Below are 57,671 nucleotides of genomic sequence, written 5' to 3' on the forward strand. Positions count from 1 at the left end.
ACATTTAGGCAGAAATAAGGTGCTAGTGAGTTATTTAAGTGAGCAATCTCTGTCTCACTTAAAATCCCTTCACCAACACCAAATATTATACAACCTTTAATTTTCACAAATATGAAAACCCGTATCAAAAATAATATAAAAACACCACCTCTAACTAGAGGTGGCGTTAAACTTATTGTCCCATATCTTTGACTTTCATAATCCGTGTAATGCTTGCACGTTCATCTTCTTCAAGTTTCATTTTAATATAGTGAATCGTTTCTTTAAGCTGAGGAATTTTTAAGTATTCCAAAGCATTTACACGACGGCGTGTCTTCTCAATTTCATCAGCCATTAATTGACACGTTTTTTCGATTTCAGAAAGCTTTAATAATTTAGGTAAAATAATGTTAATACGATCAATTGAATCATCAAGTTCACTGTTTGAGTTTAGTAAACCGTATTGCATTTCTGATTCTTTGTCATCTTCATCAACAGTAAAGTTCATTTCTGGTACCATGACACTCATAATATTCTTTTCTTGAATATCAAGAGTGATTGATTTATCTGGTACCGCAAATAATTCTTCAATAAACGCTTCGTTTGTAAGTGATTTAGCGACAACAAAGGCTTCCATTGACTCTGTTAACTCTTTTTCTACTTCATCACGTAACGTATTATTTTTCCGAATCAATGTAATGAACTGTCGCATTAACTCATCTTGTTTATCCTTTAAAAGCTTGTGACCTCGAGTTGATATCGCTAACCGGTCTTTTAAGTTGGAAAGCTCCATCCGTGTTGGCTTGACATTTAATCTAGCCATAGGTCAATCACTCTCCTTCCGGCATAAACTCTTCGATCAGTTCACTACTAATACGTTTAAGCTCAGTACGAGGTAAGATTGAGAGTAATTCCCATCCTAATGTTAAGGTATCCTCAATTGAACGGTTCGTATAGAACCCTTGATTAATATATTCTGCTTCAAAGCGCTTCGTAAATTCTACGTAGAGTTTATCTGTATCAGATAACGCTGATTCACCAAGAACCACCGCCAATTCTTTCGCCTCAATACCTTTAGCATAAGCTGCGAATAACTGGTTCATTGTCGGTGCGTGGTCTTTACGTGTTTTACCTTCACCTGTACCTTTATCTTTTAGACGTGAAAGTGATGGTAACACGTTAATTGGTGGCTTAAGACCTTGCTTGTCTAAGTCACGGCTTAGAATAATCTGTCCTTCGGTAATATAACCGGTAAGGTCAGGAATTGGGTGCGTAATATCATCTTCCGGCATAGAAAGAATAGGAATCTGCGTTACTGATCCTTTCTTACCAACAAGACGTCCGGCACGCTCATACAGGGTTGATAGGTTAGTATAAAGATAACCTGGGTAACCACGACGACCTGGTACCTCACGACGTGCAGCTGAAATTTCACGGAGAGCTTCACAATAGTAAGTCATATCCGTCATAATAACAAGTACGTGCATGTCTTTTTCAAACGCCAAATATTCAGCGGTTGTTAGAGCCATTTTTGGTGTCGCAATCCGTTCGATGGCAGGGTCATTCGCTAAGTTAATAAACATAACTGAACGGTCAATCGCACCTGTTTTTCGGAAATCTTCCATGAAGAATTCAGCTTCATCAAAGGTGATACCCATAGCCGCAAATACAACGGCGAATTTCTCGTCGCTATTAAGAACCGATGCTTGACGCGCAATCTGTGCCGCTAATTCTTTGTGGGGTAAACCTGAACCTGAAAATACCGGTAGTTTTTGTCCACGTACGAGTGTATTTAAATGGTCAATCGCAGAAATACCTGTTTGAATAAATTCATCGGGATAGTCTCGCGCGATTGGGTTAATTGCTTGACCATTTACATCTAAGCTTGTTTCTGGAATAATGTCTGGACCGTCATCCATCGGTTCACCTAACCCGTTGAATACACGACCAACCATGTCTTCAGATACATCAATAGATAATGGCTTTCCACGGAAGCGTACTTTTGTATCTTTAATGTTGATCCCACTTGGCCCTTCAAAAATCTGAACCATCGCTTTATCACCATCAACTTCAAGTACTTGTCCGTGACGGATTTCGCCTGTTTGTAGTTGGACTTCGACTAATTCGTCAAATTTAACGCCTTCTACACCTTCTACGGCCATCAGAGGTCCAACGACTTCGCTAACTGTTTTATATTCCTTAAGCATTTTGCGTCATACCTCCTTCAGCAACAATGTTGTGAATTATTTCTTTTGCTTCGTCTTTAAGCGCACGAATTTGTTCAACATTATCTTCAGAGATAAATTTCGCGCGGGCAATCTTATCACGTAAGTCCGATGTACCTTCAAGGATTTCTTTGTAATAAGCGCCTAGACGCATAGCTTCACGTGCTTCTTCCTCAAATGAAAGAATCAAATCAAGCATATAGTATTGCTTTGTTCGTGATGTAAATGTATCAACATCATCAAACGCGTTCTGTTGGAGATAATCCTCACGTAATTGTTGAGCTATAACCATCGTTAGACGGTCTTTCTCAGACAGTGATTCAATACCAACAAGACGCACAATCTCTTGTAGTTCGGATTCTTCTTGTAAGATGTTCATTGAGTGCTGAACCATCTCTGCCCAATTTGTTTCTAACTCTTGGTCCATAAATTTACCAACATCATCTAAGTAAAGAGAATAAGATGTTAACCAGTTAACTGATGGGAAGTGTCGTTTTTGTGCAAGTGATGAATCAAGTGCCCAGAAAATCTTAACAACCCGAAGTGTGTTCTGGGTAACAGGCTCTGATGTATCCCCACCTGGAGGTGATACGGCACCAATTGCCGTGATACTACCTTCACGCTCTTCAGAACCAACCGTCACAATACGTCCAGCACGTTCATAATACTCAGCAATACGGCTACCAAGGTAAGCTGGGTAACCTTCATCACCAGGCATCTCTTCAAGACGACCTGACATCTCACGCAGAGCTTCCGCCCATCGCGAAGTTGAATCGGCCATGATTGCAACACTGTAACCCATATCACGGAAGTATTCTGCAATTGTAATACCGGTATAAATTGACGCTTCACGCGCCGCTACTGGCATGTTTGATGTATTAGCGATAAGGATCGTACGTTCCATCAGTGATTCCCCTGTATTCGGGTCAACCAGTTCAGGGAATTCGTTAAGTACGTCGGTCATCTCATTACCACGTTCACCACAACCAACATAAACAACTAAGTCGACATCACTAAATTTCGCAATCTGGTGTTGCACAACTGTTTTACCAGCACCAAATGGTCCTGGTACAGCTGCTGCCCCACCTTTTGTGATTGGGAAGAAGGTGTCAATAACACGCTGTCCTGTTAACATTGGCTTATCAGGGTTTAACTTCTTCTTGAACGGGCGTCCACGACGTACTGGCCAGCGTTGTAGCATGGTTACGTCTGTTTCACCGTTGTCTGTTTCAACTTTAGCAACAACATCTTCAAGAGAGAATTCACCCGATTCAAGTGCCGTTAATTTACCTTTTACCCCGTGTGGAATCATAACGCGGTGCTCAATAACTTTTGTTTCTTGAACCGTTCCAATGATATCACCCGGTTCTACCATGTCACCGACAGCCTTTGTTGCGTTAAACGCCCATTTATTTTGGCGGTCTAAGGCTTCAATATTAACCCCTCTAACTAAGAAGTTACTATCGGTTTGTGCTTTAAATGTATCGAGTGGACGCTGGATGCCGTCAAACATCTGCGACACAATCCCTGGTCCAAGTTCTACTGATAAGGCTTCTCCTGTTGTTTCAACAGGTTCGCCAGGTCCTACGCCTGAAGTTTCTTCATATACTTGGATTGAGGCAACATCATGACGCATTTCAATGATCTCACCAACCAATCTCATGTCCCCTACGTAACAAAGGTCTTGGATATTCGCATGTTCCATACCTTTTGCCATTACTAAAGGACCAGAAACTTTAACAATTGTTCCTTTCTTCAAATAAGTCCCCTCCCAAATTATAAGATGTTCTGTCCAACGGCTTTTTCCATGTTCTTTTGAATACGGGACTTACCAATATTCAGTGATCCCTTATGGTTCGGGATTAGGATAATTGCGGGTTGAACTTCTGCATCGTAACGTTTTATTGTATCCGGAATTTCCTTCGCCATTGCTTCTGTTAAGTAAATCACCCCATAGTTTTCTTCAGCAAGACGGTCAATCGTCTCACGGGCAACACGAGGTGTACTAGAAGCAAACACATCAAATCCTAAGATTTTAAAAGGTAAGACCGAATCTTTGTCTCCAACTACTGCAATTTTATGGGCCATAAATCGGTCGCATCCTTTCTCTAATAATACCTTCATCAATTTGATTGTCTTTACCAACAAGAATAAGTCGGAGATTAGCTACTTCTTTTTCAACGAAGAATAAGAAAGCAATCACCGGCATTGGGCCAAAGGCTTGGAATGTTGCTTCTTCCATTAATTCATCTACTGTTTCATCAATCACTTTATCTAATACCATTGGATCTAAATCATCTTTTTGATCATTAACAACCGCTGCTAGTCGAGCGGCATAAGGTTTACCAAGGTAGAGTTCATTAAGGACATGAACAGCACCTTGTTCACTTGCATCAATGATTGCTTTTTTGGATATCGAACCTGAACTAGATAAAACGGTATGAAGGAATGAACGAGATTTGTTTTGATGCAGACTTCTTACCACCGTAGATAAGTTATCCAAATCAATTAAAACATCGGCCATTTGGCTGATGGTTGGATTGTTTAAACGATCAGTAATTTTACGCATATGCTTATAGAAGTAAGTGTCCATAAAGACATCCGCTGCTTCTAGTCGGCCATATGTTTCATGATCTTCAATCGCAAGCCTCACACCTTCAACCATGACAGGGTTTAACTCATCAGATTGACGGGCATTCACCAGCTGGCGCAGGGCCGAAATGGGATGTTTGCCAATCGGAATGAGTAAGTGATCTAATTCAAGGCCAGTAAAGCGTTGCTTTAATAGCACTTTTAAATTGTGATAGCTATAACGAAGTGAGAAGATCTGAATCACCTCGGAATCTGGTGTCACTTCATAGAGCTCATCATAAATGTTTTTAACGCGTTGCATTAGAAATTCGTCAAAATTCTTATTTTCTAGAACATCGTGTTCATCAAATAAATAGTCAGTACTTTTTAGTACTTCCAGTGCCTCGCGTAAGTCCTCTGCCCGCAATAATTTTTCATAATCATCACGCAAGAGTAATTTTGTTTCATACACGCGAAGCAGTGTATTGACGCCTTTATATTGAGTGTCCTGCATTTATTCTCCCCCCTTATTCATTAGTTTTTAAATGCTAAGGTTGCAAGTTGTGGAGAAAATTCTTTCTTCATTTCCTGAACAAGCACATCAAAACAGAAGTTGTAATCAATCCCGCCTTCTTGCACGATAAAGCCAGCTTTACCTTGAATAGCCTCATCACTAGCAACGTTAATTGTCGGATAATCATTAAGGCTAGCTTTTACTTCTTCTGATTGAAAAACAGCTACTGAGCGTGAGCCAGGAACGATTTGCCACTGTTTATCTTGGTCAAGTTGTGACAGGACACCTGATAAGAAATTCGCAAATGTTTGATTGTCCCAATTCGCCATTTTTTCGGCAGCTTTATTGAAGACGTCATGTAACAAGGCTTGTTTCTTACCTAGGATAGCATTTCGTTTATTGTTCGCTAATGTCTGCGCTTCGCGTTCATAGTCATTTTTCATTTGGTTTTCGATTTGTTCTTGTCGATTCTTTTGACTTTCCACAAGCTTTTGACGTTGTTCTTCAACTCGGTCATTAGCAACTTCTTCGTATTGCTCGATTTTCTTTTGTCCCTCTTCTTTGGTTTTAGCCAAAATTTGTGCGGACAAAGCTTGTAAATCTTTCATAGTCCCCATCCTCTCACTAATATTTTATCTTATGCTAAAACAAGTAAGAAGGAAATAACGAACCCTAGAATTGCATAAGTTTCAACCATCGCTGAGTAGATGATACCTTTAGAGTTTTGTTCTTCTCTTTTTGCTAAGATTTGTACAGCTGCAGTAGATACACGACCTTGAGCAAAACCAGCAGTTAAACCAGTGAATGCGATAGGAAGTGCTGCCATAAGCATGTAGATACCGTCAGCTAAAGGCATTGCTTGGTCCATGTTTAAGTAAATCAAGAAACCAATTACGAAACCATAAAGACCTTGTGTACCAGGTAGTAACTGAAGAATAAGTGACTTACCAAATTTTTCAGGTTGTTCTTTAATAAGTGACGCTGCTGCCTCACCTGTCATACCTACACCACGTGCTGAACCCCAACCAGAGAAGATAACCGCAATCGCGATCCCTAATGCTGCAAAGATAAATCCTCCGTTATTTTCTACAAAAAATGTTAACCAGTTTTCCATAATAAAATTCCTCCATTACTTATGATTGTTTTTGATTTTTTAATTGAATATGTTTCTCAGCTGCTCTTAAAGGATTAAGGGCTTTACCGCCACCTTCATAGAACTTGCCGAAGAACTCAACAAAGATTAAACGCGCACCGTGCACATATGAACTAAGGAACGTGAGCCCTAAGTTAACTGAATGCAGTACGATGAATAAAATTGCCCCGATGGTAAAACGACCAACGCCTGGAATAAAGCCAATAATCATATTAAAAGCAAGGGCAATACTACCACTTGATACCCCTAAGGCCATCAAACGGGTGTAACTCACGATATCACCAATATAACCAGTAATACCATAAAGATTATAGACACCTAAACCGACACCAAGTGCTTTGTTTTCTGATCCAAGTGATGAGGCTAAAATAATACCTAATGCACTGGCGACAGAAATAATCGCCCCGATGGTACCGAGAATTTCACTGTCTAAAATCATATTACCGAGTAATAGGAGAATGATACCGGCAAAAATACCAATCCAACCAATGCCATCACTAAAGGCACCAAATTTATCTTTGTTTCTAAGTTTAAGGTAGGTGTTAATACCTAAACCAAAGAAAATTTGTACTAAACCAAAGATGACTGAAATAATTAAAATTGTAATAACATCATCGGTTGTCGATAACAAGACAATAGGCATGGCAGCCCCGAAGAAAGATCCATAAATTAATCCCCACAAAATCGTTGGGTAAGATAAGAGATGGAAGAAACGCATATTCTTCTTCATCGCTGGTTTAACTTCAGTGAATTTAAGAACAACAAATGTCGCAAGCCATAACAATAGACCGTATCCCACGTCAGCAGCCATCATACCAAAGAATAGCAGATAAAACGGTGCTAAAAATGGTGTCGGGTCAATTTCATTGTACTTAGGTAAATTGTACATCGCTGTAATACTTTCAAATGGTGAGACGTAATCGTTGTTTTTTAAAACAACAGGTACATCATCGTACTCCTCTTCCTTAACATCGTTGACATAAAGGACGTATTCCTCTTCATTTAACACGCGTTTCAGAGCGGTTTCCATGTGAGGCACTTCCTCTTCTTCTAGCCAACCTTCCATTATAAAGAGGTGCTTTTCATCAACTAAAAATAGTTTGCTACGTTCGCGTTGAAGTTTTGCTTCATAATACTCTTCTAAAAGCATTAATTGCCAAACTTCTGTCGACATTTTAGCTAACCGTTCTTTAATTGATTGTGATTCTTTCTGTAAAGCTTTTAACTCTTTATCAATGTCCTCTAATGCTAACCGAGGAGATTCTGTTAACTTTTCAGTAACAGGTTCAAAGTGCGCATCATTGAGTAGTGGTTTAATCGCTTCTTGGTCGCGACGGTCATAATAGACACTAACCCCTATCTCATCTTGCGTTTGATACACTTCATTGACATAGAGTAAATCTGATGCTTCCAGCATGGTCATGTATGTATTTTGATCATGCTGAGGAATGATACCAACACTACCTGTGACACGTTTCATTGAACGTAAATCATGTGCGCTTACATCGAGCTTTTTCCAATGCTTAAAGAAAGCTTCCTTGTCGTTTAATTCCTTTTTTCGTTCGGCAATTGTTTCCAATCGCTTGTCTAAATTAAGGACATCTTCCACAAGGGTTTTAGGTGAAAAAGTGAAAATCTCTTGTTCAAGTTCTTCCAAAGAGAATTCTTGTCTTTTTTCACGGAGCGTTTCTTTAAGTGGACGCTTTGGTAAATATGGCTGAACAAAGCTTAAAGCTGTCTGTACTTGATCAATTCTCGTCTCATACTTCTTAATAATGGTTTCTAAGTTATCGACTTCATATGGTGATACGTCGATATCACCTAAATCTGAAGAAGGTAAATCAACAACCTCGAAGCGTTGTAATGCTTGAATTGACTGCAGCAACTGATCTTTTTGTTCATGAAAAGATATGAGTGTTAGTTTTTTCATTTTAGCTATTGCCATATGTCCTCATAACCTCCTCAATGACCGCATCAACCAATTTGTCTTCTTTTTCTTTAAAATTCGATTCTAATTGGCTGACGGCTTGATCTTCTTCTTCTTTAATAGAAGCTTTTAACTTATCGAGCTTTTCTTCTTTCATTTTAGACTGTTCTTCTTTGAAAGTGTTGAGATCTTTTTCAACCTTTTCTTTCATTGATTGAATCGTCTCTTCTGTCTCTTGCTCCATATGTTTCAATTTGTCTTTGTATTCGCGTTCAAGCTCAATTGCTTCACGCTCAATTTGTTTGACTTGATCAATGGTATTTACACTCATTCTTTTATACACCTCCAATCATTCAGCAAGCTTTTAAAAAGTTTAAAAAGCTTCAAGCATTACTATTATATCTATTAAATCGACTTCGTTCAAATAATTTTGACTTAAATCGATGCGTGAACATATTCTAAAACTTAATATAATTAATAGGAAGAAGAAAAATAAAAATATTTTTCATAACGTGACTTAAGACCTAGAATCAAGTTGTATAAACATCATTTTTTTGGAAATTCATGATGGGTCACTCTTTGATTCTGTTAAAACAATTTTTGTATCTCCAATGATAATACGTCGGTCCTTGAGTAGTTTTCCTATTGCGCGCTTAAAGGCAGCTTTACTCATTTCAAATGTTTGACGAATAACTTCCGGATCTGTCTTACTTGTGTAAGGCATTTCACCGTCGTTTTGTTGCATATAAGTTAACAGTTTTTCTGCATCAACTTCTTGCGCCTCTTGTTTTCTTGGCAAGAGTGACATATTTAAGGTGCCATCTGGTTTGACTTTAATCACGCGTCCTTCTATCCATTCACCAATTCTTGGTTCTCGTTTTCTTTCTGTATGGTGAATAAAGGCACGGTAACCATCATCAGTAATCGCGACGGCTCCTTCTTTTCCGCTTCGGAATACCCGAGCACCCAAGTCTTGATTAAACAATGCATCCGTTGCCAAGTCCCAGTTACCTTCAAAGTCAGTTTCTGTCACCGGATCGGCTAGAAGGCGATTGTTTTTATCGTGTTTTAAAGTGACATATAAGACATCACCAACTGTTGGCCAAGCTGACATAAACTCTGGTAAGTCGTCATTTGACACTAGCACGTGCTTAGATGTGCCAATATCAACAAAGACACCAAGTCCAGGTTTGACTTCTGTTACTTCTGCCCAGTCAAACACATCGGTTGTAACATGAGGGATTGTTGTTGTGGCAATCAGTTGTTTTTGTTTATCATGATACAGATAAACATCGACGGCATCTCCCTCAGTAAGTTTTGTGTCACCCGCTTCATTGGTATGAAGCAAGATTTCTAACGCCTCGTGGTCTGTATCTGTTAAAACATAGCCCGTGTCGATGACACGTTTGACCGTGAGTGTAACAATTTGTCCTGGTAAATAATTTTCCATTCGATTGACTCCCATCTTAATTGTATTTATAATTTAGGCACACAATACAATAACAACTTCTGTTATAGTACAATGAAAGGTGATGTTTTTAATTGATTTATGTTGATGCTGATAGTTGTCCAGTCACAGATAAGGTCATCGACCTTGCATCAAAACAGGACTTACCTGTGACATTAGTAAAAAGTTATGCTCATTTCAGTTTAAAGCCCCTTAATGAGCGTGTCGACGTTGTATATGTTGATCAAGAGAAAGAAGCCAGTGATTACCGAATTATGCGTTTAATCAAACCTAATGACGTTTTAATCACCGCTGACTATGGTCTTGCATCCTTAGCTTTAGCAAAGACGCCTCACATTATCCATCCTAGAGGCACACTCTACAAGAAAGATACGATGGATCAATTACTTCAGTCCCGCTACCTTTCAAGTCAAGTAAGAAAAGCCGGCGGCCGTATGAAAGGACCAAAAGCCTTTACTGAAAGTGATCGGGCACAGTTTATTGATCGTTTCAATCATTTACTCAGCCGGCTTTGACTCATCTGTTTCTGGCGCTTTTTCGGCTAGGCCACTTAAAACCCAACGGTTTGCCGTTTTATCATTGATTTCATATACTTTCCCTAACCTTAATAACTCAGACTTATATTGAGATTGAACCAGCATTTTTACTTTCATTTCATAAACCTCCATTAAAAAAATGGTTAACATAGACCTATACCATTTTTCGGTTGTATTTAAACATGAAAAAAAGAGGTGAAAACCACCTCTCTTACGTATTATAGCACATTAAATAAGCAGTTGGAATAAATCCTGGTCTTTATTTATTTCAATGTAACTAAAGCCTTTGTCATGCATCCGATCAATAAGTGGTCCATAGTCCTCTTTATACTTCAGTTCCACACCGACCAGTACCGGTCCGCGGTCCCGATTATTCTTTTTCGTATATTCAAATCGAGTAATGTCGTCATCACTACCGAGAACATCGGTTAAGAATGACCTCAGAGCTCCGGCACGTTGCGGGAAACTCACGATAAAGTAATGCTTGTAGCCCTCATAAATTAACGAACGCTCTTTAATGTCTTGCATTCGGTCGATATCATTATTGCCACCACTGACAATCACGACGACATTTTTACCTCTTATGTCGTCTTTGTAGTCCTCAAGTGCACTGACAGGCATAGCTCCTGCTGGTTCAGTCACAATCGCGTTTTCATTGTATAAATCTAGCATCGTTGTACAAATCCGTCCCTCGGGGATGGTCGCAAAGCCATCGACTAAAGGTTTAGCAATCTTAAAAGTTATATCGCCAATTCGCTTCACGCTAGCGCCATCAACAAATTTATCGACATAATCAAGCTTGACAACTTTATTTGCTTTAAATGACGCTTGCATTGAAGCGGCACCCGCAGGTTCCACCCCGATTATCTTTGTCTCTGGACTAATGTTTTTAACATAAGTGGCAACACCTGAAATAAGGCCACCACCTCCAACAGACATAAACATATGTGAGACCGGCTCATTGATGGCTTCTAGAATTTCTAAACCAATTGTGCCTTGTCCGGCAATGGTCCGTTCATCATCAAACGGATGAATGAAGGTCATATCATTGTCTTCACAAAACTGCTTTGATTCATCACTGGCATCATCAAACGTATCCCCTGTTAGAATGACATCAACAGCATCCCCGCCAAAGAACTGAACGCGGTCGACCTTTTGGCGCGGTGTGGTTGTTGGCATGAAAATTGTCCCTTTGATGTTCATCGCTTTACACGAAAAAGCAACACCTTGTGCATGGTTACCGGCACTGGCACAAACCACTCCATTTTTTAAATCGTCTTCTGATAGACTTTGCATAAAATTATATGCGCCCCTGATTTTAAATGAGCGGACGACTTGTAAATCTTCACGCTTTAAATACACATTGCAGTCATATTTTTCAGAAAGAATCGGATCAAGAAGGAGTGGCGTTTTCGTTACAACGTCCTTAATACGCTGATGCGCAATAATAATATCCTTCACATCGATTGGTTTTTCTGTTGGCATAATACATGATCCCTCCTGCTTGATAAATAATAGTATCTTCTATCCTATCATAATTATCGAAAAACAGGAACAATTCTGAAAAAAATAAACTGTTAAAGCTATACTTTTCTGTAATAGTACAGCTGGTAGGTGATTTTTCTATTAAATGTGCAGGTATAAAAAGCAAGCAAAAAGAGCGGCATGGACGCGAACTCTTTTTGCTTGAATTATATTAGAAACTTATGCTAAAGCAGCTGTCAGTTGTGGCACAACTTGTTTCTTACGAGAAACCACACCTTTAAGGACAGCAGTGTCGTCCATTAATTCTACACCAAACGCCGTATTAACAGCATCTTGCACGTCTCCAAGTGCAATAACTGTCGAGTCATTTGTTAGGATATCGGTGATGATGAAGACGAATAAATCAAGATGACTTGCGTCAATCACTTGATTAATTGCTGTTTTAATCGCTGCTTTTTGGGCTAATAAATCACTTGGGTCAACCGTATTCACTTGAGCGATTTCGACGTGTTTATCCCCCATTGTAAATGGTTTCGCATCAAGTGTTAATAAGTCATTTACTGACTTATCGCTTAAGTCAGCCCCTGCTTTTAACATATCTAAACCGTACGTATTGACATCAACGCCAGCAATTGCTTCAAGTTCTTTCGCTGCTTTTATATCTTCTTCTGTACATGTTGGTGATTTAAACAATAATGAATCAGATACAATCGCTGATAACATCAAACCCGCAATGTTTTTCGGAATACTAACGTCATGTTCTTTAAATAACTTATTTAGGATAGTAGCTGTACACCCGACTGGTTCAGCACGGTAATATAGCGGGTCACTTGTTTCAAAGTTAGCGATGCGGTGATGGTCAATCACTTCTGTTACTCTTACCTCAGTAATGTCACTAACACTCTGTTGTTTTTCATTGTGGTCAACTAAAATAACCTGATCCACTTCTTGACTAACTGTCTCAACCAAACGCGGGGCGTCAATGTTGAAATAATCAAGCGCATAGGCAGTTTCTTTACTAATCTCACCTAATCTCACTGCTTCAGCATCAGCACCGATCTGTTGTTTTAAATACGCATAGCTGATCGCTGATGCAATCGTATCCGTATCTGGATTTTTGTGTCCGAAAATTAATGTTTTACTCATAGTGACAACTCCTTATCATTTGTTTCATACGATGATAATTCTAACGCAAAAACGGTCGAATTTCATCAATAATTTTATTTCTCATCCTTATTTCTTGTATTGGCCGCTGCCTTTCAATAAATATTTCGTTGATGTGAGTGCTTTTAAGCCCATTGGGCCACGAGCATGTAGCTTTTGGGTACTAATCCCGATTTCAGCTCCAAAACCAAATTCAAAGCCATCCGTAAAACGGGTAGACGCGTTATGATACACACACGCGGCATCAATATCATTTAAGAATGCTAACACGTGTGCATCTGTTTCGGAAATAATAGCCTCAGAGTGTTTGGTACCATAAGTATTGATATGTTCAATCGCTTCTTCTGTTGAATCAACGACTTTTATCGCAATCTCTAAATCTAAATACTCTGTTGCATAATCCTCAGATGTTGCTAGAAGGATTGATGGTTCTTGATTTTTTACGGTTTGGTCTCCATGAATAAGCACGCCGTGTGAGCTTAATTCATGAATTAAAGCCTCACCGTGTTTATCGAACCACGAGGCATCGACGAGAACGGTCTCAATCGCATTACAGACAGATGGCCGCTGAGTTTTCGCGTTTATGACAAGCTTTAAAGCCATGTTGACGTCAGCATCATGGTCAATAAACATATGGCAATTCCCTGCCCCTGTTTCAAGTACAGGCACAGATGACTTACTAACGACCGTGTCAATCAGATTTTTACTGCCACGTGGAATTAAAACATCTAAATACTCATTTAATCGGAACATTTTTTCTGCCGTGTCACGTGATGTATCTTCAATGAGTTGGACACTATTAACTGGTAACGTTGTTTGATTTAACGCTTCTTTAATCACATCAACAAGAACGATGTTTGAATAAATAGCTGATGAACTTCCGCGAAGGATCGCAGCATTTCCTGTTTTTAAACAGAGACTAGCAGCATCAATTGTTACGTTTGGACGAGCTTCATAAATCATTCCAATGACCCCTATTGGTACTGCCACTTTTTCAATGGCTAACCCATTCGGACGGGTAAATGATTCGAGTACTTCACCGATAGGGTCATCTAGCTTAGTTAATTCTCGCAACGCTTCTGCCATTTGTTTGATCCGGTCATCGGTAAGACGAATGCGGTCAATGACTGAGTCGCTAATTCCTTTTTCTTTTGCTTGGATGAGATCTTTTTCGTTTTCTGTTAAAATATCGGCTTGTCTTGTTTCAAGGACGTCAGCAATTTTAAGTAAGGCTTGGTTTTTTTCATCTGTTGTTGCTTGTTGTAATCGCAGTGTTGTTTGTTTTGCACGTTGTCCAAGTGTTTCAAGTGAAGTCATTATTTTCCCTCCTGAATTGTTAAAATAAGATTATTTCGGTGCACCACTTCTGGGTGTGTACATCCGGTCAGTAACATTGCTTCTTGACTGCTGAGTCCGCGGACTTGTTTGGTTTGTTCTGCCGAATAATTGACTTGGCCTTTGGCAATCCGGTCTTGATTAAAGTAAATGTTGACAATGTCCTGAGCGTCAAAATCTTCTTCGACACCAATAATTCCCGCCGCTAAGAGACTTTTCCCATCGGACAGCAGGGCTTTTTTAGCCCCTTCATCAATGATGATACGACCGGTTGGTTCTGAGTGATAGGCAATCCACTGTTTATGTTTTCTTACGTGGACTGTTTCCTTTGTCCCGATGTAAGTCCCGTCACCATTTCCAGTTAAAATACTAACTAATTTATCTTTCCCGCTTCCTGTTCCGACGAAGCAATTCACACCGACATTGGTCGCCAGTTGTGCTGCAATCAGTTTTGATTTCATCCCACCGGTACCTACTTTAGAAGATGAGTCTTGGCTTGTTTGTTCAATCAGCTCGTTAGAAATATAGCCGAGATGATTAAAGCGCGCGGCATCGAGATGTGTGCCTGGGTTCTTGTCATAAATACCATTCACATCTGTCAACAGAATCAACTGATCTGCATTGACTAACCCACTTACCTGGGCGCTTAGCATGTCGTTGTCACCAAACGTCATCTCATCAATCGCAACGGAATCATTTTCGTTAATAATCGGGACAACTTTTCGTTTTAAACACTCGGTAATCGTTTGATAAACATTTGAAAACTGCTCTTTGTTTGTAAAAACATCCCGCGTTAACAACAGTTGTGCCGATACATAACCATGTTTTTTAAACGCTTGGTTATACGCTTCGATTAAGAGCCCTTGTCCAACCGCTGCGGCTGCTTGTTTGCCTTGCACGGTTACAGGACGTGAGGAGTAGCCTAAATCCCTAAAGCCCGCTGAAATGGCTCCAGAGGAGATTAAGACAACTTCTATCCCCTCACTTAACAGCTGCACGATGGCTTCTGCATGTTCGGTCAATTTTTCAATCGATAAAGACCCATCTTTTTTTGTTAACGAACTGCTGCCAATTTTTACAACCACCCGTTTTTCCATCATGATTCATCTCCATTCTTTCTCCCTCTTTTAGTAGTCTCGTTAAAAAAATTTTATGCGTTGTTTTTATGTATAAAGAAAACACTACGTTTCTCCATACATCTTAACTGATGCAATGGACGAAAAGTAGTGTTTCCGCGGTACCACCATTGTTGACTCAAACCTTTGAGTCCCCTTATTTTGATAACGCTCTGGATGATTCCCAAAGAGCGGTTAAGTTAACCTTAACGACGATAAGAGTAGGTTCAACAAAGAAGGTATATGGAGAAATGTTTCAGCCTCAATTGCATTTCTCTCTCTGTCATATATTCATTGTCTACTGGTTCTTATTTATCCGTCCCTATTTAGCTGTGTTTCCATTATCTAAAAACAAATGAAAAATGTCAACTGAAAATTATCAGAAAACTTATCTTTTCTTCGGCACGTCAACAATCCACTGATGAGGGTCTTCAATTGAACCGTATTGTATACCTGTTAGTGTCTCATAGACACGTTTAGATAATGGACCGGTTTGATGCTGATTGATCACATAAGACGCCTCATCATAAAACAATTCGCCAATCGGGGAGATAACGGCGGCTGTTCCAGAACCAAATGCCTCTTCTAAATCGCCATTTTTGTGCGCGCCTAAAATTTCTGATAACAGTACCGGACGTTCTTCAACGTCAACGCCCCAATCTTGTAGTAGCTGAATCACAGATTTACGGGTGACACCTGGTAATATACTGCCGCTTAAATGCGGCGTAACGACTTTGCCCGCAATCTTAAAGAAGACATTCATACTCCCGACTTCTTCAATATACTTTTTCTCATGTCCGTCGAGCCACAACACTTGCGCGTAACCTTTTTTAGCGACATTTTCCTGGGCAATCATACTTCCGGCATAGTTACCGGCAGTTTTTGCTTCACCGGTCCCGCCTTTAACGGCTCGAATGTATTCATTTTCAACCGCAATTTTAACCGGGTTAATACCGGCTTCATAGTAAGCCCCAACCGGCGACAGAATAACCATAAAGGTATACGTCTTAGACGCTGATACCCCGAGATAAGGTTCGGTCGCAATCACAAACGGTCTAATGTATAAACTGGTACCTTCTTTACGCGGGACCCAATCTCGGTCGAGGTTAACTAATGTTTGAATCGCTTCAAGTGCGAGTGTCTCATCAACCGCTGGAATGCACATCCGTTCGTTTGACCGATTTAATCGTTTAATATTTTCATCTGGACGAAACAGCTGGATGGTATCTTGAGTGGTTCGGTAAGCTTTTAGACCTTCGAACACCGTTTGCCCGTAGTGGAAAATCATTGCCGCTGGGTCCATTTCAAGTGTTTGATAAGGCACAATACGTGGATCATACCATCCGCGCCCTTCTTCATAATCCATGATAAACATATGGTCGGTAAATTGACGTCCGAAGACTAATTGGTCATCGGCAGGTTTTTGTTTTTTATTTGTTGCTGGTGTAATAGAAATAGTTTGCATTATACAGACTCCCTTTTTTAAATATCTTGTCTGTTTCTATTGTAGACCTAATCCATTTCAAAAAACAATAGTTAATTTATGAATTTTCAAAACATACGCAGTTGTTATTAGTATCTGATACTAAAAAATAGCTAAAAAAACAACGTAACGCGCGCTGTTCTTTAAATATAAGTCAAGGTTATCTAAAACAAAGCTAATGAACGTTCCGAGTACTCACGTGGGCCATTAATCCGAGAAAGGCCCAAAAGATGAAAGCGACTGAGACGACGCTGATATTAAAGAAGGCTTGGGTTAAATAACCAATCAGACTTGCGCTCAGTGCAAGGTAGACATCTGATTCAGCTAATCGAGTGGAATACTTCCGTGCGATTTGAACAAGAAAACTAAGGTAGATGACAAGTGCCGGAATGCCAGCTGTCACGGCAATATGTAAATATTCGTTATGGGCTTTATCGACAAACATAACCCGGCCAAACCGCACCAGCATGTCATCTTTGTATTGACTAACAAAGGCCAGCTGTAAATTTTCAAGCCCGAAACCAGTAAACGGTCGAACAGTTACTAAATCAAGTGTTTTTAGCCAAATATACATCCGGTTACTACCGGCATGTAAGAGATTATTGTCATTCGTCATAATCGTTTTAGCATCGGTGAAAATCGAGCCAAGCTCTAAACCAAGCACTTGTGGCGAATGAAGGTGAAAGACAATCAAAGCCAGTAATGAACTCATAAATATATAGCGTATCGCCATTGTCGTTTGTTTTGACCATCGTTTAACAAAAACCAACATTATCAAATAACTAACAAACGCAACAAAAGCACCAATCCAAGCACCTCTTGTCCGAGTGGTAAGTAAGGCAAAGAAGATGATGGTGTAACCGATACTCGTAATTATATGAGGGCGTTTAAAGACAAAAAACATCGCTAGTGGCAACATTAACACAAGGTAACTACCAAAAAAATTCGGGTTACCGAACGTACTAAAACTCGACGTCCAATCTGTTCTTAGCCAGTCACGTGGCACGGGATCAAAACCGAAATATTGACTAATACCATAACACGCAAGCAAGATCCCTGTTGCTAAAAAGTAGCGATACAATTTTGCTGTTGGGGCGACATGTCGAGCGATCAAAAACGCACTAAAATAAAGCATAATGGTAAATAGACCTTCTTCACGTAATGGTTTACCGTAAAGGGCAAGTTCTGTGTTAAGCGCAAACGAGACAGAAATGCTTAACGCCAACAAATAGAACAGTAATAACCAAGTGACACTGTCTAGAGTGACAAATGATTGTAAAGCTTTGCGATTTAAAATCAGTACCAAGTAAAAGACTACAATAATAACATATAAGCTAATAACTTTCGGTAAATAGAAATAATCGGTCGTGTTTATCACTGGCCAAATAACCAATGGAATAATAGTAACAATGAAAGTAATGAATCCGTTATAGTTAATTGCTTGCTGGGCCCATATTTTTTTCAGACTGTTCACGCCCCTTTTTTCATTATAACCACCTCAGTGGTCGATACTTCTTTATTTTACCAAAAATATTAAAGAAGTAAAGAAAAAAGAGGCTGTCTCATTTGACAACCTCAAGTATACATTAGGCATATTGTTCAATCTTTTCGCTAGTAAGATACGCATTGACGGCTTTTGCTACTTCGCGTCCTTCTTGAATCGCCCACACAATCAGTGACGGTCCACGTCTTGCGTCTCCTGCAGCGAATACATTTTTTACATTCGTTCTAAAATCTTGGTACTCAGCATCAATCCGATTGTTTTTTAATTCAACACCGAAACGCTCCAGTAACGGTCGTTTCGGACCAACAAACCCAATCGCTAAAATAACAAGGTCGGCAGGAATGACATCGTCACCGCGGTCAACCTTCTCAAAACGAACGCCCGTTTCTGTTGAAATTTCTTCAACTTTGCGCGTGAATAACGCTTGTACATGACCTTCGCCGTTATCAATAAAGGCGTGTGTTTCAGTTAAGAATTCTCGTACTTCTCGTTTGAAGATCATTTTTGCTTCTTTGTGGGCATAATCTTCACGAAATACATTCGGGTAACTTGGCCAATCGTTGCCTTCAGCCCGCGTATTAGGGAAAGCGGGTGTGATTGCTAATTGCCGAACGTTTTTCGCGCCTTGTCGAATCGCTGTCGCGACACAATCAGCCCCCGTGTCCCCACCACCAATAACCACAACATTTTTTCCTGCTGCTGAAAGTGGCGTGTCTTTTTCATCTAAATAACTTTTCGTTTGTTTAGTCAAGTAATCCATCGCAAAGTGGATCCCCGTTAATTCTCTGCCTTGGATATTCAAGTCCCGCGGGGTTTCCGCTCCAGTACATACAATGACGCTATCGAAATCACGCTTTAAGTCTTCAGGTAAGACATCCTTACCAACGTCTGTGTTCAACTTGAAGATAATACCTTCTTCTGTTAATAATTTGATGCGACGTTCAACAATCGCTTTTTCCAGCTTCATTGTTGGAATACCATACATGAGTAACCCACCCGCACGGTCGGCTTTTTCAAAAATTGTCACGTTGTGTCCTTGTTGATTCAGTTCATCTGCTGCACTTAACCCACTCGGACCTGAACCAATAATCGCAACCTTTTTGCCTGTTCGTCGCTTTGGTATCCGGGCGGTAATATAGCCCTCTTCAAATCCGCGGTCAATAATCGCCCGCTCAATATTTTTTATTCCAACAGCATCGTCATTAATACTTACTGTACACGCTCCTTCACACGGAGCGGGACAGACCCGCCCGGTGAACTCTGGAAAGTTATTCGTCATTAGCAGACGGTCAAGTGCTTCTTCAAAACGCTCTTTATAGACCAAATCATTCCACTCAGGGATTAAATTATTTAATGGACAACCAGACACTTGATTGTTTATATCAATGCCGGTATGACAAAAGGGAATTGAACAATTCATACAACGAGCACCTTCTGTTTTTAGTTGTTCATCGGTTAAACGCCCCTGATACTCTCCCCAGTCTTTTAAGCGGGTTAAATGGTCGCGTTCTTTCGCTTCTTCTCTTTGGTAATCAATAAATCCTGTTGGTTTCCCCATGGTGATGCTCCTTTCTTATTTTGTTTTCGCTACAGCTTTTCGTTTTTCCGCTTTTATTTCATTAAAAGCAAGTAAACTTGCTTCTTCAGGTGTAGCGCCGGTTGCGATCAATCGATTAATCTTACCAGTCACAAGTTTATAGCGATGCGGAGTAACGGCAATAAAGTTATGCTGTTCCGTTTCCCAGTTAGCTAGAATAGACTGAGCTTTGACAGATTGCGTATGTGCAACGTGTGTCAGTAGTTGTTGTTTTACTTTCGGTAAAGCAGCTTTAGTTAAGGTATCCTCAATCTCGACAAGTTCTTGGTTAATATAGGCACGCGTTGCGTCTTTATTTGTCGTATAAAGATAGGCTTCACCACCTGACATCCCAGCTGCAAAGTTCTTACCAATCGAACCAAGAATAACAACGTGGCCAGCGGTCATATATTCACAACCGTTATCTCCAACACCTTCAACGACAAGATTAGCCCCACTGTTTCTTACCGCAAAACGCTCACCTGCAAGACCGTTGATATAGCCTTCGCCAGATGTTGCCCCAATGAAACAAACATTACCAGCGATAATGGCACGATCGGCTTGTGGTTTCATTGTCTCGGTAGCTTCAATAATCAGCTTTCCGCCTGATAAACCTTTACCGGCATAATCGTTCGCATCGCCGGTCAAGTGAATCGACATCCCTTTTGGTATAAATGCCCCGACACTCTGTCCAGAAGAACCAGATAAACGGATGTTGATCGTGTCTTCTGGTAAGCCTTGTTCACCGTGTGCTTTCGTGACATGGTAACCGAGAGTTGTTCCAGTTGCCCGGTCAATATTGGTGACATGTAATTTAATGTGTTGCGGCTGCTTTTCTTCAATCGATGATTTAAAATACGGGTAAAGAATCGCTTGGTCCAATGTTTCTTCTAGTTGATGGGCTTGTTTTTCTTTCTTTAATTGAAAAGCCTCATCTGGTTTATATAATAGCCGAGATAAATCCAAGTATTTTGCTTTCCAGTGAAGGTCTTTACGTGCATGAATCTTTAGTAGTTGGGTTTGACCGACTAACTCATTAACGGTTCTCACGCCAAGTGATGCCATAATCTCCCGCATATCTTCAGCGATAAAGCGCATAAAGTTCTCAATATCTTCTGGTTTGCCGGTAAAACGTTCACGTAAAGCTGGATTTTGCGTCGCTACACCAACAGGACATGTATCTAAATGACAGACCCGCATCATAACACAGCCCAAAATAACGAGCGGAGCGGTCGCAAAACCAAATTCTTCTGCACCTAAAATTGCACTCATAACGACATCTTTTCCGGTCAGTAATTTACCATCGGTCTCAAGTGCGACACGTTGTCTCAAACCGTTTAGGATTAATGTTTGGTGCGCTTCGGTTAAACCGATTTCAAGCGGTAAGCCCGTATGCTTAATGCTCGTTTTTGGTGAAGCACCGGTTCCACCGTCATAACCGACAATACTAATAACATCAGCTTTTCCTTTTGCGACACCAGCACTGATGGTACCGACCCCTGATTTTGCAGCGAGTTTAACGCTAATGCGTGCTTTTGGATTGGCATTCTTTAAGTCAAAGATCAGCTGTGCTAAATCTTCAATTGAATAGATATCATGGTGTGGCGGCGGTGAAATAAGGTCGACCCCTGGGGTTGACCGGCGGGTATTCGCAATCCACGGGTATACTTTGTCCCCCGGTAATTGACCACCTTCACCTGGCTTTGCGCCTTGGGCCATTTTAATTTGTAACTCATTGGCATGGACTAAATAATCACTGTCGACACCAAATCTTGCGGAGGCAACTTGTTTTATTGCACTCGTTTTATTGATAAGGGGGTCGGTTTGAATAAAGCGATCTTTTTCTTCCCCGCCCTCGCCACTGTTACTTTTACCACCTAAGCGGTTCATCGCAATCGCAAGCGTTTCATGCGCTTCACGACTAATTGAACCGTAGCTCATCGCCCCAGTTTTAAAGCGTTTAACAATTGAATCAACCGGTTCAACTTCACTTAGGTCTATCGCTTCTTGGTCAGTAAAATCAAGCAAGTGTCTAAGAAAACCAATATGTTGGGTTTCCATTTGTTGTGTATAACGTTTGAATAAGTGATAGTCCCCGCGTCTTGCTGACCACTGTAATTGCGTCAACGTTGCCGGATTATAAGCATGACTTTCCCCGTCATGTCGCCACTGAAACTCACTGCCTTCAGGTAACCGTTTATCCGTTGACTTAAATCCAGCCTCATGGAACATACGGGCCTCTTGTTCAATCACGTCAAGCGTAATCCCGTCTAAGACAGAGGTTGTGCCGGTAAAGTGTTGGTCAATCACGTTTCGACTAATACCAACAGCTTCAAATATTTGAGCACCTTGATAACTTCTGAACGTTGAAATCCCCATTTTTGACATGATTTTAACGACCCCATCAACCATTGTGTCAATATACGTATTGATTATCTCTGTTAAGGTGCCGGGTAATTTCTCACCTTCCACTAATTGTTGATACGTTTCGTAAACTAAATAAGGTAAGATCCCGTCAGCACCGTAGCCGAGTAAACAAGCGAAGTGATGCGCTTCTTTTACTTCACCGGATACAACGAGTAAGCTAACTTTAGACCGGATGCCTTGTCTAATCAAATACTGGTGTAGACTTGACGTCGCAAGGAGCGTTGGGATGGCGTAAGTCCCTTCATTCATGTCCTCATCTGTCAAAATAAGAAGCGCATGCCCTTGTTCAATCAGTGTTTCAGCTTGCTCATGTAAGCTTGTCAACGCTTCAGTTAATGAATTTGTATAGGTCGTTTTGAGACGCGCGCTTTTAAAGCTATCTCCTAACGTCACTAATTCATCCAGTTCTTCAGCCGTTAAGATCGGGTGTGGCAATTCAATCCGCCGAACATTTTCTGGTGCAGCTGTTAAGTAATCGCCTTCTTTACCTAACCATACCTTCGTTGAAATCACATGACGCTCACGGTAGGCATCGATTGGCGGATTTGTTACTTGTGCAAATGTTTGTTTGAAATAGTTAAATAGCGATTGTTGTTTATTTGATAAGACCGCAAGTGGAGTATCTATCCCCATCGCACCAATCGGGTCTTTCTTTTGTTCTTGTAAGGCGATTAAATAGTTTTCAATTACCTCATGTGTATAACCAAAGGCCCGTTGGCGTGATAATAAGCTATCTCGTTTTTTTACTGTCAACGTCTCAGGCTTCTTAATGTGACGCACCTCGTCACTAAGCCAGTTTTCATACGGATGTTTTGTTACAACCGATTGTTTTATTTCCTGGTCTGGAATTATTCGTCCCTGTTCAAAATCAATGAACAACATCTCGCCTGGCTTTAAGCGATTTTTTTCAACAATATGTGCTTCATTGATTGGTAAAACACCGACCTCAGAAGCATAAATAATATCACGTCGATCTGTTATGACATAACGCGCCGGTCTTAGACCGTTACGGTCTAAAATAGCACCCAATTGTTTCCCATTAGTGAAGGTCATCGATGTCGGACCATCCCACTCTTCAGATACGGCACTCATGTACCGGTAAAAGGCACGTTTGTCTGCTGGCATCGTCTGTTCATTTTCATATGGCTCTGGTATAAGCATCATCGCCGCTTCTTGTGGTGACTTACCTGAGAGGATTAAGAATTCTAAAGCGTTATCGAGTACCGATGAATCACTACCGTCTTCATTTAAAATTGGTAAAATTGCGTCAAAATCCTCCCCAAAAACATCGGTCTTTAAATTATGTTCACGCGCTTTCATTTTATTAATATTGCCGCGTAACGTATTAATCTCACCGTTATGAATCAAATAACGATTCGGATGGGCCCGCTCCCATGACGGGAAAGTATTTGTACTAAAGCGCGAGTGTACCAGGCTAAAGTGAGAAACAACATCTTCATCTTTTAAATCAATGTAAAATTGATTGACTTGATAAGACGTGAGTAACCCTTTAAAAACAATCGTTTGACTAGAGAAACTAGGAATATAAAATGCCTCGTCATGTTTTTTAGCAAACCGTTCCATCTGTTTTCTCATTCGGTACAATACACGTTCAAACGGTAGCCCTGGTGCGGCTGTTTCTCGTTTGATAAAAACTTGATACACCACGGGTGCCGATTCTTGTGCTGTTGACCCAATTTGTTCTACGTTTGTCGGTACTTTACGCCAAGTGAGTAATATTTCATTTTCTTGTTTAATTATCTGATTAATCTGACTTTTATAGGCGGAAAAATGAGGGTCGTCTTGTTGGAAGAAAAACATCCCGACAGCATAGTCACCGGGTTCAGGTAAGTTAATCGTAGGTAAAACTTTTCTAAAGTATTGATCAGGAATTTGGATCATTAAGCCAGCCCCGTCACCTGTATTAGGATCACTCCCCTGTCCTCCGCGGTGATCAAGTTTTGTTAACATATCTAGGCCATTCTTTACAATCGCATGGCTTTTAAGACCATCTAAATTTGCGTATAAACCAATCCCGCAATTATCACGTTCATAAACGGGCTGATACATCCCATTTGCTTGTACTTTTTCATTAAAACGCATGATGATTGTCCCCCTCGTGCTTTTTTTTTATATTTTTTGATTTGAATCTATTGTAATCGGACTGATTTATATATACAATATATATAAACCATCACTACTATCTCAAAATGAGATGAATAGAGTAAGTGATAATATTATATCGGATAGATTTATACCTTGCTTTTACATGCAAAAAAAAATCAATCATACAAATGAGGGATTGCAAATGGAATTTAGACAATTGAAGTATTTTATTGAGGTGGCTGAACGTGAACACGTCTCTGAAGCAGCTCTACATCTCCATGTCGCACAATCAGCGATTAGTCGTCAGATTGCCAACTTAGAAAGTGAACTAGGGGTGCAATTATTTGAACGAGAAGGACGTAATGTGAAGTTACTACCGATTGGAAAAATCTTTTTAGTCCACGCCAAAGAAGCTATGAAAGCCATTGACTTTGCTAAAAAACAAATGGATGAATACATTGATCCCGAACGCGGTTCAATCAAAATTGGTTTCCCTACGAGTTTAGCAAGTACAATGTTGCCGCATTTATTAGCGGAGTTTAAAGAACGGTATCCCCATATTCATTTTCAATTACGTCAAGGCGCATATAACTTTTTAATTGATGCAATTAAAGCCCGTGAGCTAGATATTGCTTTCCTAGGGCCCGTGGTTACTGATGACCCGCACATTAATGGCGATATTCTTTTTCATGAACAGATGTTTTTACTCGCCCCAAGAAACCATCGCCTTGCTAATCGTAAAAGTGTGTATTTAACAGAATTAAAAGATGAAGATTTTGTCATCTTTCCAAAAGGGTACATTTTTGAGAAACTTGTGGTCGATGCTTGTCAATCGGTTGGGTTTGATCCTCACGTGACAACTGAAGGTGAAGATATGGATGCGATTAAAGGGATGGTGGCAGCTGGTATTGGGCTTACAATTTTACCTGAGAGCGCCTTGCATGAACAATCTTCGAACTTTACTATCACCATTCCAATCAGTAGCCCGGATATTAAACGAAGTGTGGGGATGATCACGCCAAAACACCGTGAACTAGCTCCATCTGAAAAAGTCTTTTATCAGTTTGTGCTAAACCAGTTTAATACAGTCGCAGAACAACTAGATGAGACGGCAACTGATAACGAACAATGAGAGAAATAATGATGATGTGTTTAAAGAGAAAGAAGGAATAACGCATGACAAAACAACAATTAGCGACATTTGCCGGTGGATGTTTTTGGTGTATGGTCAAACCTTTTGACATGTGGGAAGGCGTACATGAGGTGACGTCTGGCTATACAGGTGGACATGTCGAAAAGCCGACGTATGAAGATTTAAAATCGGGGACATCTGGTCATTATGAAGCGGTTCAAATTAGCTATGATCCTGACGTAATTGATTATCAAACGATTCTTGATTTGTACTGGCCACAAATTGATCCGACCGATGCTTTTGGACAATTTCATGATCGTGGTCCTCAGTACCGGACAGCTATTTTTTATCATGACGAAGCGCAAGCCAAACTTGCCGAAGCCTCAAAACAACAAATCGCAACTAGTGGCTTATTTACCGCGCCAATTGTAACAGAAATCTTACCAGCTACAACATTCTATCCAGCGGAAGATTATCATCAAGAATACTATAAGACCCATAAACAAGATTATGAAGCTGACCGGCAGAAATCAGGCCGTGATGAGTTTATTAAAGAGCACTGGAAAAAGTGAGGGGCATGCCCCTCACTTTTTCATGTTTATATATATATATTTATATGCTAAAGTGTATATTATTTTTGTTAAACATTAGTCTTTTACTTATGATAAATTTTTGGGATAAAATAATTACCATTCGGTAATCTCATCACGGTCCCCTTTATTATTCCCTTTTTTCGCAAAGCGACGTGTAAGTTCCCGTTTAACATCGGATAATTCTACGCCCGTATTTTCCATTAAAACAAAGGTGTGATAAATAAGGTCACTAATTTCTAATGTCATTTCTTCTTGATCCTCATTTTTAGCCGCAATAATCACTTCGCCAGCTTCCTCAATCAATTTCTTACTCATTTTATCGACGCCTTTATTAAACAAATAGTTCGTATAAGACCCTTCTTTTGGATCAATTTTCCGTTCTTTAATCTCATCAATCAAGGTATGAAAAATATTCGGGTCAATCGATTGATCTGAATGATTTTCTCTTACATGATTAAAGAAACACGATTCTCTTCCGGTATGACAAGCAGGGCCATTTTTCTCGACTTCAATGAGCAAGGTATCTTGGTCACAATCAAGCGTGATTGACAATACTTTTTGCGTATTGCCTGATGTTGCGCCTTTATGCCAGAGCTCTTCACGTGAACGTGAGTAAAACACCGTTTCATTTATTTCTAACGTTTTTTGGTAAGCTTCTTCATTCATATAAGCGAGCATTAACACATCTTTTGTTTCATGATCAATAATTACTGCTGGGACTAATCCTTTAGAGAAATCAGGTTTCACGAACAAGCACTCCTTTCTTGATACAGGTATTTTTAACATCAGTAATGCTGTAGGTGTCTTCATGGAAAATCGAAGCCGCAAGGCCTGCGGAGACATCTGTCGCTTGAAAAACGTCAGTAAAGTGATCCGGATGCCCAACACCACCAGAAGCGATTACCGGGATTCTAACTGCATCAACGATTGCTTGTGTAAGTGGCAAATCAAACCCTGTTTTTACACCGTCAGCATCGACGCTCGTCAGTAAAATTTCACCCGCACCCAGTGCTTCAACCTGTTTCGCCCAAAGAATCGCATCGATTCCTGCATCTTTTGAGCCTCCGTGCGTCATCACGTGCCAGCCATCATCAAAGCGTTTTGCATCAATCGCCACGACAATACATTGATTGCCAAAGCGTGTGCTTGCTTCTTTAACAAGATTCGGTTTATGCACAGCCGCTGAATTAATCCCGACTTTATCCGCACCTGCTTGAAGTAACCGGTTTACGTCATCAATCGAACGTACACCTCCTCCAACGGTAAACGGAACATGAATGTTTTTAGCCGTTCGCTCGACAATATCGACAATCGTCTGTCTTGCTTCATTTGTCGCTGAAATATCTAGAAAGACAATTTCATCAGCGCCCTGTTCCGAATAATGCTTTGCCATCTCAACAGGATCACCTAACTCGCGTAGTCCAACAAAATTCACGCCTTTAACCACCTTGCCATCTTTTACATCTAGACAAGGAATGATTCGTTTTGCGATCATAACCTCACCGCCTCGGATAAGTCAATCGCCCCTTGATAAATCGCTTTACCAACAATCGCTTCTTTTATACCAATCGCTTTTAATGCTTCTAAATCAGTTAATTTACTAATGCCACCACTAGCAACAATCGTCGCATCAACGGCTAGATTTAATGCATCTAACTGATCAATACTCGGTCCGGTCATTGTTCCGTCTTTTGAAATATCGGTAAAGACAATGGTTTCCACGCCAAGCGCGACCATTTCACGAGCAAAGGTAATATAATCTTTATCCGAGACGGTTTCCCAGCCGTGGGTTGCGACGCGTTTATTTTTCGCATCAATCCCGACAACGATATGATCTTTGTAAAGCGCAACCGCTTCTTTTAGAAAGTCAGGATTTTCAATCGCAGCCGTTCCTAACACAATTCGGTCAACACCTAAAGTCACAAGTTCTTCAACTTCTTTCATTGAACGGATCCCACCGCCAACTTCAATTGGCACAGTTGAGTGTTCAACTAACGTTTTAATTAACGGATATTGGCGTTTATTCGGATCTCTTGCCCCGTCTAAATCAACAATGTGCACAATCTCAGCACCATCTTCAATGAATGTTTCGAGTTGTTTGATGGGGTCTTTGGCGACTTGTTCTGATTGGTTAAAATCACCTTGATACAATCTCACACATTGACCATTTAATAAATCAATCGCTGGTAATATTTTCATTGTTTCACCTCGTTTAAGAATGTCTGAATAATATCTGAGCCAATTTCGGCACTTTTTTCCGGGTGGAACTGGATGCCAAAAATGTGACCTTTGCGCACGATTGCCGTTATGTCTTCACCGTAGCTGCTTTTGGCAACGATGTATTGATCATCCGTCTTTGCTTGATAGGTGTGTACGAAGTAAACAAAAGCCTGTTCGAATGGGGTAAAAGCTGGCTGGTTGTGAGCTATTGTCAACTGATTCCAACCAACGTGTGGAAGAATAAAATCGGTGTCGATTTTTCTAACCGTACCAGGAATCAGATTCAAGCCTTTCGTCGCCTCCCCCTCAGTCCCTTCTGAGAATAAGAGCTGCATCCCTAAACAAATACCAAGGAATGGTTTCTTATCAGCTAACTCGATTAATATATGGTATAAGTCGCGGTCATAAATTTCTTTCATTGCCGCTTGAAATGAACCAACTCCTGGTAAGACGATAATATCCGCTTCACGCAAAGTTATTTGATCATCTGTAACAATAACTTTCTCACCTAACTTTTCAAAGGCGTGTCTCACACTCAATACATTGCCCATACCGTAATCAACAATCGCAATCATTCGAGCAACCCCTTCGTTGAATTAACCCCTTTAATATCAGGATTAATCGTTATTGCTTGAGCGAGCGCTTGACCGAGAGCTTTAAAGATAGCTTCTATTTTGTGGTGAGTGTTGATGCCGTATAATACCCGTGCATGAAGGGTAATACCCGCGTGTACCATAAAAGCTTGCAAAAATTCACGGACAAGTTCTGTGTCGAAGTTGCCGAGTTTGTCATTTGAAAATTCTGCATCCAATACAAGGTACGGACGACCACTAATATCAAGTGAGACAAATCCTAACGCTTCATCCATTGGAACGTAAGCGGTGCCGTAACGATTAATACCAACCTTATCACCAATCGCCTCTTTAAACAATTGACCGATCACAATGCCGACATCTTCAACGGTGTGGTGACTATCGATATGTAAGTCACCGTTTGCTTTTACTTCAAGCGAAAACCGGCCGTGTGAAGCAAGTAGTGTTAACATATGATCAAAAAAGCCAACCCCTGTATCAATCGAGACGGGTGCTTGATCGTCTAAATTAAGGGCAACATCGATCGCTGTTTCTGTTGTTTGTCTTTGTTTTGTACTTTTTCGCATGGGTTATTCCTCTTTTCTAATCAATCGATTAATCTTCAAACCGTTTAATAACAGCTTCGGCGTGACCGTCTAATTGTTCTTCTCTTGCGATTGTTACCACGTCATCTTTTGCTTGTTGCAAGGCTTCTTTTGAATAATATAAAAAGGTTGTTTTCTTAACAAAGTCGTCTACTGATAAACCAGATGAAAACTTAGCTGTGCCCGAGGTTGGTAAGACATGATTCGGTCCGGCGTAATAGTCACCGAGTGATTCCGGTGTGTAATGACCTAAGAAGACACTACCTGCATGTTTAATATAGCGTAAATAGTCGAGTGGTTGATCAACCTGGACTTCTAAATGTTCCGGTGCTAACGTATTCGACAGCTCAAAAGCTTCAGTGAGTGAGTCAACATAAACCAGCCCACCAAAATCTCTTAATGCTTTTTCCGCAATCTCAACCCGTGGCAAAACGTTAAGTTGTTTTTCGAGTTCGAGCGTTGTTTCATCAATTAATGTTTTAGATGTTGAGAATAAATACGCGCGAGCAAGCGTATCATGCTCAGCTTGTGCAATTAAGTCACTGGCAATGTGTTTAGCTTGTGCGGTTTCATCAGCAATAATCGCGACTTCTGAAGGTCCAGCGACCATATCAATGCCAACATCACCAAACACGAGTGATTTAGCTGCGGCGACATATGCATTTCCTGGTCCAACAATCTTATCAACCTTTGGTAATGTTTCTGTTCCATAGCTTAGGCCAGCAATGGCTTGAATACCACCGACTTTATATATGTCCGTCACCCCGGCAATGTCAGCGGCGACAAGTAGAATTGGGTTGATCTTTTCGCCAAAACGCTCAGGTGTTACCATAACAACATTGGTTACACCTGCTAAAACAGCAGGAATCGCATTCATCAATACCGACGATGGGTAACAAGCTGTACCACCTGGTACGTAAATCCCAACATTTTCTATCGGCGTATACAGTTGCCCTGATACAATGTCTTGGTCATGTTGCATAAAACGTGATTCTTTTAGTTGTTTTTGGTGGAAACGACGAATATTATTCGCTGCTCGTGTCAATGCATCAACGACACCTTGGTCGACTTTCTCCCAAGCTGCTTGACGCTCGTCCTTCGATACTCGTAAGTCCCCTTCAAGTTTGCCATCGAATTTTTCAATATAGTAAAACAAAGCGTCATCTTTGTCGCGACGAATGTTTTTGATGACGTCTTTAGCCACTTGTTCGATCTGTTCTTTTTGTTCGCTAGGCGCTTGTTGATGTTCAAGTTGCGCGAGAAAGCTGTCTTGATCTAAAATATTAATCATGTGTGTTTCCTCCGTTCGGATTAAGTTTAGCAATGACAGATTTTAATGCTTCTCGTTTAATCTTTAAAGCGGAGCGATTTGCTATCAGCCGGGCACTAAACTGCATAAATTCTTCTTCAACGACTAAGCCATTTTCTTTTAGTGTATTGCCTGTTTCAACAATATCGACAATCGCATCTGCTAGTCCTAAGATTGGCGCCAGTTCAACCGACCCTTCTAATTTGATAATATCAACTGATTCGCCCTTTTCTTTATAGAAAGCTTTCGTAACGCCGGTATATTTACTCGCAATGCGCTTTTTACCATTTGACCAAACTTTACCGGCTTCTGTTGCAACAGCCATTCGGCAAGCACCAAACGGGAGTGGAAACAAGTCAAAAACATCTGGCTGGAATTCAGCTAAAATGTCACCACCGACAATACCTAAGTCGGCAATCCCGTATTGAACATAGGTCGCCACATCAGGGCCTTTAGCGAAAATAAATTGAAAGTCATCCGTATCCACCCGTAATTTCCGTCCTTTGTCCGTTAGCGGTGCAATGTCATAACCTAATGATTGATAGTAATCTAAAAATTGTTTTTCTAACCGCCCTTTTGTTAGCGCAATAACTGGTTTCACTTCGTTCCCTCATTTCTTAGATCGATGATTTGTTCATAATCTGATATGTTTGGTTCAGTATAGAGTATATCAACGATTTTACCTGAGATAGTGCGACGCTTCAGTTCAGCGAGTACATGCGTATCAACTGAGGCAAGGATAGCAACGCGTCCGCGCTCGTCCATCTCAACAGCGCTCGCAAGTACGTCAACATCAAAGGCTAAGCCAATCGCTGAGATCGATTGATTAAATTGTTGATACAACTTATCATATCGTCCCCCCGAAAAACATTCTTCCCCACTCGTCGTAAGGTAGCCTGTGAACATCGTTCCACTATAGTAAGGCAATTGCTTCACTCGGCCGAGGTCGACAATCGTTTTGTCAATGCCAAGTTGTTTTAAGACGTTGACTAATTGAATTAACTCGTTGACGATAGTCACAATCGTTTCATCCGCTTGATAGGTTGCTTTATAGCGCTCAAGTATAGACACATCACCATATGCATCAATTAAGTCTAACAGTTGTTTTTGAACTCGTGGATTTTTCTCTGTTAGGTCTTTTACGACATCTTGACGTTTATCATGCATCGCTAAGCGTAGTTTGGCTTCTTTCTCTACTGTAAGTGTTAGAGGTGCGATAATCGTTTCGTAAATACCGGTATGCCCGAGTTCAATCACATAGTCTGATACATCGACAGCAGATAAATAATCAATCGCAAAACAAAGCGTTTCAATTTCGCCTTCGTTTGGTGCGGTCCGAATCATTTCAATCCCTGCTTGTCGACTTTCAATCCCGTCTTTATCTTGGGTAAACACAGACCCTTGGTAGAACCACTTAGATTCTTTTGGGTTTAGTTTCATTAATGCTCTCGCAATAGCTGTAGTCCAATCGGGACGGAGGACCTCAATCTCTCCCTCACGGTCGAACCACTTTAATAACTGTTGAAAAGGCATTCCAATATGGGGATTCGTAAAGGTATCCGCATATTCAATAACGGGCGTTTCAATTGCTTTAAAGCCACGAGAAACAGCGACGTCATTAAAAATTTGATACACATGTTGTTTTTTTAATAGGATCTTGCCGATTTGATCTTGACTGCCATCCGGTAAAAACATTTTGTCACATCCGTTTCTTTATTACTGTACCACTTTAGCGTGATAAAGTATTGATAGTGTTACTAATTTAACATTATTTATTAAGCTGGTCAACATTTTTTTCTTTTCAAATTGTTCAGTTAATTATATCATAAAGGAAAGAGGGAGGTTTTTAAATGCCTATTTTAGGAGATTATCATATTCATACCCCGTTTTGCCCCCATGGTACGACGGATACGTTGGCAGCATACGCAGAAAAAGCCATTCAGTTAGGTTTAAAAGAAATCAGTTTCACCGAACATGCCCCACTCCCTGAAGGGTTTGTTGACCCTACCCCAGATAAAGATAGTGGGATGAGGCGCGAACAAGTCGATGCTTATATTAAAGCCATTCAAAAAGTAAGAGAGATGTATAAAAATGACCTGAAAATTCGAGTAGGGTTTGAAGTTGATTACATTGAAGGATTTGAACAAGCAACGACTGATTTTCTTAATACGTACGGTGACGAAATTGAAGATGCGATTTTATCGGTGCATATGCTAAAGGATAATACAGACACTTTCCACTGTCTAGATTTTAGTCAAGCTGCTTTCGGTGACTTAGTAACGGCCTTAGGCTCAGTAGAAAACGTGTACCGGGCCTACTTTCACACTGTTGAGAAATCTGTTCGTAGTGATTTAGGCCACTTTAAACCCATACGAATCGGGCATATGACACTTGTTGAGAAGTTTAAACGGGTTTATCCTTATCAGTATTCTAAGGTGATGATGAAGCAAATTGACCAGTTACTCACGCTGATCAAGACAAAAGGCTATCAACTAGATGTGAATACAGCCGGATTATTTAAACCAGATTGTCAAACCGTTTATCCGAATCCAGTCGTGTTACAACGGGCAAAAGAGAACGGGATCCCTTTAAAAATCGGCTCGGATGCTCATCAAGCAACTGATGTTGGTCGTGAATTTCAAATCGCGCTGATTGACTGAGGTGTGAAGAGAAAAGAAAACAACCGAGAATGACGTTTGTCGTTCTCGGTTGTTTTCTATTTGACGTTCTGCTTTATAGCAGCGAACGCTTAACGTCGTTATTTCTCTTCTTTAAACGGCGCTTCATATAGCGTTTCTTTATAGACGTTTACGACGTCCCCAACTTGATCGGTATCAAGTACAAACGAGCCGTTACTATAGCGATCACTAAGTGACAAGGCCATTGGATGATGTAGACTACGGTCTCCACTTGTTGTTTCAAGGACAATTTGCTCCAGGCTACTGCATTCTAAGAAACCAACCACACGATGGGGTTTCCCTTTTAATTCACGTAACATAATTTGCCCGCGGTTTGCCCGTTTGGCTGTTTCAAAAAGTGATAGTGCCATTCGCTTCATCGCACCGCGTTGGGTCACTAATGTGAAGAAGGTATCATCATCTTCTCCACTCATCACCAGCCCACTAACGACATGCTCATCTTGTTTGAGTTGAATCGCTTTAACGCCAGCTGCGCGCTGTCCGACGGGAGAAATTTCTGCTTCACTGTAGTGAAGACCATAACCTCTATTGGAGACAACGAAAACATCTTGGAGACCGTTAGAGCGGTAAACACTGATGACTTCATCACCTTTTTTGAGTCCGGTAGCGATCAGGGGTTTAGAATAGCGACTGGCCTCATATAATTTTAATTCAGAGCGTTTAACCATGCCGTTCTTCGTAAAGAAGATCAAATATTCCGTGGTATTAAAATCTCGCATAGGCATCGCTTCAATAATTTTTTCTCCTTGGTCTAAGCCAACTAAGTGCGATGCATGCTGAGCAAGGTCTTTCCAACGAATATCAGGGAGGGTATGAACCGGTGCATAAATGTATCTCCCGCGATTGGTAAACATCAGCATTGTATCGGTCGTATTCACTTCATAAAGACCAACTAACCGGTCTTCTTCCTTCATTGCTAAATCTTCACCATTTGAGGCTTGATATGACCTTAGACTGGTTCGTTTAATGTAACCATCATGTGTCACCGACACTAACACATCTTCACTTGCGATCATAACTTCAAGGTTAATTTTAAGCTCTTCAACTTCTTGTTCGATCGTCGTTAACCTAACCGTGTTAAAACGTTTCTTTAAGTCTTTCAAATCTTTTTTGATGACATTATCTAATGTTTTGTTATCGGTAACGATTTTTTCTAATCGCGTCATTTCTTTTGTTAACGTGTCAAGCTCTTGCTGAAGAGCCGTAATATCGGTATTCGTCAAACGGTAAAGTTGTAAATTAACAATGGCCTCTGCTTGCTCTTCAGTAAATTGATACGCTTCTTTTATCCGGGTTTTAGCATCTTTTTTATCTTTACTTTGACGGATTTTTTGAATTAATTCATCAAGTACTGAAATAGCTTTAATTAACCCTTCAACGATATGATGGCGAGTTTTAGCTTTATTTAAATCAAATGTTGCCGCTCGTCTAATCACATGGCGTTGGTGCTTAATATAAGCCTCTAACATGTCAACTAACGACATAAGTTTTGGTGTTTTATCAACAATCGCGACCATATTAAAATTATAGGTAATTTGTAAATCTGTATTTTTATAAAAGAAATTTAAAATCCCGATACTGTCAGCGTCTTTTTTCAGTTCAATGACAATCCGCATACCTGTCCGGTCCGTTTCGTCACGAATTTCAGCGACGCCTTCAACTTTGCGGTCAAGCTTTAACTCGTCCATTCGTTTCACAAGGCTTGCTTTATTGACTTCATAAGGAATTTCTGTGATAACAATTTGTTCTCGCTTACTGCGTAATGTTTCAATTTCACAGCGACCTCTAACAACAACCTTACCCTTACCAGTGCGGTAAGCTTGTTTAATGCCATCTGCCCCTTGAATAATCCCACCGGTTGGAAAGTCTGGTCCAGGAATGAGTTCAATCAGTTCATCTATCGTCACATCTGGTGCATCAATTTTCTTAATGACAGCATCAATGACCTCATTTAAGTTATGAGGCGGAATATCGGTTGCATACCCTGCTGAAATACCCGTTGAACCGTTGACGAGTAAATTAGGGAACCGTGCTGGTAAGACCACTGGTTCATGATTGGTATCATCAAAGTTTGGAATAAATCCCACCGTCTCTTTGTCGATATCACGCAGTAATTCGCTCGCAATGGGTGCCAGACGTGCTTCAGTATAACGCATTGCTGCCGGTGGATCCCCGTCAACACTCCCATTGTTACCATGCATTTCTACAAGCACATTGCGGACTTTCCAGTCTTGTGATAAACGAACCATCGCCTCATAGACAGAGCTATCTCCGTGCGGGTGATAGTTACCAATCACAGTACCAACAGTCTTGGCAGATTTCCGAAAGCCTTTCTCATGCGTATTTCCTTCCTTATGCATCGCATAAAGAATCCGGCGTTGAACCGGTTTTAACCCATCCCGTGCATCAGGTAAGGCACGGTCTTGTATAATATATTTACTGTAGCGACCAAATCGATCGCCAATCACTTCTTCTAGTGGTAAATCTAAATATTGCTCACGTTGTGACAAAGTTCTTCCTCCTTAACTCGATCCTTACTTATGATTCGGTATGAATATTCTCATTCTCAATAATATTTGTCTCTTCATCTAATCCAAATTGGACGTGTGATTCAATCCATTTCCGACGAGGCGCAACTTTATCACCCATAAGCGTCGTTACCCGGCGCTCAGCGCGAGCCAAGTCATCTATCGTCACGCGAATCAAGGTACGAGACTCAGGATTCATTGTCGTCTCCCAAAGCTGATCCGCATTCATCTCACCTAAACCTTTATAACGCTGCAAGATGTAACCGGATTTCAGCTCTTTAATCGCTTCCTTCATCTCTTCGTCACTCCACGCATAACGAATCGTTTCTTTCTTTCCTTTACCTTTTGAAATCTTGTATAACGGCGGTAAAGCGATATATATTTTACCCGCATCGATAAGTGGACGCATGTAACGATAGAAAAACGTTAACAATAAGACTTGAATATGTGCACCATCCGTATCAGCATCGGTCATAATGATCACTTTATCATACTGGGCATCATCTACATCAAAATCAGCGCCAACCCCGGCTCCAATGGTGTGAATAATCGTAGAGATTTCTTCATTTTTAAAGACATCTTCAAGTTTTGTCTTTTCGGTATTAACGACTTTTCCTCGTAAGGGTAATACGGCTTGGAATTTCCGGTCACGTCCTTGTTTGGCTGACCCACCAGCCGAGTCTCCCTCAACGAGATATAACTCATTCTTTTTAGGATTGCGTGACTGCGCTGGGGTTAATTTACCACTCAGTAAAGCATCCTTTCGTTTTTTCTTTTTCCCCGTTCGGGCGTCATCACGAGCCCGACGAGCAGCTTCTCTTGCTTCTTTTGCACGAATCGCTTTTTTTAATAATGATTGAGCCAATTCAGAATTTTCCTCTAAGAAATAACTCAGTTGTTCAGTAATAACGGTATCAACAGCGGTGCGAGCTTCACTCGTTCCGAGTTTCCCTTTTGTTTGACCTTCAAACTGAAGTTTCTCTTCTGGAATTCTAACACTTACGACACTTGTAAAACCTTCACGGATATCACTGCCATCAAGATTTTTATCTTTATCTTTCAACAATTTGATTTTACGGGCGTATTCGTTAAAGACACGCGTCACACCAGCTTTCGCTCCGGCTTCATGCGTCCCACCGTCTCTTGTGCGCACATTATTAACAAAACTTAAAATACTTTCTGTATAACCATCATTGAATTGAAAACTAAAGTCGACTTCAATGCCATTATGTTCACCTTCAAAAGCAACCACGTCATTTAAGACATCTTTATCTTCATTTAAATAGGTAACAAAGGCTTTTAATCCTTCAGGATATACATACTCTTCGGTCACATCATGTCGTTTGTCAATGAGAGTAATGTTAATGCCTTTTAATAGAAAGGCAGATTCTCTTAAGCGTTCGGATAAAATTTCAAACTGAAATGTTGTGGTCGAAAAGATTGTTGGATCTGGCTTAAAATGAATCGCCGTTCCCGTTTGTTTCGTCTTACCAATCTCAGTTAAGTCGCCATCAGACTTGCCACCATTAGAAAAGGACTGTCGCATAATTTTACCATCACGTTTAATCGTGACCGTTAAATGTTCAGATAAGGCATTGACAACAGATGCCCCCACACCGTGGAGACCACCTGCTGTTTTATATCCCCCTTGGCCAAACTTACCGCCAGCATGTAAGACAGTTAAAATGACTTCTGGTGTAGACTTCCCTGATTTATGCATACCAATTGGCATCCCACGCGCTTCATCGGTCACGGTAATGCTATTATCTGCTTCTATTGTGACAGAAATTTTTTCACCATATCCCGCCAGGGCCTCATCGACAGCATTGTCGACAATCTCATAAACAAGATGATGCAATCCACGGGCATCGGTAGAACCAATATACATCCCAGGTCTTTTTCTAACGGCTTCTAAGCCTTCTAATACTTGAATTGAATCATCGGTATAATTATTTGTTCGTGTCAACGTTCTTTTCCCCTTCCAAGTGATTGCCAGAAGGCGATCACATAACGAACTGTTGTTTCTAATAAGCTCATAAAGTATAGCATGACTGTTTTGAAAAAGACAAGCGTCCCTTTAATTCATCACTTCATAATACTTTACTTTAATACACGTATTCATAATAAGTTTCACTTGGTTATGATAACGCTTAAAAACGTCTTCGTCGTAAATGCCGAGCTGAGCCCAGACAACCGGCGCTTTAATCGCGATCGCTTCTGTCACAATATCTTCTAGAAAAATAGCTTTTCTAAAAACATTGACAATGTCAACTGGCTCATGAATGTCTGAAAGTGATGGAACACTCTTCTCACCAAGCACTTCGTCAATGGTTGGGTTGACAGGAATAATTTTATATCCTTGCTGCTGCATTAATTTACTAATTTGATATGACGTACGGTGGGGCTTATTCGATAATCCAACGACAGCAATCGTTTTACTGTCTGTTAATAGACGCTTAAATGTTTTGTTTGATGTTTGTTCATTGTACATATCATCACCTCTTGTGTGTAATTGATTACCTTTAAGGTATATCTTTTCTTTAGTTTAAGCCTTTTTAAAGCATTTGGTCAAATCATTGTGTCAGATCAAATTAAATTGACCCGCTTTTTTGTCCGCACTTGACGCACACTTCTGCTCGTGCCTTTAATTTTATCATTAGCACCTGGTCTTAAAATACTTTCACTTAAATTAAAATCATGTTACAATAAAGCGATGAATCTGTATGAAATGAGGAACTTGAGATGCTCTATTACGTATTATTTATTATTTTAGCTTATTTACTTGGCTCAATCCCGTCCGGATTGATTGTTGGAAAAGCCTTTTACCAAACCGATATCAGAGAACATGGCAGCGGGAACCTTGGCGGGACGAATACCTTCCGTGTCTTAGGAAAAAAAGCCGGTATTGCTGTTACGGTGAGTGATGTCCTTAAAGGAACCTTAAGTATCGCTATTCCCTTTTATTTTAGTCCCATCGAAGTAAATTTACTTGTCATTGGTGTTTTCTGTGTCATTGGTCACATGTACCCGCTCTTTGCCGGATTTAAAGGTGGCAAAGCAGTCGCTACCTCAGGCGGTCTCGTCTTAGGACTAAGTCCATTACTATTTTTCATTATTCTTGCAACCTTTTTTGTATTACTGTATATCACTAAGTATGTATCATTATCGTCGATTGTCACCAGTTTTGTCGCCGTGATTACAGCGCTGATCATGTCACGATTCGATTTACTCATTTTAACGTCGGTGTTGTTGACATTTATCATCTATCGTCACATTCCCAACATTAAACGTCTCATGAATAAGACAGAACCTAAAATTACTTGGATGTAACAGCGATGCGCACGTTTATACGTGCGCTTTTTTGTCGCCTTTCTCCTCACAAATAAAGAAACTTAAGTTAAATAGATTGAAACTCATCTAGACTCTTAGTATACTCTTTAAATAAGAAAGAGAACCGAAAGGGGATGCACGACCTATGACCCAATATAAAAAACATCTACCAGAAAAACAAGAACGCCACCGGTTATTTGGTTCCGTTTCACCTGGAAAACGGACAAAACCCACCGAAAAAGACGCGATGGCGGACCTTCAAAATACGCAAAATGATTTTCTGTTTCACATAGATGCCGTCGGGATTACGAATGTGACCCATCCGATGACAATCCATGGTGAAATCGAGCCGCACACCCAAACATCAGTCGCTAAATTTACTATGACGTCGTCAATTGTCCAACAAAGTAAAGGAACAAATATGTCACGATTTACTGAACAATTAGAAGCGTACTATCAAAAGCAGCGCTTAACGACGAACTTAAAGGATTTAAAGGCTTTTACGAAAGAGTTAAGTACACGACTCAAAACAACTGATGCGACGATTGATATAACCGTGCCTTACTTTTATCAACAACGCGGGCCACATTCACAGCTACAGGGGTTGAATCATGTCGATCTGACAATCAAAGTCACGTATGATACGTCTTCTGGCTTTACCGTTCACGTTGGCTTAGCGGCAACAATTACAACGCTATGCCCGTGTTCAAAAGAAATTAGTGAGTATAGTGCGCACAATCAACGTGGTATTGTCTCAATTACTACCGAACTTGATCCTTTATTTGATGAAACAACAAGTGACTGGAAAAAGTGGTTGTTAGAGATGGCGGAATCTAATGCGAGTGCAAAAATTCACCCCGTATTAAAACGAACAGATGAAAAAGTGGTCACCGAACACGCTTATGAAAATCCTCGGTTCGTTGAAGATATGGTGCGCTTAGTGAGCGCAGATCTGTATGAACGAGAGGACGTCGTTGCCTTTAAGGTGACGTGTCGTAATGAAGAATCGATTCATTTACACGATGCTATCGCATCGATCACTTATGATAAGCGAGTGGAAAACCGATGATGAAAAAAATCTTGTTGTCTCTGATTCGCTTTTACCGTAAATATATTAGTCCAACAAAACCACCCAGTTGTCGGTTCCAACCAACATGTTCGAGTTATGGTTTAGAAGCAATTGAACGATATGGTGCCTTAAAAGGTGGGTACATGACAATTAAACGAGTATTAAAGTGTCATCCTTTTCACCCTGGCGGTTTTGATCCTGTCCCATTAAAGGATGAAGAAAAAAATATGAATCATAATCAATCTGATCAATCATAGGGCAACTAAGGGATAGTTGATTATGATTCAATCGATGAACTAAAAAAACAAGCAGCTAAAGGATATATCCTTTGCCTGCTTGTTTTTGGTTTATAAATTAAATCGTTTAATGTGATCCATGTAGCCTTCCTGTTCAAGTATCGCTTTTTGAAAAGGTGGAAACAGATCAAAATGAGGATAATCCTCTTTATAATCAATCCAATTAGGGTGTAAGTTATATTTCTCCCCCCACTGCTTTAATTTAACTAAGTCGCTTGAACCAACTTTCGTTACCGAAGTAGCCTCTTTAAACCGACTGTCTTGCCAGTAATGGGTCAAAAAAGCAATATCGCCACGCGTAACCTGTTGCTGCCATTGTTTCAGTTCTTCACGTGTAATCCCAAAAGCCATATTTATGCCATCGCCTCTAAATAAGCCGCGTGCCAATCGGGAAACCGGCGTCTAACTGAAATTGGACGGAAACTATCTTGTTTGACAATCACATGGTCACTGAAGCCCGTCACTAATAACTCGTCGCTCTGATTGGTAACGTCATAACCATAACGCGTTCTGAGACCATCATAACTTTCGACCCACGTTGTGACATAACACGGCTCACCGTATTTAGCTGGTCGTTTATAATCCGCTTCTATATGGGTGACCGGTGACACAACCCCTTCTTTTTCCATATCATGATAATTAAAACCTAGTGCTTCCACAAAAGCTGTTCGACCAATTTCAAACCAGACTAAATAGTTCGCATGGTAGACAACCCCCATTTGATCAGTTTCTTGATAACGCACATTAATTTTCTCAGTTACTTTTTTCACTCATCAGCACTCCCTTTTACTTGTTCCCATGCATTTTTAAAGTCCTGAATAGATAAGTCGGTGAAGGTTTCAGTAAGTTCATCTGCTTCAGCTAGCCGTAAGGCCTGAAATTGAATGGCTTCTTCGACAAGATTCACGACAAAACGTGCATTACCTGCCACGACTTGTTTTGAAAACTGCTCAAGTAAGTATTCTTTTACCCCGTTATCCACTTGATAATGATAACGACCAATATGGAAACAAGCGATATCAAGTAATTCTTCGCCGGAATAATCTTGGAACTCAAAATATTTTTTAAATCGAGAACTTAAGCCTGGATTACTATCAATAAAGCGTTTCATATCTTGTTTATATCCAGCTAAAATAACGACGAGGTTTTCATTATGCTTTGTCATTTCATCTACAAGTGTATCAATCGCTTCTTTACCAAAATCATTTTCTCCGCGGTAAAGACTATAAGCTTCATCAATAAACAAGACCCCACCGAGCGCCTCGCGGATTTTATTTTTTGTTTTAATAGCCGTTTGGCCGACATAACCTGCGACAAGATCACTTCTGGAAGCCATAATAAAATGACCACGCTTTAATAGCCCCCGCTCTTTTAGTAGTTTGGAATAAATTTTAGCAACTGTTGTTTTCCCTGTTCCAGGGTTTCCAGAGAATACTGCATGAAGTTGAATCGGTACCGATGGAAGGCCTTGGTCTTTTCTTGTCTGTTGAATTTTCACAAACGATGACAGTTTCTTCACTTCATCTTTGACATTGGACAGCCCGATTAAGTTTTCTAATTGTTCCATCGGATTACTGTCGTCTTGATCGTCATCCATGACAGCTAAATCTTTCGACTCAATATGCATATGATCAAGCCAATCATCTTGGTCATCAACCGAGATTGAAGCGCCTTTTTTGAAAATAGCCTTCATTACTAAATCACGGACAGTTCGGGCGTTCCCAAACGAATCATCCACTTTAGCACGTTCAATTAAGCCATAAAAACTATTAAGTGCTGTTTCAGTAAAGAAGTAATCATTCTGTAAAGCAACTTCTTCTGCGATTTCTAATAATTCACTGATTTTAAAGTCAGGTAGTTGGATAAAATTTTGTTCTGGGAACCGGCTCCGAAGACCCGGGTTTGCCCATAAAAATTGTCGCATTTCTTCCGGATAACCAGCTAAAATAACCGCAAATTTACCAGCATACTCTCCACTTGTCATCGCTGAAACGAGCGTGTCAATAACCGCTTGCCCGTAATCACTGCCGCTTTGGTCTTGACGGTGTAAACTGTAAGCCTCATCAATAAATAATACACCACCAACCGCTTCTCGAATATACGCCATCGTATTTTCTTCGCTCTGACCGACAAAGGACCCGACTAAATGCGAGCGATTCACTTCAATGACTTTTTTTGATTCGAGCAAACCAAGTTCATGGTAAATTTCCGCAAGTAACCTCGCAATCGTTGTTTTACCCGTCCCAGGATTCCCAGTAATAATCATATGCAGACCTGGTTCATCGATCATTTGAAAGCCAATCGATTTTCGGTCTTGTTGATACTTTAAATAGTGATAATACTGGCGCATATAACGCTTCACATGTTCCAAACCAACCATTGATTCAAGTTTCTCTAGCGGTGATTGTTTTACTTCAGAATTAAAGATTGACGGGAAGGCTTCATTAAAATCTTCTATCAGTTGAACAATATTTCGCACTGAGTGATTAATTTTACTCGTCTGAACACCGGTTCTCCGGTTCTCAATGAGATCTATTCCATCATCTAAATCAGCTTCTAATTCGACAAGCGCTTCTTTTAATTCTTTAAAGATATGATACAGCGGGTGGCTTTTACTACTTGAATAAATTGATACATGCCGGGTAAGCTCAAAGAACCGATTAATTTCTTCTTTTAGTTCTGTCATTTTTTTCGATTTCAACTGGTCAAAATCCGTTTCGCGCATCGAAAAGTCAGTAAGGTCTAACGTCTTAATATCCTGAAACACACGATAAAACTGTCTGATTTGAGCGAGCGTTTCAATCATTGGAAAGTCAGCATCATATTCTTTCGCGAGATCTAGTAATTTATCTGATAAGTGATCAACGTCATGATGACGCATTAAACGATGATAGACGAGCATCGTATGTAAGGCACTCACAGCTGTATCCGATAACTTTTCTGGTTCAGCTCGGTATTGATCAATCGCACGCAAACAGTCAATCTCTCGATAGGGCGGTGATTGATTAATATCCGTCCAATTTAGTAAGGTTGCTTCATTTATTTTTGAAAATATTAAATGGTTTGTCATTCTCTCTCATCCCCTCATCATCTCTGTCATTAGTTTAACATAATTTTAATAATTTGATGACTTTTCTGATTGGTTCATTTCCTCTGAGTATCAAGAGATAGATACTGTCCAATCTAAAAGATTCATTACATAAATTAATCGACACAAAAAGCCACCCCAAGGGCAGCTTTTTATCATTTAGGCTTCTGTTTGTGCTAATTTATTCCTAAGTACCATTTGTAAAATACCGCCGTGACGATAGTAGTCAATTTCAACTTCACCGTCAAAACGGGCAATGGCATTAAATGTAGTCACAGTACCGTCTTCAGCGGTTGCGGTGACTTTAACTGTTTGATTTGGTGTAACAGATTCATCAATTGCGACTGAGATGGCTTCACGTCCAGTTAAACCGAGCGTATCTGCATCTTCCCCGTCAGTAAATTGAAGTGGTAATACACCCATCATAACGAGGTTACTACGGTGGATGCGTTCGTAGCTTTTAGCAATGACCGTTTTAATACCTAACAGATTCGTTCCTTTAGCTGCCCAGTCACGAGAAGATCCCATCCCATAATCATTACCAGCTAAAATCGCTAAACCTGTGTCTTGTTCTTGATATTTCATCGCCGCGTCATAAATCGGCATGACTTTTTCTTTTGGCCAGTAGGTAGTGAATCCACCTTCTGTTCCAGGCGCTAACATATTTTTAATACGAATGTTTCCAAATGTCCCGCGCATCATTACTTCGTGATTACCACGGCGTGAACCATAAGAGTTAAACTGACGTGGTGTCACCCCGTTTTCTTGAAGATAACGACCAGCTGGCATATCTTTTGCGATCGCGCCCGCAGGTGAGATATGGTCCGTTGTGACTGAATCCCCAAACTTACCAATGACCCGTAAATCATTTAGCGGTTTAACCTCATCTGGGTCACGAGATAAGTCTTCAAAGAATGGTGGGTTTTGAATGTACGTTGAGTCATGATTCCACTCATATAAAGGCTCATCTGTTGTTTCGATCGCATTCCAACGTTCATTCGAATCAAAAATATTGGCATATTCTTTCTTGAATATTTCTGGCGTGACAACGCGATGCACTTCGTCACGAATTTCATCAAGTGATGGCCATAGATCATCAAAGTAAACCGGTTGATTATCCTGGTCATAACCCAATGGTTCTTTCATGAGATCAACATCGACCGTTCCTGCCAGCGCATAAGCAACGACAAGTGGTGGTGATGCTAAATAGTTCGCTTTAACGAGTGGGTGAATCCGTCCTTCGAAGTTACGGTTACCTGATAAGACAGACGCTACCGTTAAGTCATGTTCAACAATCGCTTCCTCAACGACATGTTCAAGTGGACCAGAGTTACCGATACATGTTGTACAACCATATCCAACTAAATTAAAGCCTAATTCCTCGAGATACGGCATCAAACCAGCATCTTCTAGGTAACGTGTCACGACTTTAGAACCAGGCGCGAGTGATGTTTTCACATACGGTGGAACCGTTAAGCCTTTTTTCACTGCGTTACGTGCAAGTAAGCCTGACCCTAACATAACATAAGGGTTTGATGTGTTCGTACACGACGTGATCGCCGCAATTGCAAGCGAGCCGGTTGTCATGTCACTTTTCTCACCGTTTTCATGTTTTACTTTAGCGACTTTATCAAATTCACTTTTATCTAGTCCAAATCCATGATTACCTGCTGGGCCTGTCACAGCTTGATGGAAAGATTTCTTCATATCTGATAATAAAATTAAATCTTGAGGACGTTTTGGTCCTGACAGACTTGGCTCTAAATCAGATAAGTTAATTTCAACAAGATCCGTGAATTCTGGGTCTGGTTGACTTGAATCATACCAAAGATCATTTGCTTTACAGTAGGCTTCTACAAGCGCAATGTGATCTTCTTCACGTCCAGTTAAGCGTAAATAGTTTAGTGATTCTTCATCAACCGGGAAGAAACCACATGTCGCCCCGTATTCAGGTGCCATATTTGAAATCGTTGCTCGGTCTGCTAGTGGCATTTCTTTTAGACCCGGCCCAAAGTATTCAACAAATTTACCAACAACCTGTTTCTCACGCAAGACTTGCGTCACTTTAAGCGCAAGATCTGTTGCAGTAATGCCGTTAGGCATTGAACCAGTAAATTTCACACCAATCACGTCAGGTGCTGGGAAATAAGATGGTTGGCCAAGCATACCTGCTTCAGCTTCGATCCCACCAACGCCCCATCCAAGGACACCTAATCCGTTTACCATGGTCGTATGTGAGTCCGTTCCAACTAATGTATCAGGAAAGGCATCAATCGTACCATCACTATTTTCTTGTTGATGTACAACATTGGCGATGTATTCTAAGTTTACTTGGTGTACAATACCTGTCGCAGGTGGAACAGCCCGGTAGTTATCAAAGGCTTTTTGGGCCCAGTTTAAGAATTGGTAACGTTCCATGTTGCGTTCAAATTCAAACTCCATATTGGTTAGGAGGGCACTATTTGTCCCAAAGGCATCGACTTGTACCGAGTGGTCAATGACTAAATCAACCGGTACTTCTGGATTGATTTGATCAGCTTTTCCACCCATATCAACCATTGCTTTACGCAACGACGCTAAGTCAACGACAGCTGGTACGCCGGTGAAATCTTGTAAAATAACGCGTGATGGCTTAAATGGGACATCTGTTTTTGCTTGTTTCCCCCAGTTAATCAAACCATCAATATGTTCATCGTTAATCACACGGCCGTCATATTGGCGTAATAATGACTCGAGCAAAACTCGAATAGAGAATGGTAAACGGCTGACATCCCCTTTACCTGCTTCTTCTAATGCTTTTAATTGATAATAGTTTACTGTTTTTCCGTTAAGTTCAAATGATTGTTTCGTATTAATCACTGAATTAATCCCTCCTATATCGTCCTATTTAGGGCAACTCATGTCTTTTATCGCAAGACAAGGCTATATACTTTACCATTGTAAAGTAAAATCGTAAATATGTAAAATATTTCGACAATATAATTTAGCTACAAACCCTAGCATACATAAGGAATATATAAATTTGTTCCGCTAGAAAGCGCAAAAAAGACATACTCAGCATTAACTGAATATGTCTTTAGACTTCTGATTCATTATTTACCTGGGTTTTGATTATTCATTGAGCGCATCATTTGATTAATTTTCTTCTGTGATGGCTTTTGACCCATTTGCATCATAAGTGTACGGAGCATTTGCTCATTAATTGGTGGATTTTTCTTTAAGTAATCCATCATATATTTTCTCGCGATGAAAAAGCCTAGTGCAGCACCAGCTAAGAGCGCGACAATCACAATGACGATGACCCAAATGATTCCAACTGTCATAATTTAACTTCCCCCTTCAAATCATTTCTTACTTAGTATATTAAATATTTCACTTAATTACAATAGCAACAATCAAACTCACGCGCATTCATTCGGGCAAATGCCATTCAGAAAGAAAGGAAGAACCCTTTAACTAGCTCTAGGGTTCTTCCTTGTGATCCTTTGATTGGGATTGTAACTTATACTAAATTACTTATTGAATACAGCTTCAAAACGTTTAACGACGTTTTCAACTGTAAAACCGTAATGTGCCATGATTTGGTTACCTTCACCAGAAGCACCGAAAGTATCGATACCTAAGATATCACCCTCATCACCTACATAGCGGTCCCATCCAAGTGGAGAGCCCATTTCAACAGCTAGACGTTTCTTCACATCTTTAGGTAAGACAGAGTCTTTGTATGCTTGATCTTGTTGTTCGAAACGATCCCAAGCTGGCATACTTACAACGCTAACGTCGATTCCTTTTGCTTTTAGTTCTTCTTGTGCACTGACAGCAAGTTGAACTTCAGAACCAGCAGCAACTAAGATACCGTCAGCGACGGCCTGTTCAGCCGCGCTTACGATATAGCCACCTTTTTTAACGCCTTCATAGTTTGTACCTTTAAGCGTTGGTAAGTTTTGACGTGTTAAGACAAGAAGGGATGGTGTATCCGTTGATTCCATCGCTAAGCGCCATGATGCAGCTACTTCGTTACCATCCGCTGGACGAAGTACTGAAATGCCGGGCATTGCACGGAAAGCGGCTAATTGTTCAACCGGTTCGTGTGTTGGACCATCTTCACCTACCGCAATTGAATCGTGTGTTAACACGTAAGTTACCGGTAATTTTTGAATTGCTGATAGACGAACAGCTGGGCGTAAGTAATCACTAAAGACGAAGAAAGTTCCGCCGTATACTTTTAAGCCGCCATGTAACGCCATACCGTTAAGGGCTGCTGCCATCGCAAATTCACGAACACCAAACCAAATGTTACGGCCGGCATAATTTGTTTTATCAAAGTCTTCTTCATCGTCCATACGTGTTTTATTTGAACCCGCAAGGTCAGCACTACCACCAAAGAGGCTTGGAACAGCTTTTGATAATGCGTTGACGAGTTTACCACTTGAGGCACGTGTTGCAAGCGTGTCTTCACCAGGTGTGAATGTTGGTAACTCATCTACCCATCCTTCTGGTAATTCATTGTTCATTGCTGTTTCGAACTCTGCAGCAAGTTCAGGGTATTTCGCTTTATAATCTTCGAATTGTTTATTCCATTCAGCTTCAGCTTCAGCCCCGCGTTTTGCTACTTTCGTTTCAAAGTCTTCATAAACACCATCGGGTACTTCAAATGGTGCATGATTCCAGTTATAGTTCTCGCGAACAAGTTTGATTTCATCATCGCCAAGTGGCGCACCATGAGCATCACTCTTACCTTGTTTATTTGGTGAACCGTAACCGATTACCGTTTTAATTTCAATCATTGTTGGTTGAGTCGTATTTGCTTGTGCTTCTTTAATAGCTGCTTTAATCGCTTCAACATCTGTACCATCATCCACGCGAATGACTTGCCAGTTGTATGATTCAAAGCGTTTTTCAACAGATTCAGAGAATGACTTGTCTAAGTCACCATCTAATGAAATATCATTTGAATCGTAAAGTACGATTAATTTACCTAAACCTAAGTGTCCCGCAAGTGACGCAGCTTCATGTGAGATGCCTTCCATAAGGTCACCATCACCAACAAGTGCATAGCTATAGTGATCGACAATATTGAAATCGTCACGGTTATATTTTGCTGCAAGGTGTGCTTCTGCCATCGCCATACCGACAGTCATCGCGACCCCTTGTCCTAAAGGACCTGTTGTTGCTTCAACACCATCTGTATCTGTTACTTCAGGGTGTCCAGGTGTATGTGATCCTAATTGACGGAAGTTCTTAAGGTCGTCAATTCCAAGGTTAAATCCTGATAAGTGTAATAGTGAGTATAGTAACATTGAACCGTGGCCAGCTGATAATACAAACCGGTCGCGATCGAACCATTTAGAATGCTTTGGATTTTGATTCATGAACTCTGTCCATAATGTATACGCCATTGGCGCTGCTCCCATTGGTAAACCTGGGTGTCCTGAGTTCGCCTTTTGGATTGCATCGATTGATAGTGTACGAATGGCATTAATTGATGTTTGTTGTACTTGATTTGTCATACTTCTTAAACCCCTTTCTGGATTCATACATACGTTAATATGTACGTACAATTTATATCCTATAATGAAAACGCTATTTACACAAGACATAATTGTACATTTCAATGAATTAACTTATTTTTTTGACTGTAAGTCCTTGATTTTTTGTGGGGTGACATCATCGCCATTTGGATCAACGATGGTCATCCCCTTAAATTGATTTTTAAAGGACTTCCTTACGTTCTTTAAATACTCTTCTCGTAGGACTTGTTGTTCTTCTTTTTCTTCGTTTGATAAGCCCTCCGCTTTAGCCTTTTTAGCTAAAGTATTAATTCGCGCTAACTTTTCTTGTGACAGCATATTTTAAATCTCCTTAATTTGATGATTTTCACTATGTCTATCATAACGAATCTTCATTGCTTTCTGCAAGTAAGAGGTATTCTTGATAGCGGCGATGGACGGTGGCTTTAGATACATTATACCCTAAACCACGCAAGGTGAGGGCAATATCTTTAAATGTTAGGCCATTATTTCGTAATCTCATGACTTCTTCAACCGGAAAGCTGATTTTATCACGGCCCTTTGATTGGTCAATCTTCGTTAAGTTATTCTCTGGACGATATCCATTTTTCACCGCTTTTTTCATACCACGTTTAATTTTTAAGTTGTGAATTTTCCGTTGATATTCTTCAACAATCCCGACAATCTCTAACACCATGCGATCAGACTCAGATAGTTGAAATTCTCCCGTTTGTGATTGAGTGAAGATTTTTACACCGGATTTTTTTAACTGATGAAAAATCGCGATTTTCGTTTCTCCGCGCCCTAATCGAGTTTCATCTTGAACGAGTATAGCATCGATGTCGCCTTCTTGACATTGATCAAACAATGACAATAGACCATCACGCTCAATTGTATACCCACTTACTTTCTCCTCGATGATGTCAACCACCTTCATCTGTTTATGTTCAGCTAACGCTACTAACTCCTGTTTTTGACGCAGGAGTGAGGAGGCTTGCTCATCCTTTGTTGTACTAACTCGACAGTAAATAATAACCCGCATTTTTACACCTTCCTTTCATGGAAACATACTTTCTATTTAAGTGTAGCCAAATGATTTGTTCGGTGTCAATGTTTTTCGAACAAACGTTTGATTTAGATAACTTTATTATGGTATACTTAACTAAAATTAATTGGAGGGATAATGAATGGATACCCTATCAAAACGCCAAGAAGCAATCCTTAATTATATTAAACATTATCAAGCAACGAAAAACTATCCACCGTCTGTACGAGAAATTGGTGAAGCTGTCGGTTTATCATCAACATCAACAACCCATGGTCATCTTGCTCGAATGGAGAAAAAAGGCTATATTCGTCGTGACCCGACTAAACCACGGACGATTGAAGTCGTTGACGGAACAGAAATGAATCCGAAAATGCGTAGTGAAGTCGCTTATGCCCCTCATATCGGGAAAGTAACGGCAGGACTTCCCATCACCGCCATTGAAAATATTGATGAATTTATTCCAATTCCATCATACTTAACAAACACAGAAACGAATACATTCGCCTTAACAATTGAAGGTGACAGTATGATCGAAGCAGGTATTCATAATCGAGATGTGGTTATTGTAAGACAACAAAATACCGCTAACAATGGTGATATTATCGTTGCTCTTACAGATGACGGCGAAGCGACTGTCAAACGGTTCTTTAAAGAAAAAGACCATATTCGCTTACAACCAGAAAACTCAAATATGGACCCTCTTCTTTATAAAAACATTACTGTATTAGGTAAATTGGTCGGTTTATACCGTCACATTAGATAAAAAGCAGGATCACTGGTATTTACCATTGATCCTGCTTTTTACTTTTATATATTTTCTTTATGACGAATGATTAATTTACTTTAAACGCATCGTAGCCTAACAACTGTAACTTTGCTTTTGTATCTCCGGTTTCATTAACCATCACACGATAAAACGGGGCACCCTTCACACTTATTGATTTAATCCGTACTTGAAAATCTGCCGCTATTAATTCTCGTCCCCTTTTTTGTGCAAGTGCTTCACTTTGAAATGAACCACACACAAAGCTTCCCTTATTTACATCTTTGTTTTTTATACTTAAGATTGCCAAAACATGTGCTTTTACAATCCGATCAATCATAGAAGGTTTCATTAAATTCTCATAATCTGAGGGATGATCAATGAATAGTGATTCTGTTAATACTGCAGCCATCGACGTCTGTCTTAATACATAAAAGTCACCTCGTTTTAATCCCCGATTGGTTACCTGTAACGTTTCAATCATCGTTCGATGAAACAATTGATGAAGCTCTACAGTATCTTTTCCTGTCTTAAGATACCTAAAACTTTCAAAACCGCTCCCTCCCCCGGCATTGATATGAATCGAAACATATAAATCAGCTTTAAAACCTTCCGCAAGTTTAACTCTTTTACTTAATGAACAGGTCTCATCCGTGTGGCGTGATAATTTAATAATGACCTCTTTTTGGCTTGCTAACTGGTCACGTATTCTAAGTGCAATTGCTAAGGTGAGATTTTTTTCTTTTAATGCTTTAAAACAAGCACCGGGGTCATCTCCCCCGTGCCCAGGATCTAAAAAGACTCGCATAGTTGTTTCACCCTTTCATTTTGATTAATTATAATGGTATACTGTCTCTGGAATACAAATTCAGGAGGAATTTCAATGAAAAAGCTTAGCTTACTCTTTATGTCCATCGTCATAATCACCCTTATTACTGGATGTAATGATACAACAAATGAATCAAAAGAACAGACTTCAGATGATGAATCAACATTTGAAGAAGAACAAACGAACTTTTATGATAATTACCCAGAAGTGACTGAGAATCCTATTGTCACTATGACACTTTCAACAGATGAGACAATACAACTAGAACTGTTTCCAGGTAAAGCGCCAAATACCGTTGCTAATTTTATTTCGCTTACAGAAAGTGGTTTCTATGATGGGTTAATTTTTCACCGTATTATTGAAGGCTTTATGATTCAAGGTGGCGATCCACTTGGTAATGGACTAGGTGGACCTGACTACTCTATCCCGGGTGAATTCGAGTCAAATGACTTTGATAATGACTTACTACATGAGCCTGGCGTAATCTCAATGGCACGTTCACAGTCACCTGACTCAGCAGGGTCACAGTTTTTTATCATCCATAAAAAATCAACGCATTTAGATGGTGAATACGCTGGCTTCGGTAAAGTCATTGAAGGAATGGACGTTGTCAATAGACTTGCGACAGTTGAAACTGATCAGAATGACGTTCCAGTTGAAGAACAACAAATTAAAAAAATCACAGTGGCTACTAAAGGTGTCGACTACCCGGACCCGTTAAAAAAATAGGCGCTACAATATAATCGTCTATCATTAAAAAAATCGGCAAAAAGCCCTTCTTCATTATCGAAGAAGGGCTTTTCGTTACTGAACACGGTTATTGACTAATCATAATGCAGTAAGTTTTACTGAGTTGAGTATTTTTTTCTCTCATTGATGATAAAAATAATATAACCAATCAATGTGACAACTAAGAAAAGAATCCAAGTCAACAGTGACAGTTGAAAAATCAAGTAAAAGGTTGAAACAACTGCTAACATTGGCACAAGTGGCACAAGCGGTACATAAAAGCTGCCGTCTGTTGGCTTTCCCTCACGCTTTCGGATAACAATCACACCAATCGCAAGCATCATCATCACGATGAGTGTAACTAAATTTGTGATTTCAGCCAACTGTTGAAGTGGGATCAAACCAGTAAATATACTAGTAATAATACCTGCGGTCCAAGTTGCATTGGTTGGAACACCGGTTTTTTTGTTCACTTGATTCATATAACTCGGTAATAGTTCACCTTTACTCATCGCATATAACAACCGAGCAAGACCATAAAGCATCGTAATAAGAACCGTTAATAAAGTAAGAATCGCACCGACAGAGACGATGCTTGCGAGCACGTTTTGATCAATATAGCGAAGGGCGAAGGCGACAGGGTCTTTAACGTTTAGTTCAGTAAATGGTACGATCCCTGTAAGGACAAGTGTAACTAGAATATATAATAACGCTGAAATCCCAATCGCAAAAAAGATACCGAGAGGTAGGCTTTTTTGTGGATTCTTTACTTCTTCAGCGGCCATGGAAATGGAATCAAACCCTAAAAATGCGAAAAATAACAACGCCGCGCCACTCACAACACCAGAGAAGCCAAATGGCATGATTGGTTGCCAATTGCTCGGTTCTACAAAAAAGATACCTACAATAATAAATAAGGCAATAATGCCAAACTTAATAAAAAACATAAAGTTATTAAGGCGCAATGCTTTTTTAGCCTCAAATGATACCAGCCATGTCACGAATAATGTCATCGATACAGCAATTAAATCGATATAGGTGCCTTGTTCAGGATTAAAAGAAGCTTGAAACATTACCGGTAAACCAATACCTAAGCCGTTTAAAAACCCATTCACATAGCCTGACCAACCCGATGCCACCGAGGCACTAGCGAGTAAGTATTCCCAAATCGCGTACCAACCCGCCACCCAAGCCAAACGCTTACCAGCAATTCGAAGCATGTAAGCATACGGTCCACCAACAACCGGGTAGCGACTAGCGAGTTCGGCATAACAAAGTCCCATAAGAAAAATGATAAACCCTGCGATAATAAATGAAAAAATCAAGCCAGGTCCGGCATACGTTGCTGCGGCCGCACCTGTTACGACAAAGATCCCTGTACCGATAACGGCACCTAGACCTAATAATACTAAATCAAGTGTTCCTAAATTCTTTTTCAGTGGAATTGATTCCATACTCATCCTGTCACTTCCCTTTTCTTGTCTATATCTATATTATCTGATCACATAGTGATTCATCTTAATATCGTCATTCAACACAAACTATTTAACTTTTTATGTCGACTGAACAATAAAGTAGCGGTTGTGACTTCAAATCCTCAAATAAGCATATTAAAGAGGTATAATCTTGTTCTAAATGTTTTTGTAATAGTGCATCGTGTTTAATGATGACTCGGAGTTCTTTTTGAGTTGTCAACACATCCCAGAGCGCATCTAAATTCTTACCGTAATATGGTACATCAAAAGTTTCTTTGACAACACAGTGTACATCTTCAATAGATAAAAGTTGCTTACCATCTAAGATTAACATGGTCATTTAGCCTCACCCATGTCTATCTCCCGAAAGGATTCGTAATGGTTATCTGTATAATAGATTGTCCCCTCATTTGAATATACGAGACGTTTTTCGTTACGATAGTCCCCGGTATAATCGATATCTGCTTCATAATACGTTGCGTTAGGCAATCGACCTTCTCGGTTATAAAACGGATCCCCGCCAATGCTCATACCTGGAGCGACGTCATGTAAATTTCCTTCATCTGGCTCCCAGCCTAAGTCATAGGCCTCGTCTTTTGTTAAGTAATTAGACGGTAATGCTTGATAATGAGTAATATACGCACTTACCTCATCAACGGTAGTATAATGGCCTGTTTCTTCTATGTTACTATGGTCGACTGTCTGGTCATTAGGTTCTAGAAAGAGATCTAAAATATCTTCACCTGAAAAGATTGCCACACCTAGTGTTACAAATAATACGAGTATAAAACGACTGAGTTTGTTCATAAAGTCATCCTCCTATGTATGCTATAATCCGTACCATTATATACAATCACGCCGTGACTGCCAATAGGTTTTAAGTATTTTTCTTATGATACCCTTTTCATTTCAACGATTATCTAGCGTCTATGTGACTTTTTAGTTTTTGACAGAAAAAAAGACCTCGCAAATGCTGGTCTTTGTCAAATGCGCTGGTCTCATCTTTTGATCGTTCAACCTTCTTGATTTATTTGTTTAATAATCCGTGCTGGATTTCCGCCGATAACGACGTTATCGGGAAAACTCTTTGTGACAACGGCACCAGATGCGACAACCACACCATTGCCTAACGTGACACCAGGATTAATAATCGCACCCCCGCCAATCCAAACATTATCACCAATCGTGATTGGTTTTGCTAATTCTTTTCCCGAATTCCGTGAGAGGTGTTCAATTGGATGTGTCGCAGTGTAGATTTGAACATTCGGTGCGAGCATACAGTTATCCCCCATCCGTACTTCAGCTACATCTAAAATTACACTATCAAAATTCGCATAAAAATTTTCACCGACATATGTGTTATAGCCATAGTCAAACCGGATATTCGGTTCCATATAAATATTCTCACCTGATTCTCCAAGTAAAGCTTTCAGTAACTCCTTGCGTATTTCTGGTTCTTCTTCTGTTGTCGTATTATAACGCCTAACCTTTTTTCTAGCGCTAAGGCGGTCATTTACTAATGTATCATCACTTGGGTCATACATGTCTCCCGCCAACATCTTTTCTTTTTCAGTCATCATTTCTTTCCTCTTTTCTGTCATATATAATTATCATACTTATCTTTAAGATTAGTTTAACATAATATTGGCACCCTACGTTGTTTCCAAAAAGTGATTATAGAATGTTATTATTTTTTCTGACTTAAGTGAGTGCTTTGGATAGATGAAGTACAGGGGGCGTTCAATTGAGACGTCCGAAAGCAAGACATAATCAAGGGTTTGATCTGTCACTTCTTTTAGAGCAACATTTTTATACATAAAAGAAACTGCATCAGTCTGTTTAATCAGTGATTTTAACAACATAAAACTTCCAATCTCGTATATCTTTTTAAATGACAGTAGAGAATCGTTCTGCTCTTTTAGATATTGTTCAAAAATATTCCGAGTACCTGAACCTTGTTCCCTTAAAATTAATGGATAAGCGTACAAGTCTTTTAGTTGTCTCGTCTGACTTAATAGGGGATGTCCTTGTCTTACGACCGCTCTAAACTGCGCACGGGTGAAAGCTTCATAATTAAACATATCTTTATCAAAAATGCCTTCTATAAATGCGCCGTCAAGTTCATCATCAAGTAGTTTTTGTAACATCACTTGGGTATTGTTAACCGTCACTGATACATCCTCATACCCTTTTGTGACATATTGATTTAGGTAGTGTGTTAAATAGTAATCAGCAATTGATAATGTTGCGCCAATTCTAATTGGCTGTGAGACGCGATTTAATTTATTAACTAAGTGGGCTTCGTTTGCGCGCTGTACTTGCACATAATTATATATAATCTCCCCTTGTTTTGTGAGATTAATCGCTTTGCCTTTCACTTCAATAAGTGAAAGGCCATAGTGGGCTTCTAATTTTTTAATGTGTTGACTAACTGCTGGTTGCGTTAAATTTAATGCTTCAGCTGCTTTGGTGTAATTTTTATATTCAACCACCTTTATAAAGGTCAGGAGTTTTTGGTCCAGCATTTTCATCGTCCTTTCTATAGATCAAAACAAGCATTGCGGCAACACGTGATGGTTCGATTATCAATAGTATAACATAAATTTATCTTTAATAATAAATCATCATTTTATATTATGTAAATGTTATATTATGCTTAGGTTATCTTAAATTGAAAGGTATGAGTTCAATGAAAAAAATATTACCCGGTCTAATTCTCTCGATATTGATTGCAGCGATGGCAACTTTAATTGAAGGTTTAATACCTATTCACATTATCGGACGCGCTGTGATGGCTTTATTTATCGGGATCGCCTTACACCCACTCCTCTATAAACATCCGCTATTTTTAACTGGTTTAACCTTTACATCAAAAAAACTGTTGAAGTTAGCGATTATCTTAATGGGTAGTTCACTCAGCATGTCCGTCATTTTTAACGTAGGTAAACTATCACTTAATGTGATGGTCTTTACTTTAATCACGTGCTTCTTAGGTGGTTATCTGATCGGTAAGCTATTCGGAATTGATTGGCGCTTGAGTTCATTGATCTCGGCGGGTACTGGTATTTGCGGGGGATCAGCGATTGCAGCTTTGTCCCCTGTTATTAAAGCACGCGATGCTGATGTGAGCTATGCAATGTCAACAACATTTCTGTTTGATATGTTGATGATTCTCTTATTTCCAATGATAGGACAGTGGCTCGGACTGTCTGACATCGCTTATGGTCTATGGACGGGGACAGCTGTTAATGATACCTCAAGTGTGGTGGCTGCTGGTTATGCGTTCACTGAACAAGCTGGTAACTTTG

54 protein-coding genes (1 of these 54 running past the window's edge) are annotated in these 57,671 nt (G+C 40.1%); 10 read left to right on the forward strand and 44 right to left on the reverse strand.

All coding sequences use genetic code 11. From position 1 onward, the window contains the following. Window positions 1-172 precede the first annotated feature (172 nt). The 10 genes from BM098_RS04760 to BM098_RS04805 all read right to left on the reverse strand — a co-directional run bounded on the left by BM098_RS04760 (window position 173) and on the right by BM098_RS04805 (window position 9,819). Window positions 173-802, reverse strand: a complete 630-nt coding sequence (locus BM098_RS04760; protein ID WP_089830957.1) for a V-type ATP synthase subunit D — start codon at window positions 800-802, stop codon at window positions 173-175. Between the two features lie 7 nt (window positions 803-809). Next, the gene (locus BM098_RS04765) at window positions 810-2,186 is read right to left on the reverse strand and encodes a V-type ATP synthase subunit B (RefSeq protein WP_089830959.1); all 1,377 of its coding nucleotides are present in this window, start codon (window positions 2,184-2,186) and stop codon (window positions 810-812) included. After that, complete coding sequence (locus BM098_RS04770) at window positions 2,179-3,963, reverse strand: V-type ATP synthase subunit A (RefSeq protein ID WP_089830962.1); 1,785 nt, start codon at window positions 3,961-3,963, stop codon at window positions 2,179-2,181. Before BM098_RS04770 ends, BM098_RS04765 begins: the two co-directional genes overlap by 8 nt. Before the next feature lie 17 nt (window positions 3,964-3,980). After that, window positions 3,981-4,292 (reverse strand): V-type ATP synthase subunit F, encoded by a 312-nt coding sequence (locus BM098_RS04775; RefSeq protein WP_089830964.1) that lies wholly within the window; start codon window positions 4,290-4,292, stop codon window positions 3,981-3,983. After that, the gene (locus BM098_RS04780) at window positions 4,282-5,289 is read right to left on the reverse strand and encodes a V-type ATPase subunit (RefSeq protein ID WP_089830966.1); all 1,008 of its coding nucleotides are present in this window, start codon (window positions 5,287-5,289) and stop codon (window positions 4,282-4,284) included. The genes BM098_RS04775 and BM098_RS04780 overlap by 11 nt, the downstream gene beginning before the upstream one ends. A gap of 20 nt (window positions 5,290-5,309) precedes the next feature. After that, window positions 5,310-5,897: a V-type ATP synthase subunit E gene (locus BM098_RS04785; RefSeq protein WP_089830968.1), complete on the reverse strand. Its 588-nt coding sequence runs from the start codon at window positions 5,895-5,897 to the stop codon at window positions 5,310-5,312. Window positions 5,898-5,926: 29 nt separating this feature from the next. Further along, window positions 5,927-6,403, reverse strand: coding sequence for a V-type ATP synthase subunit K (locus BM098_RS04790; RefSeq protein ID WP_089830970.1), 477 nt, complete (start codon window positions 6,401-6,403; stop codon window positions 5,927-5,929). 19 nt (window positions 6,404-6,422) lie between these two features. Next, a complete protein-coding gene (locus BM098_RS04795; protein ID WP_089830972.1) occupies window positions 6,423-8,387 on the reverse strand; it encodes a V-type ATP synthase subunit I in 1,965 nt (654 codons plus the stop codon). Continuing rightward, complete coding sequence (locus BM098_RS04800; protein ID WP_089830974.1) at window positions 8,374-8,700, reverse strand: hypothetical protein; 327 nt, start codon at window positions 8,698-8,700, stop codon at window positions 8,374-8,376. Before BM098_RS04800 ends, BM098_RS04795 begins: the two co-directional genes overlap by 14 nt. A gap of 231 nt (window positions 8,701-8,931) precedes the next feature. After that, complete coding sequence (locus tag BM098_RS04805; protein WP_089830976.1) at window positions 8,932-9,819, reverse strand: CvfB family protein; 888 nt, start codon at window positions 9,817-9,819, stop codon at window positions 8,932-8,934. Window positions 9,820-9,911: 92 nt separating this feature from the next. On the opposite strand from BM098_RS04805, the gene BM098_RS04810 reads away from it, so the two are divergent. Beyond that, window positions 9,912-10,352 carry a YaiI/YqxD family protein gene (locus tag BM098_RS04810; protein WP_089830978.1) on the forward strand — a complete coding sequence of 147 codons (441 nt, stop codon included), beginning with the start codon at window positions 9,912-9,914 and terminating at the stop codon, window positions 10,350-10,352. Here BM098_RS04810 and BM098_RS13565 read toward each other — a convergent pair. The 9 genes from BM098_RS13565 to gltB form a co-directional block, all read right to left on the reverse strand. Further along, window positions 10,335-10,490 carry a hypothetical protein gene (locus BM098_RS13565; protein WP_186819683.1) on the reverse strand — a complete coding sequence of 52 codons (156 nt, stop codon included), beginning with the start codon at window positions 10,488-10,490 and terminating at the stop codon, window positions 10,335-10,337. The genes BM098_RS04810 and BM098_RS13565 overlap by 18 nt on opposite strands. Before the next feature lie 111 nt (window positions 10,491-10,601). Beyond that, window positions 10,602-11,858, reverse strand: a complete 1,257-nt coding sequence (gene ilvA / locus BM098_RS04815) for a threonine ammonia-lyase IlvA (RefSeq protein ID WP_089830980.1) — start codon at window positions 11,856-11,858, stop codon at window positions 10,602-10,604. 219 nt (window positions 11,859-12,077) lie between these two features. Beyond that, window positions 12,078-13,004, reverse strand: a complete 927-nt coding sequence (locus tag BM098_RS04820; RefSeq protein ID WP_089830982.1) for a manganese-dependent inorganic pyrophosphatase — start codon at window positions 13,002-13,004, stop codon at window positions 12,078-12,080. Between the two features lie 87 nt (window positions 13,005-13,091). After that, entirely contained in the window at window positions 13,092-14,339 is a 1,248-nt protein-coding gene (locus tag BM098_RS04825; protein ID WP_089830985.1) for a glutamate-5-semialdehyde dehydrogenase, read from the reverse strand. Then, window positions 14,339-15,457, reverse strand: a complete 1,119-nt coding sequence (gene proB, locus BM098_RS04830; RefSeq protein WP_089830987.1) for a glutamate 5-kinase — start codon at window positions 15,455-15,457, stop codon at window positions 14,339-14,341. The genes BM098_RS04825 and proB overlap by 1 nt, the downstream gene beginning before the upstream one ends. Before the next feature lie 403 nt (window positions 15,458-15,860). Further along, the gene (locus BM098_RS04835) at window positions 15,861-16,937 is read right to left on the reverse strand and encodes a branched-chain amino acid aminotransferase (protein ID WP_089830989.1); all 1,077 of its coding nucleotides are present in this window, start codon (window positions 16,935-16,937) and stop codon (window positions 15,861-15,863) included. 193 nt (window positions 16,938-17,130) lie between these two features. Further along, window positions 17,131-18,429, reverse strand: a complete 1,299-nt coding sequence (locus tag BM098_RS04840; protein WP_089830991.1) for an O-antigen ligase family protein — start codon at window positions 18,427-18,429, stop codon at window positions 17,131-17,133. A 112-nt stretch (window positions 18,430-18,541) separates the two neighbouring features. Next, window positions 18,542-20,017 carry a glutamate synthase subunit beta gene (locus BM098_RS04845; protein ID WP_089830994.1) on the reverse strand — a complete coding sequence of 492 codons (1,476 nt, stop codon included), beginning with the start codon at window positions 20,015-20,017 and terminating at the stop codon, window positions 18,542-18,544. A gap of 15 nt (window positions 20,018-20,032) precedes the next feature. Beyond that, complete coding sequence (gltB, locus tag BM098_RS04850; protein WP_089830996.1) at window positions 20,033-24,565, reverse strand: glutamate synthase large subunit; 4,533 nt, start codon at window positions 24,563-24,565, stop codon at window positions 20,033-20,035. A 205-nt stretch (window positions 24,566-24,770) separates the two neighbouring features. Here gltB and BM098_RS04855 point away from each other — a divergent pair, with 205 nt between their 5' ends. Further along, window positions 24,771-25,700, forward strand: a complete 930-nt coding sequence (locus BM098_RS04855; RefSeq protein WP_089830998.1) for a glutamate biosynthesis transcriptional regulator GltC — start codon at window positions 24,771-24,773, stop codon at window positions 25,698-25,700. A 44-nt stretch (window positions 25,701-25,744) separates the two neighbouring features. Further along, complete coding sequence (gene msrA / locus BM098_RS04860; RefSeq protein WP_089831000.1) at window positions 25,745-26,272, forward strand: peptide-methionine (S)-S-oxide reductase MsrA; 528 nt, start codon at window positions 25,745-25,747, stop codon at window positions 26,270-26,272. 114 nt (window positions 26,273-26,386) lie between these two features. Here msrA and hisIE read toward each other — a convergent pair whose 3' ends face one another. Genes hisIE through BM098_RS04900 form a run of 8 tightly spaced genes read right to left on the reverse strand, consistent with a single transcriptional unit; the run spans window position 26,387 to window position 32,694 of the window. Continuing rightward, on the reverse strand, window positions 26,387-27,040 hold the full coding sequence (gene hisIE / locus BM098_RS04865) for a bifunctional phosphoribosyl-AMP cyclohydrolase/phosphoribosyl-ATP diphosphatase HisIE (protein ID WP_089831002.1): 654 nt from the start codon (window positions 27,038-27,040) through the stop codon (window positions 26,387-26,389). After that, complete coding sequence (gene hisF, locus BM098_RS04870; protein WP_089831004.1) at window positions 27,030-27,788, reverse strand: imidazole glycerol phosphate synthase subunit HisF; 759 nt, start codon at window positions 27,786-27,788, stop codon at window positions 27,030-27,032. Before hisF ends, hisIE begins: the two co-directional genes overlap by 11 nt. Continuing rightward, a complete protein-coding gene (hisA, locus tag BM098_RS04875) occupies window positions 27,785-28,492 on the reverse strand; it encodes a 1-(5-phosphoribosyl)-5-[(5-phosphoribosylamino)methylideneamino]imidazole-4-carboxamide isomerase (protein WP_089831006.1) in 708 nt (235 codons plus the stop codon). Before hisA ends, hisF begins: the two co-directional genes overlap by 4 nt. After that, the gene (hisH, locus tag BM098_RS04880) at window positions 28,489-29,088 is read right to left on the reverse strand and encodes an imidazole glycerol phosphate synthase subunit HisH (RefSeq protein ID WP_089831008.1); all 600 of its coding nucleotides are present in this window, start codon (window positions 29,086-29,088) and stop codon (window positions 28,489-28,491) included. The genes hisA and hisH overlap by 4 nt, the downstream gene beginning before the upstream one ends. After that, window positions 29,085-29,672: an imidazoleglycerol-phosphate dehydratase HisB gene (gene hisB / locus BM098_RS04885; protein ID WP_089831010.1), complete on the reverse strand. Its 588-nt coding sequence runs from the start codon at window positions 29,670-29,672 to the stop codon at window positions 29,085-29,087. Before hisB ends, hisH begins: the two co-directional genes overlap by 4 nt. Before the next feature lie 28 nt (window positions 29,673-29,700). Then, complete coding sequence (gene hisD, locus BM098_RS04890) at window positions 29,701-30,981, reverse strand: histidinol dehydrogenase (protein ID WP_089831012.1); 1,281 nt, start codon at window positions 30,979-30,981, stop codon at window positions 29,701-29,703. After that, window positions 30,974-31,600: an ATP phosphoribosyltransferase gene (hisG, locus tag BM098_RS04895; RefSeq protein ID WP_089831014.1), complete on the reverse strand. Its 627-nt coding sequence runs from the start codon at window positions 31,598-31,600 to the stop codon at window positions 30,974-30,976. The genes hisD and hisG overlap by 8 nt, the downstream gene beginning before the upstream one ends. After that, a complete protein-coding gene (locus BM098_RS04900; RefSeq protein ID WP_089831016.1) occupies window positions 31,597-32,694 on the reverse strand; it encodes an ATP phosphoribosyltransferase regulatory subunit in 1,098 nt (365 codons plus the stop codon). Before BM098_RS04900 ends, hisG begins: the two co-directional genes overlap by 4 nt. Before the next feature lie 155 nt (window positions 32,695-32,849). Here BM098_RS04900 and hisJ point away from each other — a divergent pair, with 155 nt between their 5' ends. After that, on the forward strand, window positions 32,850-33,659 hold the full coding sequence (gene hisJ / locus BM098_RS04905; protein WP_307725232.1) for a histidinol-phosphatase HisJ: 810 nt from the start codon (window positions 32,850-32,852) through the stop codon (window positions 33,657-33,659). Window positions 33,660-33,757: 98 nt separating this feature from the next. On the opposite strand, the gene parC is transcribed toward hisJ, so the two are convergent. The 3 genes from parC to BM098_RS04920 all read right to left on the reverse strand — a co-directional run bounded on the left by parC (window position 33,758) and on the right by BM098_RS04920 (window position 38,717). Beyond that, on the reverse strand, window positions 33,758-36,208 hold the full coding sequence (gene parC, locus BM098_RS04910; protein ID WP_089831019.1) for a DNA topoisomerase IV subunit A: 2,451 nt from the start codon (window positions 36,206-36,208) through the stop codon (window positions 33,758-33,760). A 28-nt stretch (window positions 36,209-36,236) separates the two neighbouring features. Then, window positions 36,237-38,192 carry a DNA topoisomerase IV subunit B gene (gene parE / locus BM098_RS04915; protein ID WP_089831021.1) on the reverse strand — a complete coding sequence of 652 codons (1,956 nt, stop codon included), beginning with the start codon at window positions 38,190-38,192 and terminating at the stop codon, window positions 36,237-36,239. Window positions 38,193-38,303: 111 nt separating this feature from the next. Further along, on the reverse strand, window positions 38,304-38,717 hold the full coding sequence (locus tag BM098_RS04920; protein WP_089831022.1) for a CoA-binding protein: 414 nt from the start codon (window positions 38,715-38,717) through the stop codon (window positions 38,304-38,306). A gap of 251 nt (window positions 38,718-38,968) precedes the next feature. On the opposite strand from BM098_RS04920, the gene plsY reads away from it, so the two are divergent. The 3 genes from plsY to yidD all read left to right on the forward strand — a co-directional run bounded on the left by plsY (window position 38,969) and on the right by yidD (window position 40,882). Beyond that, window positions 38,969-39,556, forward strand: coding sequence for a glycerol-3-phosphate 1-O-acyltransferase PlsY (gene plsY, locus BM098_RS04925; protein WP_089831024.1), 588 nt, complete (start codon window positions 38,969-38,971; stop codon window positions 39,554-39,556). A gap of 145 nt (window positions 39,557-39,701) precedes the next feature. Further along, window positions 39,702-40,625 (forward strand): GTP cyclohydrolase FolE2, encoded by a 924-nt coding sequence (gene folE2, locus BM098_RS04930; protein ID WP_089831026.1) that lies wholly within the window; start codon window positions 39,702-39,704, stop codon window positions 40,623-40,625. Then, on the forward strand, window positions 40,625-40,882 hold the full coding sequence (gene yidD, locus BM098_RS04935) for a membrane protein insertion efficiency factor YidD (protein ID WP_089831093.1): 258 nt from the start codon (window positions 40,625-40,627) through the stop codon (window positions 40,880-40,882). Before folE2 ends, yidD begins: the two co-directional genes overlap by 1 nt. Window positions 40,883-40,972: 90 nt before the next feature. Here yidD and BM098_RS04940 read toward each other — a convergent pair whose 3' ends face one another. The 8 genes from BM098_RS04940 to BM098_RS04975 form a co-directional block, all read right to left on the reverse strand. Then, a complete protein-coding gene (locus BM098_RS04940) occupies window positions 40,973-41,272 on the reverse strand; it encodes a hypothetical protein (protein ID WP_089831028.1) in 300 nt (99 codons plus the stop codon). A 2-nt stretch (window positions 41,273-41,274) separates the two neighbouring features. Next, entirely contained in the window at window positions 41,275-41,691 is a 417-nt protein-coding gene (locus BM098_RS04945; RefSeq protein WP_089831030.1) for an acyl-CoA thioesterase, read from the reverse strand. Next, a complete protein-coding gene (locus BM098_RS04950) occupies window positions 41,688-43,991 on the reverse strand; it encodes an AAA family ATPase (RefSeq protein ID WP_089831032.1) in 2,304 nt (767 codons plus the stop codon). Before BM098_RS04950 ends, BM098_RS04945 begins: the two co-directional genes overlap by 4 nt. A 177-nt stretch (window positions 43,992-44,168) precedes the next feature. Then, window positions 44,169-46,868, reverse strand: coding sequence for an aconitate hydratase AcnA (gene acnA / locus BM098_RS04955; protein WP_307725233.1), 2,700 nt, complete (start codon window positions 46,866-46,868; stop codon window positions 44,169-44,171). 233 nt (window positions 46,869-47,101) lie between these two features. Next, window positions 47,102-47,332 (reverse strand): YneF family protein, encoded by a 231-nt coding sequence (locus BM098_RS04960; protein ID WP_089831036.1) that lies wholly within the window; start codon window positions 47,330-47,332, stop codon window positions 47,102-47,104. Window positions 47,333-47,521: 189 nt separating this feature from the next. Then, on the reverse strand, window positions 47,522-49,519 hold the full coding sequence (gene tkt / locus BM098_RS04965; RefSeq protein ID WP_089831038.1) for a transketolase: 1,998 nt from the start codon (window positions 49,517-49,519) through the stop codon (window positions 47,522-47,524). Between the two features lie 114 nt (window positions 49,520-49,633). Next, on the reverse strand, window positions 49,634-49,858 hold the full coding sequence (locus BM098_RS04970; protein WP_089831040.1) for a DUF896 domain-containing protein: 225 nt from the start codon (window positions 49,856-49,858) through the stop codon (window positions 49,634-49,636). Between the two features lie 40 nt (window positions 49,859-49,898). Beyond that, entirely contained in the window at window positions 49,899-50,561 is a 663-nt protein-coding gene (locus tag BM098_RS04975) for a YneB family resolvase-like protein (protein ID WP_089831043.1), read from the reverse strand. Window positions 50,562-50,706: 145 nt separating this feature from the next. Between BM098_RS04975 and lexA the strand changes: the two genes are divergently transcribed. Then, window positions 50,707-51,330 carry a transcriptional repressor LexA gene (gene lexA, locus BM098_RS04980; protein WP_089831045.1) on the forward strand — a complete coding sequence of 208 codons (624 nt, stop codon included), beginning with the start codon at window positions 50,707-50,709 and terminating at the stop codon, window positions 51,328-51,330. 70 nt (window positions 51,331-51,400) lie between these two features. Here the strand turns inward: lexA and BM098_RS04985 are convergent, their stop codons facing one another. Then, window positions 51,401-52,138, reverse strand: coding sequence for an N-acetylmuramoyl-L-alanine amidase (locus tag BM098_RS04985; protein ID WP_089831047.1), 738 nt, complete (start codon window positions 52,136-52,138; stop codon window positions 51,401-51,403). Window positions 52,139-52,213: 75 nt separating this feature from the next. Between BM098_RS04985 and BM098_RS04990 the strand changes: the two genes are divergently transcribed. Beyond that, window positions 52,214-52,888, forward strand: coding sequence for a peptidylprolyl isomerase (locus BM098_RS04990; RefSeq protein WP_089831049.1), 675 nt, complete (start codon window positions 52,214-52,216; stop codon window positions 52,886-52,888). Between the two features lie 116 nt (window positions 52,889-53,004). Here BM098_RS04990 and BM098_RS04995 read toward each other — a convergent pair whose 3' ends face one another. The 5 genes from BM098_RS04995 to BM098_RS05015 form a co-directional block, all read right to left on the reverse strand. After that, window positions 53,005-54,348 carry an APC family permease gene (locus tag BM098_RS04995; RefSeq protein ID WP_089831051.1) on the reverse strand — a complete coding sequence of 448 codons (1,344 nt, stop codon included), beginning with the start codon at window positions 54,346-54,348 and terminating at the stop codon, window positions 53,005-53,007. An 85-nt stretch (window positions 54,349-54,433) separates the two neighbouring features. Next, complete coding sequence (locus BM098_RS05000; RefSeq protein ID WP_089831053.1) at window positions 54,434-54,703, reverse strand: barstar family protein; 270 nt, start codon at window positions 54,701-54,703, stop codon at window positions 54,434-54,436. Continuing rightward, window positions 54,700-55,170, reverse strand: a complete 471-nt coding sequence (locus BM098_RS05005) for a ribonuclease domain-containing protein (RefSeq protein ID WP_089831055.1) — start codon at window positions 55,168-55,170, stop codon at window positions 54,700-54,702. The genes BM098_RS05000 and BM098_RS05005 overlap by 4 nt, the downstream gene beginning before the upstream one ends. A 206-nt stretch (window positions 55,171-55,376) precedes the next feature. Next, entirely contained in the window at window positions 55,377-55,943 is a 567-nt protein-coding gene (locus BM098_RS05010; protein ID WP_089831057.1) for a maltose acetyltransferase domain-containing protein, read from the reverse strand. A 72-nt stretch (window positions 55,944-56,015) separates the two neighbouring features. Continuing rightward, entirely contained in the window at window positions 56,016-56,888 is an 873-nt protein-coding gene (locus tag BM098_RS05015; protein ID WP_159430112.1) for a LysR family transcriptional regulator, read from the reverse strand. Between the two features lie 164 nt (window positions 56,889-57,052). Between BM098_RS05015 and BM098_RS05020 the strand changes: the two genes are divergently transcribed. After that, a protein-coding gene (locus tag BM098_RS05020; protein WP_089831061.1) for a YeiH family protein crosses the window boundary here: on the forward strand, window positions 57,053-57,671 show its 5' portion. 380 nt of this gene lie beyond the right edge of the window; 619 of the gene's 999 nt are visible here — the first part of the coding sequence; it begins with the start codon at window positions 57,053-57,055; its stop codon lies beyond the right edge, outside the window.

It is taken from the genome of Halolactibacillus halophilus, from assembly GCF_900115605.1.
GTDB classification, from domain to species: domain Bacteria; phylum Bacillota; class Bacilli; order Bacillales; family Amphibacillaceae; genus Halolactibacillus; species Halolactibacillus halophilus.

Excerpts from the sequence above, each read along its gene's own strand:
- BM098_RS04960 (WP_089831036.1), bottom strand. The coding sequence starts at position 47,332 with ATGACAGTTGGAATCATTTGGGTCATCGTCATTGTGATTGTCGCGCTC.
- BM098_RS04975 (WP_089831043.1), bottom strand. The coding sequence starts at position 50,561 with ATGCGGGTTATTATTTACTGTCGAGTTAGTACAACAAAGGATGAGCAA.
- BM098_RS04995 (WP_089831051.1), bottom strand. The coding sequence starts at position 54,348 with ATGAGTATGGAATCAATTCCACTGAAAAAGAATTTAGGAACACTTGAT.
- BM098_RS04780 (WP_089830966.1), bottom strand. The coding sequence starts at position 5,289 with ATGCAGGACACTCAATATAAAGGCGTCAATACACTGCTTCGCGTGTAT.
- BM098_RS05005 (WP_089831055.1), bottom strand. The coding sequence starts at position 55,170 with ATGAACAAACTCAGTCGTTTTATACTCGTATTATTTGTAACACTAGGT.
- hisD (WP_089831012.1), bottom strand. The coding sequence starts at position 30,981 with ATGATTAATATTTTAGATCAAGACAGCTTTCTCGCGCAACTTGAACAT.
- BM098_RS04775 (WP_089830964.1), bottom strand. The coding sequence starts at position 4,292 with ATGGCCCATAAAATTGCAGTAGTTGGAGACAAAGATTCGGTCTTACCT.
- BM098_RS04805 (WP_089830976.1), bottom strand. The coding sequence starts at position 9,819 with ATGGAAAATTATTTACCAGGACAAATTGTTACACTCACGGTCAAACGT.
- BM098_RS04970 (WP_089831040.1), bottom strand. The coding sequence starts at position 49,858 with ATGCTGTCACAAGAAAAGTTAGCGCGAATTAATACTTTAGCTAAAAAG.
- BM098_RS04795 (WP_089830972.1), bottom strand. The coding sequence starts at position 8,387 with ATGGCAATAGCTAAAATGAAAAAACTAACACTCATATCTTTTCATGAA.
- BM098_RS05015 (WP_159430112.1), bottom strand. The coding sequence starts at position 56,888 with ATGCTGGACCAAAAACTCCTGACCTTTATAAAGGTGGTTGAATATAAA.
- BM098_RS04785 (WP_089830968.1), bottom strand. The coding sequence starts at position 5,897 with ATGAAAGATTTACAAGCTTTGTCCGCACAAATTTTGGCTAAAACCAAA.
- BM098_RS04825 (WP_089830985.1), bottom strand. The coding sequence starts at position 14,339 with ATGACTTCACTTGAAACACTTGGACAACGTGCAAAACAAACAACACTG.
- proB (WP_089830987.1), bottom strand. The coding sequence starts at position 15,457 with ATGATGGAAAAACGGGTGGTTGTAAAAATTGGCAGCAGTTCGTTAACA.
- BM098_RS04760 (WP_089830957.1), bottom strand. The coding sequence starts at position 802 with ATGGCTAGATTAAATGTCAAGCCAACACGGATGGAGCTTTCCAACTTA.
- gltB (WP_089830996.1), bottom strand. The coding sequence starts at position 24,565 with ATGCGTTTTAATGAAAAAGTACAAGCAAATGGGATGTATCAGCCCGTT.
- plsY (WP_089831024.1), top strand. The coding sequence starts at position 38,969 with ATGCTCTATTACGTATTATTTATTATTTTAGCTTATTTACTTGGCTCA.
- hisF (WP_089831004.1), bottom strand. The coding sequence starts at position 27,788 with ATGATCGCAAAACGAATCATTCCTTGTCTAGATGTAAAAGATGGCAAG.
- BM098_RS04940 (WP_089831028.1), bottom strand. The coding sequence starts at position 41,272 with ATGGCTTTTGGGATTACACGTGAAGAACTGAAACAATGGCAGCAACAG.
- folE2 (WP_089831026.1), top strand. The coding sequence starts at position 39,702 with ATGACCCAATATAAAAAACATCTACCAGAAAAACAAGAACGCCACCGG.
- hisH (WP_089831008.1), bottom strand. The coding sequence starts at position 29,088 with ATGATTGCGATTGTTGATTACGGTATGGGCAATGTATTGAGTGTGAGA.
- BM098_RS13565 (WP_186819683.1), bottom strand. The coding sequence starts at position 10,490 with ATGAAAGTAAAAATGCTGGTTCAATCTCAATATAAGTCTGAGTTATTA.
- BM098_RS04920 (WP_089831022.1), bottom strand. The coding sequence starts at position 38,717 with ATGTACAATGAACAAACATCAAACAAAACATTTAAGCGTCTATTAACA.
- hisA (WP_089831006.1), bottom strand. The coding sequence starts at position 28,492 with ATGAAAATATTACCAGCGATTGATTTATTAAATGGTCAATGTGTGAGA.
- BM098_RS05000 (WP_089831053.1), bottom strand. The coding sequence starts at position 54,703 with ATGACCATGTTAATCTTAGATGGTAAGCAACTTTTATCTATTGAAGAT.
- tkt (WP_089831038.1), bottom strand. The coding sequence starts at position 49,519 with ATGACAAATCAAGTACAACAAACATCAATTAATGCCATTCGTACACTA.
- hisB (WP_089831010.1), bottom strand. The coding sequence starts at position 29,672 with ATGCGAAAAAGTACAAAACAAAGACAAACAACAGAAACAGCGATCGAT.
- ilvA (WP_089830980.1), bottom strand. The coding sequence starts at position 11,858 with ATGCCAACAGAAAAACCAATCGATGTGAAGGATATTATTATTGCGCAT.
- BM098_RS04990 (WP_089831049.1), top strand. The coding sequence starts at position 52,214 with ATGAAAAAGCTTAGCTTACTCTTTATGTCCATCGTCATAATCACCCTT.
- BM098_RS04845 (WP_089830994.1), bottom strand. The coding sequence starts at position 20,017 with ATGGGGAAACCAACAGGATTTATTGATTACCAAAGAGAAGAAGCGAAA.
- BM098_RS04950 (WP_089831032.1), bottom strand. The coding sequence starts at position 43,991 with ATGACAAACCATTTAATATTTTCAAAAATAAATGAAGCAACCTTACTA.
- yidD (WP_089831093.1), top strand. The coding sequence starts at position 40,625 with ATGAAAAAAATCTTGTTGTCTCTGATTCGCTTTTACCGTAAATATATT.
- BM098_RS04855 (WP_089830998.1), top strand. The coding sequence starts at position 24,771 with ATGGAATTTAGACAATTGAAGTATTTTATTGAGGTGGCTGAACGTGAA.
- BM098_RS04800 (WP_089830974.1), bottom strand. The coding sequence starts at position 8,700 with ATGAGTGTAAATACCATTGATCAAGTCAAACAAATTGAGCGTGAAGCA.
- BM098_RS04765 (WP_089830959.1), bottom strand. The coding sequence starts at position 2,186 with ATGCTTAAGGAATATAAAACAGTTAGCGAAGTCGTTGGACCTCTGATG.
- BM098_RS04900 (WP_089831016.1), bottom strand. The coding sequence starts at position 32,694 with ATGTTTTTACCGGATGGCAGTCAAGATCAAATCGGCAAGATCCTATTA.
- msrA (WP_089831000.1), top strand. The coding sequence starts at position 25,745 with ATGACAAAACAACAATTAGCGACATTTGCCGGTGGATGTTTTTGGTGT.
- BM098_RS04790 (WP_089830970.1), bottom strand. The coding sequence starts at position 6,403 with ATGGAAAACTGGTTAACATTTTTTGTAGAAAATAACGGAGGATTTATC.
- BM098_RS04985 (WP_089831047.1), bottom strand. The coding sequence starts at position 52,138 with ATGCGAGTCTTTTTAGATCCTGGGCACGGGGGAGATGACCCCGGTGCT.
- hisJ (WP_307725232.1), top strand. The coding sequence starts at position 32,850 with ATGCCTATTTTAGGAGATTATCATATTCATACCCCGTTTTGCCCCCAT.
- BM098_RS05010 (WP_089831057.1), bottom strand. The coding sequence starts at position 55,943 with ATGATGACTGAAAAAGAAAAGATGTTGGCGGGAGACATGTATGACCCA.
- lexA (WP_089831045.1), top strand. The coding sequence starts at position 50,707 with ATGGATACCCTATCAAAACGCCAAGAAGCAATCCTTAATTATATTAAA.
- BM098_RS04835 (WP_089830989.1), bottom strand. The coding sequence starts at position 16,937 with ATGCAAACTATTTCTATTACACCAGCAACAAATAAAAAACAAAAACCT.
- BM098_RS04820 (WP_089830982.1), bottom strand. The coding sequence starts at position 13,004 with ATGAGTAAAACATTAATTTTCGGACACAAAAATCCAGATACGGATACG.